Below are 55,134 nucleotides of genomic sequence, written 5' to 3'. Positions count from 1 at the left end.
GCCGTTTCCGCCCGCCGATGCAGGGTTGCGATCTCCTCGGACAGCCTCGCGAGCCGGTCCCGGGTCTCGGCCGGGCCGGCCGCGGCGGAGTCCGCGTCATGTCCGGGTGTCCGGACGTACCGCACGGGGTCCAGGCTGTGGTCCTCGTCCACGATGTGCGGCACCGGCACGGCCCGGCTCAGGCCAGGGGTGCCCTCGAAGGAACGCCCGGCCCGACGGGCCGTGTGCCAGGCCACGTACTCCCCCACGAGTTTCGCGATCTCGTCGTCGGTGAGGGTCCACTGTGTCCGGGTCAGTCGACGTCCGAGATGCTCACCGGCCAGGAACAGCACCTCGGAATCCGCCTGTGCCTCGGAGCCGGGCGCGCGCAGGAACCAGATCTGTGTCTTGACGGCGGTGAGCGTGAAGAGCCCGGCGGGCAGCGCGATCACACATTCCACGACCCCGGCCTCGACCAGCCCCGCGCGCACGGTCTCAGCGGCACCGGCGTTGAAAGAGGCTCCGGCCGGCAGCAGCACAGCGGCCCGACCCTCAGGTGCGAGCCGCGACACGATGTACTGCAGCCAATCGAACTCCGTTCGGTGGGACGGGCCGTAGACCCAGTACGGCGGCGGAGCCACGTTCTCGAGCCGACGTCCGAAGGGCGGGTTGGTGAGCAGGACGTCGAAGGCGGCCGGTGGGTCGGCGGAAGGATCGAACGCCGGCGTGAACGGACCTTCGCCGAAGCACCCAGTACGGCCGTGGTGTACACGCAGATTCCACTGCGCCACCTGCCGTTCCAGGCTGTCGGGCGCCCTGCCGCTGACCGGCGGCGGCGTACCGACGCCCCGCTCGGCGACCGCTTCCAGGTAGGCCACGAGCAGTTCCCCGGTACGGCCGTACGGATCGTGCACGCGCACCGCTCCGGGGCGGACGGCGGCCAGTGCGCGCGCCATGACCCGGCTCACGGAAGGCGGGGTGTAGAACGCGCCGCCCTCGCGCGCGTACGCGGCGCGCCAGAGCACCAGGACAAGATCGAAGGCCGCCCGGCTCTCCTGCGGCGACCCAGGACCGGTACCACCGAGCATGTCGGCGAGTTCGGCCAGCAGGCGGCGCGGAACGGTCCCCTCTGAAAGGTCGAACTCCCGCACCGTCTTGCCGAAGGTGTCCACGGCCCTGCCCAGGCCGTTCTCGGGTTCCGCGATCTGGGTGCAGACGAAGTACAGCAGCCAGAAGAGATAACGGTCCAAAGGCATGGAGCCCCGCAGCCGGTCCGCGTCGGGTCCCGCGAGCCGTTCCACCGCGCGGAACAGGCCACCGGCCGTACCACCCGACAACCCCGCGCGGAACCGGTCGCCATACGTCGTGCCCGTCGGTTCGTCCGGGCGCAGGGCGTTCGCCGGGACGGCCCGCCCCGAGAGCCAGGCCAGCACTTCGTCGGCACGGAACCGCTCGATGTCGGCGCCGGGGTTCACGGGGGCGGGATAGTCCCCGTGCCGCCGCTCCCAGTTCGTGACAGCAGGTCGCTTCACCCCCGCCAGGCGCGCGATGTCCGGCCGTGAAACGAGCTCACCCGTCCCGCCGACGGCACCCATGCCGAAATCGTCCACGTCGTCTCCTTCTCAGAACCGGGGCGTTCTGACGCCGCTCAGGACGTCCGCCCGGCCGGCCAGAACGGCCTGGAACCGGTCCATGGCCTGCGCCTCCTTGACCAGCTCGGGGCTGAGATATCCGAGCACGCGATAGACGGTGTCATGGTCGGCTGCGAGGTGCCGATGATGGATCGGCTCGTGGTGCATGACGCGGTTACGCAGCAGGACCAGCGAGGTCAGATCGCGATAGAGGTGGTTGCGACGTCCTCGGTAGTGCGGGAACGCCGAGTGCAGGGCGGGCACCCAGAAGTGCCGGTCGTAGCCATGGCTGAGCAAGGAGACCCAGAAGCCGAAGGACAGCTCCGCCACCATGTCGTCCGGCGTGGCGTGCGACAGACGGCGCTCGCAGGAGCGGCGCGCGTCGTCCACCAGCCTCCGGCTGCGCTCGTTCAGGGGCGCCGCGGCCCACCAGTCCCGTCTTCCGTGGTGGCCCGCGAGCGCGTCGTGCAGGGCGTTTCGCAGGGTCAGCTCCAGGCAGTGGAGGGAGCCCAGCAGTGCTGCCGAGACCTCGATGTTCCACCAGTACAGCCGTTCGGCGGCTCGGGCGTCACCGTGCGCGGCTCGGATGTACCGCCTCAACCGAGGCAGGGACAGGTCGCGCACCATCCATTCGGGCAGGCGGCTGGACATGGTTTCCCCCTTGCTGGTGGCAGCGTGCGCACCCCGTGCGCGTGTGCACGCACGGTGGTAATCTGCGAAGCGAACGTTCCGGGCTCGCCTCTGCATCGCAAGCCACCCGGAGCACAGCCTCCGGAGCCCCGGTCGCAGGCATGTTGCGACCGGGGCTCCGCGCATTCACGGGGCTCGGCCGCCCCTCCACGAAGACACCATCACTGTAGCCATCCGACCCGACGGCATCAAGCGCATTGCCATGCCGCGAAAACTGTTAACCCTGAGGCGTGAAACAAGGCCCCGGCGGCGATCCGCAGCGAGGCCTTGAGGAAGCAGCAGAGGACTACTTGAAGAACGCGATCCCGTCGTCCGGCAGGTCGTCGGGGAGGGCCTTGGCCCAGCGTTCGACGTCCTCCGGGGTGACGACCTTCTTCAGGTGCGCGGACATGTAGGGACGCAGCTCGACCTCGGGGGTCTGCTTCTCGCCGACCCACATGAGGTCGCTCTTGACGTAGCCGTACAGGCGCTTGCCGCCGCTGTAGGGAGCGGAGGCGGCCGTACGGGCCACGGCGTCGGTGACCAGGTCGATCTGGGGCTTCTTGTCGGCCATCTCGCCGTACCAGATCTCGATCACGCCGTCGTCGCGGACCATCGTGACCTCGACCTTGCGGCTTGCCTCGATGCGCCAGAAGCCGTGCTCGGTCTCCAGCGCGCGGACCTTGTTCCCGTCGTGGTCCAGCACCCAGGTCTGGGAGTGGTACTCCAGGAAGTCCCGCCCGTCGTGGCTGAAGGTGACCTCCTGGCCGAAGTTGCACTTCTCCGAGCCCGGGAAGTCGTGGACACCCGCGCCGGCCCAGCTGCCGAGCAGGAAGGCGAGCGGGACGAGGTCCTTGTGCAGGTCGGACGGAATCTCGATCATGAGTGGTGGTTCCTAGACTCGGACCGGGGTCAGCGCTGGCCCTGGTACAGCTTCTTCACGGTCAGCCAGGCGAAGGCGATGACGCCGACGCAGACCAGGACCAGCAGGGTTTCGTAGAAGGCTTCCACGGGTGCTCCTTGAGCGAGGACGGGCGGACGTACAAGAGCCGGGCCCCAGCTTACGCGGCCCGGACCCGGCCCTCTTGGCGAGGTACGCCCGCACGGGGTCAGCTCATCAGCTCGCCCTGCAGTGTCACCGTCTGGTCGAAGGGGACGGCGAGCGCGCCGCCCTTCCTCGACTGGATGATCACGGCGACGGTGTCCCCGGAGGCGAGGTAGGCCGCGCGGACCTGTTCGGCCCCGTACGGCCTGGTCTCGCGGACCGGGACCGTGTCCACGTCCGGCACCCGGGCCGCCTTCGGGAGGGAGTCGTCCATCTCGTACGCGTCGCCGCCGCGGACCCGGTGGATCGGCGCGGCGTTCACCGTGAGCTCGTCGCCGAGCACGTGGTCCGCGACCGCCCCGGTGTCGAACTGCAGCAGGTAGACGCGGGTGTGCGTGCCGTCGGCGGTGGTCCAGCCGCGGGCCGTGATGTGCCGCAGGCCGTTGTCGGTGAGCCGCTGGGCCACGTCCTCACGGTCCGACGCGAGCGGGAACTCCTTGAGGAACGTCTTCGTCGGCAGCCAGCCGTCCGTCCCCTTGAGCGACGCGTCGGCGGTGGCGCCCTTCGGCGCGGGCAGCACGAGTTCACGCAGGTCGGCGTAGTGGGCGCCGGCCGGGTTGCGGGCGTCGTCGTTCGGGCCGGGGCTGCCGGAGGGCAGCGGGGGCTTCACGAGCACGGGGTACGCCCAGCGGCCGTCGGAGTGGGTGGCGAGACCGGGGACGTCGGTGCGGTCGAGGCGGGTGATGCCGTACGCCGTCCCGCAGCCGACGACGGCGAAGACGGCCACCGCGCAGCCCCAGCGGAGCGCGGCCCGCAGCAGCCGCCGGTCCTTGCGGCCCTTCTGAGCGGACTCGAAGCCGGCCTCGGGGGCCTCGGGGGCTGCCTCGGGGGCTGCCTCGGCGGCCACGACGGGCTCCGGCTGCTGGTTCACTTCCATGGTCATACGGCCGCCCCCGGCTCCTTGATGCGGTCGAGCTGTGCGCGGAGCATGTCCGCCGCGCTCTGCTTGTCCAGCGGCTTGGCCGCGGTGGCGGTCGCGGTGACCAGGATGTCGCCGACGTACCCGGAGCAGAACATCGTGTCGAGCTTCACGTCCTTGTCGGCCGGTGTCAGGAAGCACGCGGTCGAGTTCTTGTAGCCCTCGATCTCCGGGCCCTTGCGGAACACCTTCAGCACGTCGAAGAGCTCCTTCTGGGCGCCCGCCATGGAGCGGACGGTCCGCTGGTTGCCCATCCGCGCCAGCACGATCTCCATCGTGTACGGGGCGCCGAGTGCCGTGTCCGTGCTCACGTAGCTGCGCATCGCCATGCCCTTGACCGGGTCGCGGTCGATCCGCCGCTCCAGCTCCCGCCGCTGCGAACGCGGCAGGTTCTTGATCGACTCCTTGCGCAGCAGGGTCGCCTGCGCACCGGTCAGCGCGGCGTCCGACCCGAACTCGGCCATGTCCGGGCCCCGCCCGTACGTGTCGGCCTTGTAGGGCAGCAGCATCCCCTGGAGCCCGGTGGCCGCGGCCGCCTTCGTCTCCTTGCCGGCCTTCGGAAGGCGCCAGACGGGGGCGCCGGGGTCACGGTCGGCGTTGTGCACGGTGACGACGGTGACGGCACCGGCGGCGAGCACGGCCACGGCCAGCACGCCGGAGGCGACGAGGGCGACGACACGGCGGGGGTCGCGGGGGCGCTTCGGGGCGGGGTCGACGGGTACCGCGGGGTCGGGGGCACCGGCTGCCGGGGCGGCGGGGTCGACGGCTGCCGGGGCGGCGGGGGTCGGCTCAACAGCCACCGGCTCAGCAGGGGCCGACTCGACAGGCGTCGATGCAGCGGAGGTCGGCTCAACAGCCACCGGCTCGGCAGGCGCCGACTCGACGGGCGTCGACTCCACGGAGGCCGGCTCAACAGCGACCGGCTCAGCAGACGCCGGCTCGACAGGCGCCGACTCCACGACCGTCGGTGCAGCGGAGGCCGGCTCAGCGGCCGGCGGCTCGGCGGGGGCCGGCTCGGGGTTCTCGGTGGTTTGCGGGTTCTCGCTCACAGCTGCTCCATCTGCCGCTTCGCCAGGTCCAGCACCTTCGCCTTCGGGATCGGCTTCGTGTCGTAGATCCAGACCTGCATCTCGATGTCCCCGCGCCACGCGTGCGCCTCCGCCGTGTACAGGCTCACGCCGTAGGAGGTGTCGGGCTTGGGGTGGACGTACGCCATGCCGTCGCCGGTGCCGGGTATCGGCCAGCTCCGGGTGTCGAAGTCGTCGGACGGCTGGGCGTAGTAGTAGCCGTCGCTCGCCGCGTCGGCGGCCTCCGTGCCCTTCTCCTCCTGGCGGAACTGGATCAGCTGGATCTGCACGCTGTACGTGCTGCCCTCACGCCAGTCGGTGACGGCCGCGCGGCGGAACTCGTCTTCCTCGGTCAGGCTCCGGAAGGCACCCGCCGGGTACTTGAACGTGTCCGCGTACTCGGCGAGGTCCATCCACCCGTTCTCGCCCGCCTGGACCAGCCCCTTGCGCGCCCCGCGCGGCTTCTTCAGCAACAGCTTGCGCAGATCGCCGTCGACCTTGACCTTCCGGTCCTGGGCGGCCGACAGCGGCTCCGGACCGGCACCCTTCGCCTGGGCGAGCGACGGCTGGGAGAGCGACGGCAGCGCGGTGGGCTCGCGATCGGCCTGGACGAGATAACCGGCACAGGTACCGGCCACGACGCCGAGCACGGCGGCACCGGCGATCAGCGCGGCGGTACGGCGCCTCTTCCGCCCGTCTTCGGGCACGGCTTGCGGAAGCGTTTCCGGCTGGGTTTCCGGCTGGGTTTCCCGCGGTGTCCCCGGCGGAGTGTCCGGCAGGGTCCCCGGCGGAGTGTCCGGCCGGGGTTCCGGTGGTGTTTCTGATGCGTCCATTTCGTCCCCCTGTGCACAACGGGAGCGCGGATTCCGTGATCCGCGCGCCACAGGAGACTCATGGTCAGCTCAATGAGTTGTACAAGGTTGAATCACGATCAGGACACCGCCGCGAGCCGGACAGGGATCGGCAGCGCACCGCCGTCCGGTCCGGGCGGCGCGGCGCGGCGGCACGGATCCCCAAGTGTGTTGGCTCCAGGGCCTGTTGTCAGTGACCCCCACTATGTTCTGCGGTGTCGGCGGCCGTCAGGCCGCACATGTCGCTGCCGGCAGGACCGGCATGCCCCGAACGACGTAGGGACACGCATGGAACCCGTATTCGCCGACTTCTCCACCGACCCGGCCCAGCTGTCGAACGCCGTGGTCGCCCACCACCGTTGCGGCATCGCCCCTTCGCACCTCGCGCTCGGTGCCGGCGGGCACATCAGGCTGGACTTCACGGTGGACGAGCGGGAGGAGATCGCCGAGGCCGTCGTGGCGGTGACCGTGCTCGGTGCGAGCGCCCCGATGGACGTCCTGCTCAACGGCAAGTCCCTCGCGGAGCAGTTGGCGACACCGGGGGCCGGGGCGCACAGCGACCCGCAGGTCACCGTGGTCGGTGTGCCGGGGGAACTCCTCCGCACGGGCGACAACCTGCTGGAGGTCCGCAACCCGGAGGGCGCGGAAGGACTGCTGCGGCTCCGGGCCGTCACCGTGGCCCCGGCGCACGACCGGGACCGCTCGGAGCGCGCCATGGCGGCCCGGTCGGCCAAGCGGTCCGTCGTCGCCTTCGGCACCGAGGTGCGCGCCGCCGGCTCCACCGGCTGGCAGACCGCTCCCCGGCTGCTCTTCCACATCGACGGCGGCGAGCGGGCCCTGCCCGCCCACCTCTCCTGGCGCGGGACGGACGGGGCGGAGGCGGCGATCGGGCTGCGCGCGGACCTGTCCGGTTTCCTGGGCCACCGCAGGACCGCCGACGGCGCGGTCACCGAGTACCGCGGCATGCTCGCCGACCGCTGGGCCTACCCCGAGGGCACAGCGGGAGCGCCCCTGCACCGGTTCTCCACCGAGGACGGGATCGACGGCGCCTGGACCCCCTCCGGCGAGCTGCGGCTGCTGCTGGACGACGGCGGGGCGCCCGTGGAGCGGGTGACATGGACCGACCGGCGAGGCACCACCGCCTCGGTCGTGCTGAGCCCCGGCGGCACGCCGGCCGTGCAGGAGACCGCGGGGGAACTGCGCGACATCACCCGCGCGGTGACCGGGGTCGAGGCGAGCGACGAGTTCGAGATGGCGGGCGAGGTCGCGGAGAACCTGCTCGGCAAGTCCCGCAGCAAGTGGCTGGCGAACGACGACACCGCCGAGCTGGAGTTCACCTTCGACCACCCCGTCGCCGTCGCCGGTTACCGGCTGACCTCGGCGAACGACGCGCCCGACCGGGATCCGGAGGACTGGTTGCTGCAGGGCTCACACGACGGCGGCCACTGGACGACCGTCGACTCCCGCACCGGCGAACGCTTTCGGCAGCGCCACGAGACGAAGGAGTACTCCGTCGCCTCCCCCGCGCCCTACGCCCGCTACCGCCTGAGCATCACCGAGAACCAGGGCTCCGACCAGATCCAGCTCTGCCGGGTCCAGTTCCTCGCCTGCGCGGCCCCGGCCGCCGGACCGGCGCGCGCCGCCGACTTCACCGGCTACCGCGCACCGCGCGGGGGCGCGCCGGTCGGATACCGGGGTACGACCGTCCCCGGCGGACAGGAGGAGCCGGAAGGGGCGCAGGCCCCGGCAAAACTGCTCGCCGGGGACCTCGGCGACACGGCCCGCGGTCTGGACGACGCGGCCCGCCTCATCGGCAAGCTGGCCGAGTACCTCAAGCACTCCTGACGGGGCCGAGAGGGCGCGGCACGGCTCCGTGCCCGGCGGGCCGGCGGCCGGCGCCTCAGACCCCGTCCGCCTTTACCGCCACGACGAAGGCCCCCCGGCGGGGGCTCCGAAGAGGAGCGCTCCGCCGGCGGGGGCCTTGCTGTCACGGACGGGAACGAGGGAGGCGAGACCGGCGGCGACTTCCAGGCGGCGGCCGCCGTCCTGGTCGCTGCGGCTGCTCTCGTGCCAGGAGGCGGCCAGGAGATCGTCGGAGACTTCGACGCATTCACCGCCGTCCTGATTGCTGTAGCTGCTCGTGCGCCAGTCGGCGGTGCGGAGGAGGTCGTCGGAGAACTCGACGCACTCGCCGCCATCCGTGTCGCTGTAACCGCTCTTGCGTCAGGAGGTGTTGCCCACGTCGACCGCTCGCACGGCACTTCCTCCGACATCCGCAAGATGAACGTGCGTGACCCGGCAGGGTTGAGCGCCAGGTCACGCACAGCATCACAAGTACGGTGCGGGCGTTCAGTCCTGCTGGTTTCTTCGACCGGTTCACCCCGTACGTCGTTTTCAGCGTAGGCCACAGTGCGGGCGTCCGGCAGTCGCAGAAACATCACGTCGGTGTTCACCAGGCCGTGGGGCCCGCTGCCGAACGGGGCGGGACGTGAAGGGTGATGTCAGGGCGCTCCGAAGCCTCCAGCAGATGCTCCAACTGGGCCCGCCACGCTTGGAGATCACCCAGCGCATTGCGCAGGACCGCCTCGAACAGGATGCCCCGGGACGGCGGCGCATCCTCGTCGTCCAGCATCTTCTGCCGTCCGATACGCGCCTCGATCCGCTGCTCCGGTTCCCTCGCCCTTGAGACCTCCGGCCACAAGCGCCTCTCGCACATGGCCAGGCGCCCGGGCTCCTGGCTCCGCCCCGCCGCCACCCGCCCCTGCGGCACCGCGGCCCTCCCCGGTTCCCCGTGGCATTTGTGGAATCAGCGCCGCCAGACGGGGAAGAACCGGCCCTCATCGGCGTGCCGCCCGCACTTCCTGGCCGTCCTCGTAGCAGCCTCGATACGCAGAGTAGTCCAACTCGCGCATTTCGTATAGATGTTGGACGAAAGGAGCAAATGCCATGGAGCCCGGAGCCCTGCTCTACGACACCGCCACCGACCAGGTGGGCGAGTACCGGGACCGGTCGGGGCCGTACGCGATGCTGCGTCCGGTGGGAGGAGGGAGAGAGTGGCAGGCCGATCCGGCGGCACTGCGCCCCGCCACCGACAGAGAGCGGATCAGCGCGGGCGTCCGCGCGGCGAACGACCGCAGCACGTGGGCCGTACCAGCGTCCCCCGACGACCTGAGCCGCCCGCCCCGGCCCGTCCCCGGCTGCACGCAGTGCACGGATCTCGACGGCCGCCGGGAGACCGCGTGGGCCGCCCACGACCACAGCGCGGCCACCGACGCGAACGTGCTGCTGCGCAAGCACCAGCGCGCGGAGCACCGGCCGTGACCCGCCGGGTCTTCGCGGGCGACGCCGTCTGACTCCGGCGTGCGGCGTGAGGCGGGTGTCCGGCCCTCAGCCGAGCCGCCAGGGGCGGAGCTTCTCGGGGTTGCGTACCGCCCAGATGTGCCTGACCCGGTCGCCCGCGATCTCGAAGGCGAAGACGGTCGCGACGGCGCCGTCCTGCCGCGCGACCAGGCCGGGCCGGCCGTTGACCGTGCGCTCCAGGAACGTCGTGCGGTGCCCCGAGACGCGTGCGATCTCGGCGTAGGCGTGGGCGATCCGCTCGCCGCCCACGATGGGGTGGAGGTGGGTGACGGCCAGGCCGCCGCCGTCGGCGGTCGCGGTGGCGTCGGGGTCGAGCAGGCCGATGAGGGCGTCGATGTCCTGGGCCTCCCACGCCGTTCGGAACCGCCTGACGATGCCGGCCTGCCCGACGCCCGGGCCCGCGGGCGGCTGCGCGGTGCGGACACGGCGGCGGGCCGACGAGGCCAGCTGGCGGCAGGCCGCCGGGGTACGGCCGACGATCGCGGCGACCTCGCCGAACGGGTAGCGGAAGACGTCGTGCAGGACGAACGCGACGCGCTCGGCCGGGGTCATCACGTCGAGGACGACCATGAAGGCCATGGTCACCGACTCGTCGAGGGTGATCCGGTCGGCCGGATCGGTCCCGCGGGCGCCGGGAGCTGCGCCGGTCCACTCCGTGGGTTCGGGCAGCGGCTCCGGGATCCAGTCGCCGACGTACGTCTCCCGTCGGGCCCGCGCCGAGCCGAGCAGGTTCAGACAGATACGGCTGGCGACCGTCATCAGCCAGGCGCCGGGCGACTCGATGGCCTGCTGCTCCCGGACGGACATGGCGTACCAGCGGGCGTAGGTCTCCTGCACGACGTCCTCGGCGTCGGCGAGGGACCCGAGGAGCCGATAGCCGAGGTTGATCAGCCGCCGCCGCTCGCTCATGATCGCGCCGAGGCCGGGATCGCTCTGCTCCTCCCGCTCTTCGTGCTCGTTGCCGGGCTCGGCTCCGATGGTCATGGTCCGCCCGTCCCCCTCGCTCGCCTCTGCCTCTGCCTGTACCCGGTACGACAGGACAGCCCGCCGGAATGTGAGGTTGCCGCACCGCCTCACATTCCGCGGGGCCGCGTTGTCGTACCGGCGAGGACGACGACAAGGGGACTTTGATGAACGACTTCCAGGCCATCGCGGACCGCGTCGAGATCGAGGCACTGCGCGGCGAGTTCACCGACGCGGTGATGATGCGCGACCGGCCTCGCCTGGCCTCGCTGTTCACCCCGGACGGCGCGCTGCGCATGCCGGACATCCCCGCCGAGCTGATCGGCCGCGAGGAGATCATCACCGGGAGCGAGCGGTTGCAGAGCGTGTGGGACTTCTTCGTGCAGAACACCCACCCCGGCACGATCGTGCTCGACGGCGACACGGCGACCGGCCGCGCCTACATCCAGGAGCTCGCGCGCACTCTCGACGGCCGCGAGGGGCTCAACTACGCCGTCTACCACGACCGTTACCAGCGCACCGAGGAGGGCTGGAAGTTCGCCGAGCGGGTGTACGAGATCAGGTACCTCGACACCTCCCCGCTGGCAGGCGCCGCACCCCAAGCGGCCCCTGCCGCCCCTGCCGCCGCCCCCGCCGCCTCCTTCGCCGACCCGGCGTCGGCCGAGCGACTGGAGCGGGCGGCCGCCGCGCTGCGTGCCAACGGCTTCGCCGCCGAGATCCTGGACGACGCGGCGGCCGCGCGCGCCCGCGTCAGGGACCTGATCCCCGCGGGCGCCGGCGTGCTCACCGGAGCCAGCGAGACGCTCCGGCTGTCCGGCATCGACGACGACATCAACACCGGCGACCGGTACGACGCCATCAGGCCGCGCGTCCTGGCCATCGACCGGGCCACCGGCGCCGACGAGATCCGCAGGCTGCTCGCCGGCCCCGATGTGGTCGTCAACAGCGTCGCCGCGGTCACCGAGACCGGCTCGCTCGTGCTCGCCTCGGGCAGCGGCAGCCAGCTCCCCGCCAACGCGGGCGGGGCCGCTCAGGCGGTCTGGATCGTCGGCGCGCAGAAGGTGGTGCCCGATCTGGGCACGGCGCTGCGCCGCGTCGAGGAGCACGCCCTCCCGCTGGAGGACGCCCGCGCCCGTGCGGTGTACGGGTCGCCCAGCGCCGTCAACCGTCTGCTGGTCCTCAACGCGGAGCCCCGTCCGGGGCGCGGAACCGTGCTGCTGATCCGGGAGGCGATCGGATACTGACCCGGGCGGTGGTTACGCTTCCGGCATGGCGAAGAACCTGGTGATCAAGGTGACGGCGGGGGCGGACGCCCCTGAGCGGTGCTCGCAGGCGTTCACGGTGGCGGCGGTGGCCGTGGCCAGCGGCGTAGAGGTGTCGCTGTGGCTGACCGGCGAGTCCGCGTGGTTCGCCCTGCCGGGCCGCGCCGCCGAGTTCGAACTCCCGCACGCGGCCCCCCTGCCGGACCTCCTCGACTCCCTCCTCGCGGGCGGCCGCGTCACCCTCTGCACCCAGTGCGCGGCCCGCCGGGACATCACGGAGAAGGACGTCATCGAGGGCGTACGCATCGCGGGCGCCCAGGTCTTCGTCCAGGAGGCGATGACGGACGGGACCCAGGCGCTCGTGTACTAGCGCGCCGGGGCGCGGTCAGCCGGTGGGGACGCGGGTCAGCCGGTGGGGGTGCCGACGTCGTCGCGTTCCAGTGCGGAGCGGAGGTTCGACAGAGCCTGCGCGACGGCCGGCAGGGCGTGCTCCCCGAAGGTCTGTCCGAAGGTCTCCGCGAGCAGTTCGGCGAGCCGCTCGCCGGCGGTGGCCTCCGCCGCGTCGACGAGCGTCGCGCCGTCCTCGGTGAGCGCCAGCAGTGACGACCTGCGGTCCGCGGGATTGGCCTGCCGGACGACCCAGCCACGTTTCTCCAGGCGGTCGACGCCCTTGCTGGTCGCCCCGATGCCGATGGCGAACGCGGCGGCGACGTCCCCCACCCGGGACCCGGGATGGTCCCGCACGTGACGCAGCACCTCGAACTGCGACGTGACGATCCCGTGCCGCTCCCGGAGACGGTCGTTGAGGGCGTTGTACAGACGCGTCTCGCAACGGACGAGGTCGTCGAAGAGCCCCAGGAGGCCGGTACTGTCGTCGTCCCATCTATATGCCACGGCATATAGTGTAGCGGCATGTACTTCAGAGGGGAGCAGGGATGAGCAAGGAACAACGTGCGCTGCTCGACGCCAGGCTGCGGCAGCCGCGTCCCGCCGGGGACCCGTCGGTCGAGGGGATCCGGGCCGGGTTCAGGGCGCTGATGGCCGAGATGATCGTCCCGGAGGGGATCCGCACCACGGCCACGACGCTGGGCCCGCGCCCCGCGCTGCTCGTCGAACCCACCGCGGAGCGACGGGCCGGGACGCTCCTGTACTTCCACGGCGGGAGCTTCGTGTTCGGCTCCCCCGAGACCGCGCTGTCACTGACGGGCAATCTCGTGGTCAGAACCGGCTTCCGGGCCCTCTCGCTGGACTACCGGCTGGCCCCCGAGCACCCGTTCCCGGCCGCCGTCGAGGACGGGCTGAGCGCCTACCGTGCCCTGCTCGACAGCGGCGCGGACCCGTCGGGCGTGGCGTTCGCCGGGGACTCCGCCGGCGGTGGCCTGGCCATCACCACCTGCCTCGCCGCCCGGGACGCGGGCCTCCCGCTGCCGGCGGCGATCGTGGCGTTCTCGCCCGGACTCGACGCCACCCGGACCGGTGAGAGCATGGAGACCAGGGCCGGTGCCGACCCGTTCCTCACGCGGGAGGCCCTGGAACACACCGGGGCCATGTACCTGGCGGGGCAGGATCCTCGCCACCAGCTGCTCAGCCCGGCCGTCTTCGCCGACCCGACCGGCCTGCCGCCCATGCTGCTGCAGGCAGGCACCAACGAAGTCCTCCTCGACGACTCCACCCGCATGGCCGACCGGGCGCGAGCCGCCGGAGTGGACGTCGTCCTCGACATCACCGCCGACGTGCCGCACGTGTTCCAGGCCTACGCCGGCGTCCTCGACGAGGCCGACGAGGCACTGGACCGCGCGGCCCTCTTCCTCAGCCAGCGCGTCAGCACCCAGCGCATCAGCGCCGCGAGCACGGCGAGCGCGGGGGCGGACTGAGCGCTCCGCCGAAGGTGCGGCGACCTGCCGTCTGTCGACCGCCGCGCCGTCGTGGCCGGTCGCTCCCCCACTCTCGGCTTCGCTCGAGCGGGGGGGACCCCCATCGCGGTGGAGCCGCGTACCGGATGCGGCCCCGCGCCCCTGCCGGGGGCTGCCGAACCTCACCCGGTCAGGACCTCGGCCGCTTCTTCCCGTCCAGCTCGTCCCACCACTCGTCGGACTGCGGATCGCCGGAGGGGTCGTCCCACCAGCGGTCCTCGGGCCCCCGGCGGTTGGCGACCATCGCGGCGACGGGTGGGATGACCATGGCCACCAGGCACATCCCCACGGCGGCCGGGACCGACCAGATGCGTACCACGCCCCACGCCAGGACGAAGAGACCGATGCAGATCCCCATCATGACGAAGTAGACGCGACGGCGGCGGGCCAGCATGCCTCCAGGGTAGGTCGGCTCGCCCGGTCCGGCGCCACGGCGCAGAGCGCGGTCCCCGTCACCGGCGGGGCCGGCGGGCGGGGAGTCCGACGCGGTGCCCCGAGCGGGCCCGCGACGCAGTGCGGGAGGCACGTCAGGAAGGGAACGGCCGAGGGCCGCGCCGCCGGGGATGATCCGGAGGCGCGGCCCTCGGCCGTCGTGTCGGTGCTCTGCTCAGACCGCGATCGCGACCTCGGCCAGGCCGCCCTGCTGGGCGACGACCGTGCGGTCGGCGGTGGCGCCGGGGACGAGGGCGCGGACGGTCCAGGTGCCCTCCGCCGCGTAGAAGCGGAACTGTCCGGTGGCGGAGGTGGGGACCTCCGCGGTGAACTCGCCGGTCGAGTCGAGCAGGCGGACGTAGCCGACCACGGGCTCGCCGTCCTTGGTCACCTGACCCTGGATCGTGGTCTCACCGGGCTTGATCGTCGAGGGGTCCGGGCCGCCGGCCTTCGCTCCACACATGTCGTACTCCTGAGGATGGGTCCTGAAAGGTCGGTCTGAGGGTGTTGCCGGTGTTACCGGGTCCTGCCGGGGCCTACTTGCCGGCGCCGAGCTCGATCGGGACGCCGACGAGGCTGCCGTACTCGGTCCAGGAGCCGTCGTAGTTCTTGACGTTCTCGACACCGAGCAGCTCGTGCAGGACGAACCAGGTCAGGGCCGAGCGCTCGCCGATGCGGCAGTACGCGATGGTGTCCTTGGCGAGGTCGACCTGCTCGTCGGCGTAGAGCTCCTTGAGCTCGTCGTCCGACTTGAAGGTGCCGTCGTCGTTGGCGTTCTTCGACCACGGGATGTTGCGGGCGGTCGGGACGTGACCCGGACGCTGCGACTGCTCCTGCGGCAGGTGGGCCGGCGCGAGCAGCTTGCCGCTGAACTCGTCGGGCGAACGGACGTCGACGAGGTTCTGCGAGCCGATGGCCGCCACGACGTCGTCACGGAAGGCACGGATCGCGGCGTTCTGCGGCTTGGCCTTGTAGGTGGTCTCGGTGCGCTCCGGGACCTCCTCGACCAGCTCGCGCGCGTCCAGCTCCCACTTCTTGCGGCCGCCGTCGAGGAGCTTGACGTTCTCGTGGCCGTAGAGCTTGAAGTACCAGTAGGCGTAGGACGCGAACCAGTTGTTGTTGCCGCCGTAGAGGATCACCAGCGTGTCGTTGGCGATGCCCTTCGCCGACAGGAGCTTCTCGAAGCCCTCCTGGTCGATGAAGTCGCGGCGGACCGGGTCCTGCAGGTCCTTGGTCCAGTCGATGCGGATCGCGTTGCGGATGTGGTTCTTCTCGTAGGCGGACGTGTCCTCGTCCACCTCCACGATCGCGATCTCGGGGTTGTCCAGGTTGTCCTGGACCCAGTCGGCGTCGACCAGGACGTCGCTGCGGCTCATGCTCTTTCTCCTCCGGGGCAGTTGCGGCGGGGCGTGCGAATGCGGGTGGGTGCGCGTCGGGGCGCACGGATGCCCTCGGCGAAGGAGGGCAGGGGGGATGCGGAGGCAGTGGCCTCCACCGTCAGAAGGGGCGACAGAGCATGGCGGCGACGCGGCACAGGTCGACTGCCCGCCGCTTCGTGAGATCCGCCTGACGCTTCATGGGCTCGATCGTAGGGACGGATGCGCGGGCATGTCACCGGCATGTCGTATGGTGAGACGCGATCGTCCGCATTGTGGGACGAGAGCGGAGTCCGGGGCGTGGTTCCGGGGCGGCCGGGCGCCTGTCTCGGTCATCACATCTACTGTACGGACGCAGCCGTCTCGCGTGCTGGAACGGCGCCGGTGTCCGCCGTGCCGCCTTCTACCCGGCCAGCCTGACGTTCGAACCCCGCACCGCGATCTCCACACCGTTCTGCACGGCCTGAACCTTGTCCAGCTTGATGCCGCCGGGCAGCTGGTCGATCGCCTGCCGGAAGTCGGAGGCCTGGCGGAAACGGTCCTCCAGGAGGCTGACACCGGCGAGCTTGGGGAGGTTGTCCGCGTGCACCTGCACGGTGTTGTTCTTGACGGCGACCGTGCTGAGGACGGGCACCTTCTGGTGGGCGCCGCCGGGGACGCCGACGTCGAGGGTGACCTTTATCCTGCCGTCGCCGCCGTCCGCGAGACCGACGACCTGGCCGGTGAAGCCGAGGCCCAGGTCGGTGGGCGCCGACTTGGCGTTCTTCAGCAGCTCGTCGTAGGAGACCAGCGCGGTGCCGGTGGCGGTCTTCGCGGTGGCGGAGCTGTAGTCACCGGTGAAGGTGACGTCCTTCATGTCGGCGTTCAGGTCCTCGATGCGGATGGTCTTGCCGGCGGTGCCGGTGGCGGCGTCGTACTCCTTGATGCCGACGTGCACGTCGTCGAGGGAGCCGCTCGCGACCTGGGTGAGGAACGGGAAGCCCTTGATGGACACGTCGGGGGTGCTCGCGAGGCCCTCCGTCGTCTTCAGCTTGTCGGCGGCCTCGCCCTGGGCGAAGTGCACGGCCACCCGGTCGACGATCACGAAGAGGACGCCGAGGACGACGACAACGATCAGAAGGATTCGCAGGGCACGCATGTGGGTCGGATTCCCCCGGGGTCGACTGGTCATTCGATCCCGCCACGCTAACCCTGCGGGAGCGGGCCGACGCGAGATTGTGGAGCAGCTGTGACAAGGCCGCGGGGCGGGGGGCCGGGGGGCGCTGTCGGGCGCGGGCCGGTGGGGGCTGAGCGCGCAGTTCCCCGCGCCCCTTACGGGGCGCTGCCCAGCTCCACTGCCGACCGAGACGGGTGGGTGGGAAAAGCTTTTCGGCCTCGCCCCCTGGAAGGGCTAGTGCAGGATCCAGATCACCGGTGCCGCCGCCGTCAGCGGCAACGCCACGCCTGCCGTGAAGTGGACGAACCTCGACGGGTAGTCGTAGCTCGCCGCGCGGTGGCCGACGAGGGCGCAGACCCCGGCCGCCGCTCCGATCAGCGCGCCCTTCGTGCCGAGCCCCGTCATGCCGCCCACCGCGATGCCCGCCCCGGCCGCCGCGAGCAGGGAGACGATCACCGACGCCGCCGTCGGCAGCGGCAGCGCCCGCGCGAGGACCGCCACCGCGACCGCGGCCGCGCCGACCGACACCGTGTCGGGGTCCGCGCCCAGGTAGCCGGTCGCGATGATCGCCAGCGCGGAGGAGGCGACCGTGGCCATCAGGCCGTACATACGGGTGTCGGGGTCCGCGTGCGAGCGGAGCTGCAGGACGAGAGTGAGCAGGACCCACACGCCCAGCGGGCCGAGGATCGCCGCCGGGGCCTGGTCCCGGCCCGCCACCAGCACTGCCACGTCCGCCGTGACCCCGCCCAGGAAGGCGAGCGCGATGCCCTGCCGGGCCGGCCACATGCCGTTCAGGCGGAACCAGCCCGCCGCCGTCACGGCCTGGAGGATCACCAGCGGGACGACGAGGGCGTACGAGGCGATCGGCGCCGTCGCCGCGAGCAGCAGCCCCAGCAGCGCCGTGAGCAGCGCCGGCTGCATGCCCGGCTCGATGATCGGCGAGCGGCCCTCCAGACGGGCCCGCTGGGCGTCGGTGATCCGGGCGTTGCCCGAGACGGTCGCGGGACCGTAGCCCGCCGAGTCCGACGGTGCGGGGGCGGAGGCGGGTGCGGGCGCGGGCGCGGGCGCGGATGCGGGGTACGCCTGCTGCCCGGTGGCGTACGGCCGCTCGTACGACTGCGGTGGCGGATACGCCGTCTCGGAGGCCGCCGCCGGCGGAGCGGCAGCCTCCTGCACCGGGGCGTGCATCTGCGTCTCCCAGGTCTGCCCCTGCCACTGCTGGGTGGCGTACTGCTGCTCGTCGTACCCCCACTGCGGCTGGGCCGGGGGCTGCTGCTGGTACGGGTCGTAGCCCTCGTACGGCTGGTTGGTCATCGCTCTCGCTCACCCTCCTGCGAACGGCGGGAGCACCTCGACCGTGCCGCCCTCGGCCAGCCGTACCGTCTCATGTCCGCGCGTGCCCACGGGGTCACCGTCGATGAGGAAGGAGCATCGCCGCAGGACGCGCGTCAGTTCTCCGGGGTGTCGCGCGCGCACCGCGGCCAGCGCCTCGGCGAGGGTGTCCGCGTCGTACGGCTCCTCGGCGATGCCGGCCGCGGCCTTCGCGGCGGCCCAGTAGCGCACCGTGACCTTGGGCATCCGGTTCCTCAGGAAACTCGATGAGAACAATCAGTCGGCTGTGTACCTGTGTACAGGGTCAGGCTAGCCCGCCCGGGCGGCCGCCCAGTCGCCGATCCGGCCCAGCAGCCGCTCGCTCGCCGCGTGTTCGGCGTGCCCCATGCCCGGCTCCAGCCAGAGCTCGGCGGCGCCGCCCGCGGCGTCGGCCAGCATCCGGGGGTGGTCGACCGGGAAGTAACCGTCGTTGTCGCCGTGCACGATCAGCAGCGGGGTCGGGGCGATCCTCGGCACCGCCTCCACCGGCGAGAGCGGTACCGGGTCCCAGCCGCGGTGGTGGATACGGGTGCGGAAGCCGTAGCGGCCGACCAGCCGGCCCTCCGGTCTGGTCACCATCCAGTGGACGCGGCGCATGGGGGCGGTGCCCCGGTAGTACCAGCGGGCGGGGGACGACACGGAGACCACCGCGTCCGCACCGGTGCGCAGCGCCGCGTGCCGCAGGACCACCGAGCCGCCCATCGAGAAGCCGACGGTGACCACGCGCGCGTGGCCGAGGTCCCGGGCCCACGCCACCGCCGCCGCCAGGTCGAGGACCTCGCGGTCGCCGACGGTGGTGCGGCCCCCGGACCGGCCGTGGCCGCGGAAGGAGAAGCTGACCACCGGCGCGTGATCCGTCAGGGCGGCCACCACCCGTCGTACGTGTGGCCGGTCCACGTCGCCCGTGAAACCGTGGGCGATGACGAACACCAGATCACGGGAAGGTGGCCGGGAGCCGTCGTATACGGCGGAGGCGGGATCGTATACGGAATCGATGGAAACCCCGTCGTCCGTGCGCAGAAACGTCCGCATAGAGGCGTTTCTGCTCGTCTCATATGCCGGACGAACGGTGGAACGTGCCACATGACCTGCCGGACCGATGCTCATGTGGGCTATTCTGCTGGCAGAGGACTCGGGCAGCGCCGCCACCGGGTCCTTTTGTGCTTTCGGAAGGGTTGTATACAAAGCGGGGAACTCCAGGTGACCGCTGATGTATGGAACTTCGGGAGCGCAGCGCAGTGTCATTGCACACAGTCCTCGCAGGGACCGAGGAGGAACCAGACATATGAGTTCTCTGCTGCTCCTGACCAACGCCCTCCAGCCGTCGACGGAGGTGCTGCCCGCTCTCGGCCTGCTCCTGCACAACGTGCGGGTCGCACCGGCCGAGGGGCCCGCACTCGTCGACACCCCGGGCGCCGACGTCATCCTGATCGACGGCCGCCGTGACCTCCCGCAGGTCCGCAGCCTCTGCCAGCTGCTCCGCTCGACCGGGCCGGGCTGCCCGCTGATCCTGGTCGTGACGGAGGGCGGGCTCGCCGCCGTCACCGCCGACTGGGGCATCGACGACGTACTCCTCGACACCGCGGGTCCCGCCGAGGTCGAGGCGCGGCTGCGGCTCGCCATGGGCCGGCAGCAGATCGTCAACGACGACTCCCCCATGGAGATCCGCAACGGCGATCTGTCGGTCGACGAGGCGACCTACAGCGCGAAGCTGAAGGGGCGGGTCCTCGACCTCACCTTCAAGGAGTTCGAGCTGCTGAAGTACCTCGCCCAGCACCCCGGCCGGGTGTTCACTCGTGCACAGCTGCTGCAGGAGGTCTGGGGGTACGACTACTTCGGCGGCACCCGGACCGTCGACGTACACGTACGGCGGCTGCGCGCCAAGCTCGGCGTGGAGCACGAGTCCTTGATCGGAACCGTCCGGAACGTCGGTTATCGATTCGTTACGCCTGAGAAGGGCGACCGGGCCGGTGACGCGGCCAAGGCGCACGCGGACCAGCCAAAGGCGGAGGATGCGGACGCATCGGCCGCCCTGGGCGCGGTCGAGGTGCCGACGGAGGCGTAGTCGCCGGCCGGGCGGGGCGCGGCCGTCACCCGGCCGGGGCATTGCTTCCGCAAGCGAAGCTTCGGTTCGCCCTGCCCAGAACGGGTCCATCCGCGTAGACTCCGCGCGTGGCCAAGGTGACTCGGGATGATGTGGCGCGGCTGGCGGGGACTTCCACCGCCGTCGTCAGTTATGTCATCAACAACGGACCCCGGCCGGTCGCACCGGCAACGCGCGAGCGTGTCCTCGCCGCGATCAAGGAGCTGGGGTACCGCCCCGACCGGGTCGCCCAGGCGATGGCGTCCCGGCGCACCGACCTCATAGGCCTGATCATCCCGGACGCCCGCCAGCCGTTCTTCGGCGAGATGGCGCACGCGGTCGAGCAGGCCGCGTCCGAGCGCGGGAAGATGGTGCTGGTCGGCAACACCGACTACGTCGCCGAGCGCGAGGTCCACTACCTCCGCGCGTTCCTCGGGATGCGCGTCTCGGGCCTCATCCTCGTCTCCCACGCCCTCAACGACCTGGCCGCCGCCGAGATCGACGCCTGGGACGCCCGGGTCGTGCTGCTGCACGAGCGGCCGGAGGCCATCGACGACGTGGCGGTGGTGACGGACGACCTCGGCGGCGCCGAGCTCGCCGTCCGCCATCTGCTGGAGCACGGCTACGAGTACGTGGCCTGTATGGGCGGTACGGCGGACACCCCGGCCGTCGGCGACCCGGTCTCCGACCACGTCGAGGGCTGGCGGCGGACCATGGCCGAGGCGGGCCTGCCCACCGAGGGCCGGCTGTTCGAGGCGCCGTACAACAGGTACGACGCGTACCGGATCGCCCTTGACATCCTCTCCGGTCCGCACCGCCCCCCGGCGATCTTCTGCTCCACCGACGACCAGGCACTCGGCGTGCTGCGGGCGGCCCGGGAGCTGCGCCTCGACGTGCCGGGGGAGCTGGCGGTGGCGGGCTTCGACGACATCAAGGAGGCGGCGCTCGCGGATCCCCCGCTGACGACGATCGCCTCCGACCGGCCCGCGATGGCCCGCGCGGCGGTGGACCTGGTGCTGGACGACGGACTGCGGGTGGCGGGGTCGCGGAAGGAGCGGTTGAAAACGTTCCCTTCGACGCTGGTGGTGCGGGGTTCCTGCGGGTGCGGGTAGGTCTGCGGCGGCGTGTTCTGACCGTGGTGCGCGTGGTTCTTTGACCGCGGTGCGTCGTGGTTTTTTGACCGTGGTGCGCGTAGTTCTTTGACCGCGGGTGCGTCGTGGTTGCTCGCGCAGTTCCCCGCGCCCCTAAAAGAAGGGCGTTGCGGTGAGCGCCCCCTCAGGGGCGCGGGGCTGTATCGATGTGCGGCTCCGCCGCGTGGGCGCGACCAGCCCCCACCGGCCCGTACTCGCAGAAGTCGCGGACCCACAGCAAAGCCTTCATGAACGGCGTCTGAGAACATCGGCCGACCTGCGAGAAGCTTCCTTATATCGGGCAAACACGCTTCTCGCGGCGTTCTCAGCGGACACTCAGGGAGCTCTCATGGTCGCGGGACAAGCTGTTTGTCATGACCGAGAGCTTCCGCCGCAGCGGCGAGTACGAGAACCCGCAGGGTCCCCAGGGTGACGCCTACCAGGGCGCGTACCCCCAGCAGCAGCACGCCTCTTCGCCCTCCCCCGTGAACCCGGAGTGGCCGCCCCCGCCCGCCCACCAGCCGGTGACCGTGGAGCCGGCGGCGGCCGGCGGCGGACAGGGCGGCTACGGCGGCGGTACGGCCGTACTCCCCACCGTCGGCGCCGACGGTGAACACCCGGAGCACTCGGCCCACGGCAAGAAGGGGCGCACCCGGGGCCCGATGGCCCTGCTCGCCGCGGTCGCCATCGTCGCGGCGGCCGTCGGCGGCGGCACCGCGTACGCCTTCCAGGAGCTGACCGGCAAGAACGAGGTCGTCTCCAGCAGCACCACCACCAGCGTGGTGCCCTCCAGCAAGAAGGGCGACGTCGCTTCGATCGCCGCCGCCGTCAGCCCGAGCGTCGTCGAGGTCAAGGCGACCCTCAGCAACGGCACCTCCACCGGCTCCGGCGTGGTCATCACCAGCGACGGCGAGATCATCACCAACAACCACGTGATATCCGGCGCCCAGTCCATCAAGGTCACCACCAGCGACGACAAGTCGTACACCGCCCAGGTCGTCGGCACCGACAGCTCCAAGGACCTCGCCCTTCTCAAGCTCCAGGGCGCCTCCGGCCTCCAGAAGGCCACCCTCGGCAACTCCGACGGGGTCCAGGTCGGCGACACGGTCGTCGCGATCGGCTCCCCCGAGGGCCTGACCGGCACCGTCACCAGCGGCATCGTCTCCGCGCTCAACCGGGACGTGACCGTCTCCACCGACGAGGGTCAGCAGGAGCAGCAGCAGGGCGGCGGCAGCGGCCAGTGGCCGTTCTCCTTCGGCGGCCGGCAGTTCAACGGCGACACCGGCTCGTCCACCACGACCTACAAGGCGATCCAGACCGACGCGTCCCTGAACCCCGGCAACTCCGGTGGCGCGCTGATCGACGCCAGCGGCGACATCGTCGGCATCAACTCGGCGATGTACTCGGCCAGTTCGGCCTCGTCGTCCTCCTCGGACGCGGGCAGCGTCGGCCTCGGCTTCGCCATCCCGATCAACACCGTCAAGTCCGACCTGGCCAAGCTGCGGGCGGGCTCCACCAGCTGAACCACCCGGCGCCCGAGCAGCGCCTGAGCAAGGGAGTACGTCATGATCAAGCAGGTTTCGCACACGATGGCCGCCGACAGCCCGGCCGGGTTCAGCCTGGCCCTTGCCGTGGCGTACGAACTCCACGCACCGACCGAGGCCGTGGTGGCGCCGACCCCGGCACCGCGCGCCCCGGAGGCCCTGGTGGTGGTATCGACCCCGGCCCCGCGCGCCCCGGAGGCCACGATGGCACCGGCCCCGGCCCCGCGCGCCCCGGAGGTCGTGCCCGCCCCGCAGCTGATGGGCCTGCGCACCTCCGCGGCCCGGCCGCACCAGCGCAAGGTGCCGCTGAGCCGCATGACCCTGGTCCGCGGCTAGGGGCGTACCGCCCCACCAGCGCTCACACCCGACAGCCCGGAAACATGCGAGGCTGAGAGGCGTCCCCGCCCAGACCCACCGCACCCCGAGGAAACGCGAGCGATGAGCCCCGCCGATGGCGACCGTGAACCCCAGCGCATCCTGATCGTCGACGACGAGCCGGCCGTACGCGAAGCCCTCCAGCGCAGCCTCGCCTTCGAGGGATACGAGACCGAGGTCGCGGTCGACGGCGCGGACGCGCTGGAGAAGGCGACGGCCTACAAGCCGGATCTGATCGTCCTCGACATCCAGATGCCCCGCATGGACGGCATGACCGCGGCCCGCCGCATCCGCGGCGCGGGCGACACGACGCCCATCCTGATGCTGACGGCCCGCGACACGGTCGGCGACCGTGTCACCGGCCTCGACGCCGGGGCGGACGACTACCTGGTCAAGCCCTTCGAGCTGGACGAACTCTTCGCCCGCATCCGAGCCCTGCTGCGCCGCAGCTCCTACGCGGCCTCCCTGGCCGACGGTGCCCAGGAGGACGAGGCCCTCACCTTCGCCGACCTGCGCATGGACCTGGCGACCCGCGAGGTCACCCGGTCCGGCCGCCAGGTCGAGCTGACCCGCACCGAGTTCACCCTCCTCGAGATGTTCATGGCGCACCCGCGCCAGGTCCTCACCCGCGAGCAGATCCTCAAGGCCGTCTGGGGCTTCGACTTCGAGCCGTCCTCGAACTCCCTCGACGTCTACGTCATGTACCTCCGCCGCAAGACGGAGGCCGGCGGCGAACCCCGACTCGTCCACACCGTGCGCGGCGTCGGCTACGTCCTGCGCCAGGGCGGCGCCGAGTGAACAAGTTCGTCCGCCGCTTCCGCACCCTCCCGATCCGCGCCCGCCTGTCGATGCTGGTCGCGGCGGCGGTGGCGTTCGCGGTGGCGGCGGTTTCGGTGACCTGCTGGTTCATCGTGCAGGGGAAGCTGTACGACCAGCTTGCGAGCGATCTGCAGAAAGTGCGGGGACCGGCGAACATCGTCGCCCAGAACGCCCTCATCAACTGCACCAGCACGGTCCAGGACACCAGCGGCCTGCGGATCAGCTACGGCCAGGTGGTCAAGACGGACGGCACGTACTGCCTCACCCGCGACGCCACGGGCGTGATCAAGGTCAGTCAGGCCGACAAAGACCTCATCAAGGCCGGAAACACCGACACCCTCTACTTCAGCAACGGCACCGACGTGGACGGCAACCCGCTGCGCGTGATGACGCAGGTGTTCCCCACAGAAAGCGGCTCCTACGTCGGACTGATCACCGCCGTCCCCCTCAAGAGCACGCAGAACACCCTCAACGACCTCGCCCTGCTCCTCCTTCTCGTCTCCGGCGTAGGAGTCCTCGGCGCCGGAGCCGCAGGCCTTGCCGTCGCCCGCGCCGGTCTCCGCCCCGTCGACAAGCTCACCGAGGCCGTCGAACACGTCGCCCGTACCGAGGACCTGAGCGTCCGCATCCCGGTGGAGGAGGAGTCGGACGACGAGATCGCACGGTTGTCCCGCTCCTTCAACAGCATGACCAGCTCGCTGGCGAGCTCCCGGGAGCTCCAGCAACAGCTCATCGCGGACGCCGGTCACGAACTGCGCACCCCCCTCACCTCGCTCCGCACGAACATCGAACTCCTCACCCGCAGCGAGGAGACCGGCAGGCCCATCCCCCCGGCGGACCGCAAGGCGCTGCTCGCCTCGGTGAAGGCGCAGATGACGGAGCTGGCGTCGCTGATCGGCGACCTCCAGGAGCTGTCCCGCTCGGAGGGTCAGCGCGGTGAGCGCCTGCAGATCGTGGCGCTCCAGGACACGGTCCAGGCGGCCCTGCGCCGCGCCCGCCTGCGCGGTCCGGAGCTGACGATCACGGCCGACGTCCAGCCGTGGTTCGTACGCGCGGAGCCCTCCGCCCTGGAACGGGCGATCGTCAACATCCTCGACAACGCCGTGAAGTTCAGCCCCGAGGGCGGCACGATCGACGTCGCCCTGGAAGGCGGAGTCCTCACGGTCCGCGACCACGGCCCCGGCATCGCCGAGGACGAACTCCCCCACGTCTTCGACCGCTTCTGGCGCTCACCGAGCGCGCGGGCCCTGCCCGGCTCGGGCCTCGGCCTCTCCATCGTGGCCCGCACGGTCCAGCAGGCCGGCGGCGACGTCACCCTGGCCCGCGCCAACGGCGGCGGCACGGTGGCGACGGTACGACTGCCGGGGGCGCCTACGGCTCCGCCGGAGGTTCCGTAGGCGTTTCGACCCCCAGCCAGAAGAGTTCTTCCACCACGATCTGCGGATCTTCGGTTCGGCGGACGAAGCTGTACTTCAGCCAGCCCCTTATGTTGTCGAACAAGCAGACGTGGCGGCCCTTCGGATCATCGGAACGGACTGGCATGACCCGCATGCCGTCAGGAAGCCCTGAACCGGCGTCGATACCGCGAAAATACGGGTCCTTCGCGGTTACCAGTTCGGCACGCGCGACTTTGACCATCTCACGGACATGATCAGGCAGTGCCTCGAACGCGGCGCCTGCATCAATTCGCCAGTCCATCTGCCAGGGCGGCCCCATGAACCCATCAGTCACGCGCCAGGCTCCAGTTCTCGCGCCCGGTAGTGAATTTTGGCTGCCTCTTCCAGAAGGGCCTTGGCTTCGGCGCTGTCAGTGCACTCGTACGCCGCACGGTATTCGAGGTCGCGCACGCGCGCGTCCAACTTCCGGTCGCGGGCGATGGCGTACTCACCCCACCACAGGGCCATGAACGCCGGCACCGGACCGAGGTCGTACGCGTCGGCGATCGCCCACTTCCAGTGCTCGTCGAAACCAGGAAGCAGCTCGGGAGCATGCTCGGCGATGGCCGCGCGCAGCGCCTTCGGCGTCCGCTCCGGCATCGGTGGGATGACCTGGTCGTTCTCCGTGGCGTGCGCGGTCATGACCGGTGCCCTCCTTCGACGCTTCAGGTCTACGACCATAGCCGCCCCGCACTCCGTGGATCAGTCGTTCGTGTCGTCGTCACGGGATCCAGGGTGTGGGCGGCACCGCCTCGAACATCCTGACCTGGGGCATATGTCACCCGAACGTGCGCGGGCCCGCGTCCGGCTTGACCCCGTCCGCGAACACGGGCCGGGAGGCGGCCGCCAAGACGACGCGTTCTCGTCGCGGCGGCGGGGACGGCGAGCGCACCGCGGCTCGCGCTCACCGGGGCCGCGGAGTCACCCGCGCTTCGGCCCCGTGATCGTCTCCCCGATCACGAAGCCCTTGGCGGGGCCTTCGGGGATGGTGACCTCGGTGCCGTAGGGGACACGGTGGATGTCCTCCCACTCGGCCTTGTCGGGGCGGGGGCCGGTGAAGAGGGTGACGGCGCCCTGGCCGTCGTAGTCGTCGATGATCACGTGGACGGGGATTCCGGCACGCGCGTATTCGCGACGCTTGCGGATGCGGTCGCGGTCCTGGTTGCGTTTGCCGGGGGAGACGACTTCGACGATGAGGTGCACGGAGTCGGCCCTGACTCCCATATCGTCCTCGTCACCGCACGGCTCCGTGTCCTCCGGAGCGACGAAGACATCGGGGATCCACGCCTTCCGGTTGTGGATCACGTTCACATCCTGATGGCAGGCGTACTCACCTCCGTCCAGGAACTTGTCCAAGGCCCTTCGCATCCGATTGGTGATCAGGCCGTGCGAACGGCGAGCGGTCGGCGACACCTCGATGGCTCCCTCGATGATCTCAGCGCGGTAGCCCTCGGGGAGTTCCATGGCCTTCCAGGCCTGCCACAGGACCTCGTCCAGGTCGGGTACGTTCACGATTTCAGCCGGAGCCTCGGACACGGTCTCGGGCCTCTCATGTGCGAGAGCGGTCAAGGTGGCACCTCCTCCTCAAGTGTGGGCTGGGCCTGCCTGCGGCACAAGCAACGCGATCACGGTAGGTAAGGCGACAGGGTTGACCTGGGGAAATGGATCCGGATCACCCGTTCGAGCGAAGGCGGAACGATCCACCACCGCCTGCCCCGGAGCCCGTCGCTCCCGATCCGGCTGATCCGGTACCCTCCGCCGCCTCGGCAGAACCGGTGTTCGACGGCACCCCCTCGCAATGCGCCGTCCGGGTCATCCGCGCAGGACACGACGGCGGCAGTCGTGGCATCCGGCGGGCGGCGTGGGTAACTGGGCGTCCGTGCACCGGAGGGCCGCTCGCCCTGGTACGGGTGGCCTGGTTCCGACACATGACGATGTTCCCCGGGCGTGTGTGTGCCGTGACAGCCGTCGTGGGCGGTGCGGACTCCCTTGGCCGGTGCCGTCACCGGGCGAACCGATCGGACGGTTCGCCGACCGCCTTGGAGGATCCGTGCAAGTCTTCGGTGGCCTGCGCTCACTCTCGGCCGTCGTGGCGCTGAGCGCCGTTCTGGCCGTCTCCCCCGCGTTGTCCCCCACCCCCGCCGCCGGCGCAGATCTCACCCGGCCGGCGCGGACACAGCCCGTCCGGTCCCCCGACTCGGGTCCCGCACTGCACCACGACACCTCGCTCCCCTTGCGCACGCTGGCGCGGACGGCCGGGCACGTCAGGCCCACACCGTCCGTCGTTCCCGGTCCCCGACGGCCGTATCGGGCTCTGCCCAGGCGCACCTCCTCGGATCCGGTGGTGCAGACGAGCCAGGGCAGCCGGGCGCGGATCCCGCTGCGCCGCAGCTTCGAGGGTGTCTCGAACGGGGGCGCCATTCCGCCGGACCCGAACGCGTCGGTGGGCTCCACCCAGATCATGGAGGTCACCAACGTCGCGCTCGCGGTGTACTCCAAGACCGGCGGTACCGTGCTGGGCCAGATCCCGACCAACACCCTGTGGAAGGGCTTCGGCGGGCCGTGCGAGACCGCGTTCAACGTGGACCCCGTGGTCCGCTGGGACACCCTCGCCCGCCGCTGGATCTTCACCCAGTTCTCCCTCGACCACCGACGGCTGTGCGTGGGCGTCTCCACGACCGCGGACGCCACGGGCTCCTACCACCGTTACGAGTTCGGGTACCAGGAGGACCCCGACTACGAGAAGCTCGCGGTGTGGCCGGACGCGTACTACGTGACCATCAACTCCGGTACCCCCGGCCTGCCGCAGGAGGCGTGCGCCTGGGACCGGAGCCGGATGCTGCGCGGGGCCGACGCCAGTCAGCAGTGCTACTTCTTCCCGGCGACCCACTTCCTGCTCAGCGCCGACCTCGACGGCACGAAGCAGCCCCGGCGGGGCGAACCCAACCTGCTGGTCACCCTCGGGGAGACGGACGACACCCTGCGGTACTTCCAGTTCCATGTCGACTGGAGGAACCAGGCCGCCACCTCCGTGACCGGCGCGCGGGACCTGAGGGTCGCGCCCTACACCCGCGCCTGCGAGCGCACCGACTACGCCGGGGACAGGTGCGTGCCGCAGGCCAACACCACGCAGAAGCTGGACTCGCTGTCCTACTTCCCCATGTACCGGCTCGCCTACCGCAACTTCGACGACCACGAGTCGCTGGTGTTCAACCACGCGGTCGACGCCCGCGGTGCCGTGGGCGTGCGCTGGTACGAGCTGCGGCTGCGGGGCGGCCGGCCGGTCGTCCGGCAGCAGAGCACCTACGCTCCGGACCCGACCTACCGCTGGATGGGCTCCGTCGCCCAGAACAAGTCGGGCGACATCGCGCTGGGGTACTCCCAGTCGTCCTCCCGGAGCCGTCCCTCGATCCGGATCACCGGACGTCTGGCCGGTGACCGGTCGAACCGGATGACGTTCCGTGAGACCACGGTGCGGACCGGCGCGGGCTCCCAGATCGGGAGCAACCGCTGGGGCGACTACACCTCCATGGCGATCGACCCGTCGGACGACTGCACGTTCTGGTACACCAACCAGTACCAGCCGTACGACGGCGCCTACAACTGGCACACCCGTATCGCCTCCTTCCGGCTCTCCGACTGCCGCCGGCAGCACCCACGGCACTGAACGACGGCACTGAACGACAGCGCGGACGGACGGCGCACCGCCGTCCGTCCGCGCGCGTGTGTGTCCGGACCGCGGCGGCAGGCGCCGGGGCCCGCGGTCAGTGAAGCGGTGCAAGCGTCCAGGCGAAGAGTGCCAGGAACGCCAGAGAGCCGAGTACGACCGTGAGCACGCCCAGCACCTCGGTTCGCGCCGTGGTGGTCGCCTCGGGTGCCAGCCAGAACCGCAGGAGCCGGGTCAGCGGCGGCATCACCACCCAGGTGAGGAGGACGACGCTCACCACGTTGCTGACGTAGAGCATCGCGAACACGGGCAGTCCGGCGTTCAGAAGAGCCTTGTTCACCGTCAGGTTGAGCACCATGACGAGGGGATAGATGGCCAGGAACACGGCCATGGCCTGCTTCCAGGCCGCCGTCTGGGTGCCGTCACCGAAGCGGAACCAGCCGCTGAACGCCGAACCGACTCTGCGTACGTCGTAGGAGACGATGGCGCCGCGGCCTTCGGCAAGGAGCTTGCTCCTCGCCTCGGAGGCGAGCCAGTTGTCCAGATGTCCCCGGTTGTCGAACCGGAAGACGGTGACCCAGTTGTCCTCGACACCCGGTACGGGCCTGAAGAACTCGTGCCCCATGTATCCCGGGTATTTCTCCTGGACCTTCTTCATCTTCTGCTGCCAGTTGACGAACTCGTCCTCCTTGCCCGGGGCGATCCGGTGGGAGACGACCACCGTCACCCCCTCCTGGACCGGTGGCTCGCCGACCAGTACTTCTTGCGCCTCGGGCCCGTCGAGCAGCGGGCGCCCCTCGTCCAGAAGCCGCTTGCGTCCAGGGGAGTCCAGCCAGGCCGTCAGCTGATCGGTGTCCGAGAAACGGTAGGTGACGACCCATTCGCCGACCGCGCCCGCACCGGGCGCGTAGACCTCCTGGCCCTCGAAACCGGTGAACTCCCCGGCCAGCGCGGCCATCCTCTCCTGCCAGCGCCGGTACTCGACCTCGTGGCCCTCGCGCACCTTCTGTGAAAGGACCACGGTGGCACTGTCGCCTCCAGGGCTTGCAGTTGCCTTCACAAGGACTACGCTAACAATAAGGTAACAAATGGCGCAAAATGTAACTCTCGTCCGATGAGCGGGCGCGCTGTCCCAGACGCCCCAGCCATGCGATTGCACGGCCACTGACCTACGCCGTCGGTTCATTCGGTCCTTCCATGGTTCTGCCACGTCTTCCGCGCGAACGCGAAGAGGAAGGAGACCTGATGAATGGCACCACCACGGCCTCGGCGGCACTGCGCCGCACCCGCGCCGAACCGACCGGCTACACCATGGAGTTGGGCCTGCTCAACAAAGGCGGGGCCGAGCTGACGTCGTGGCAGGCGCTGATCACCCTGCCCGAGGGGGCGAGCATGGTCGCCGCCGAGGGCGCCGCCGTAGAGGGCGGGGGCGAGCCGCACGTCTGCGTCGTCCGGCCCCGGCCGAGCAGGCCGCTCGCCCCGTCCGACCGCCAGATCGCGACCGTGGAGGTGCGTGGCACCACCCGCGCTCCCACGGCTGCCCGGTTCACGGCGGTGGCCGCCGACGGCAGCACGGTCAAGGCACCGGTGCGGCTGATGGCGGTGGTGATCGCGGACGGCGGGAGTCGCGAGGCCGACGAGAGCACCTGGCCCGGCTCCACCGGCATCGACAGGGGTGCGGCCGGGATCGGGGTCGAAGTCGGCATGTCCGAGGTGGGGGCCGGGGGCGGCGCGGGGGGCGGCGGCGGTGGCGGTGCGACGACCAAGTTCCGCCTGGACATCGAGTGGGAGAACGACTCCGGTGGTGGCGGCGGCGCGGGCGGTGGAATGAACCGGGGGTACACCGGCCCCGATGCCGAAGAATTCGTCAAAGCCGCCCAGTACGCCCAGGGCGGTGCCGGAACCGACGGCCAGACCGCCGGAAACTGGCAGCAGTACCAGCAGAAGTACCAGAAGACGGGTCTGCAGCCGGATCCGCGGACGAACGGGAAGGCCACCCGGAGCGCAGACGCGCGGACCGATCCGCTCGACGAGATAAAGGCGCTCAGCGAGCGAGTGGCGAAACTGGAAGGCAGGAACCCATGACTTCCTCAGGCGACTGGACACGGTGGGCCGGAGGCTACGCTCCGTCTCCGTCCGCCCCGAGCACCTCCCCGGCCGAGTCCGGCGAGTCTCCGGCGAAGTCCGGCGAGTCCCCGGCCGAGTCCGCGGGCGGTGACTGGACGCAGTGGGCAGGCGGCGAGGGCAAGACGCCGGTTCCGCCGAGCACCAAGCCCTTCCCCTACACCGTGCGCTGCCCCGTCGGCCCCGACTCGTCGGGGGCGCGGGTGACGCTGCCCAGCGAGGTGGCCAAGGGCACGACGTTCGTCACAGACGTCGGGGTGGAGGGTCCGGCGGACGGCTCGCTCCCCGGCGCCCGCGGCTACGAAGTGCTGGACGACGCGACCGTGCTCGTGCGACTGACCGGCCAGGGCGAGATCGTCTCCGGCCCGGAATACCAGCCGGCCCCGTATCCCGGAGCCGACAGGAAGGCCCTCCCCCCGCCGGCCGGCCAGCCGTTCGTGACGGTCCTGGTGGTGCCGCCTTCCCCCGGATGACAGTTCGGAGGCGCGCAACGGGCGGTCATATCCTCTCCTCAGTCGCGCACCCGTTCGGTGCGCCTGGGGAGGGGCTCGGGACGTGGACGAAGGCGGCGTCGAAAGGGAGTACCGGAAGCGGCGGAAGCGGCCGTGGCCTCATCTCGCGCTGCTGGGGGTGGTGTTCGTGAACGCCCTCGTCCACCTCACGACCGACCACGACGAGGGCGACTTCCGGTGGGCGCCGCCGTTCGTCGGGCTGCTGATGGCCGTGACGCTGGTGCGGATACTGCTGGAGCAGTACCGGGCCCGCACCCGGGTCACCTCCGCCGGGATCACCGCGCAGGGGCCACTGCGGGCCCGCACCTGGGCCTGGTCCGAGGTGTACGACATCCGGGTCGAGCAGGCCCCGCGCGGTTCCGGGCAGGGGGTGCCCCAGTGGCTCACCTATCTGTACGACCACCAGGGCCGCCGCTTCCTGCTCCCGCACCTCGACGACTGGCAACTGGAGGACCCGTACGCCGAGGTCACGGAGCTGTGCCTGGCCGCCGCCCCGCACCGCAGCCTCACCTGGGAGCGGCGCCCGGACGTCGAGGAGCGGATCCTGCGCGGGGCCGCGCGACGCAAGGCGTGGACATGGGGAGCGTACGGCGGCGCCGTGATGATCGCGGTGATGACCGTGGTCTCCCTGACGCTGGTGATGACGGGGCGGGCGGACCACCCCCTCCTGCTGATCGGAGGCGTGCCGCTGGCCTGCGGCGTCGTCCTGGGCGCCGTACTCCAGTGGTACTGGGACGCCCACCCGCCCCGCTCCCTGGCCCCGCAGCCGTAGTCCGCGGTGCGGACGGCCCCTACCACCTGAGGATCATCGTCTCGTCGGGGGCCGGTGCCGGTTCCGCCGTGACGGCCTCCGGGAGCGGGTGGGCCAGGGCGGCGTAGGCGCCGTCGCGGGCCAGGAGTTCGGCGTGGGTGCCGGCCTCCACCAGGCGGCCGCGGTCGACGACCAGGACGCGGTCGGCGTCGGGGGCGAGGGTGAGGTCGTGCGTGATCATGATGGTGGTCCGGCCCGCCATGAGCTTGCGCAGGGGGGCGACGACCTGGCGGGCGGCGATCGCGTCCAGGCCTGCCGTCGGCTCGTCGAGGACGAGGACCGGGGCGGCGCGGAGCATCGCGCGGGCGATGGCGATCCGCTGGAGCTGGCCGCCGGAGAGGGCGGCCTGCTCGATCTCGTCGTCCGTCGCGCCGGGGCGGCCGCAGCCGATGTTCTCGCGGACCGTGCCGTTGAGGATCAGCGTCTGCTGCGGGAGCAGGGCGACGTTCTCGCGGAGGAACTCCAGGGGTACGTCGCCGAGCGGGACGCCGTCGAGGCAGATCACGCCGGCCGAGGGGTCGTAGAAGCGGGTGAGGAGCTTGGAGAGGGTGGACTTGCCGGCGCCGCTCCGGCCGGTGACCAGGACCAGTTCGCCGGGGCCCGCCGCGAAGTCGACGTCGCGCAGGGAGGCGCGGCGGGACCCCGGGTAGCGGAAGGAGACGTGGTGGAAGCTGACCCAGCCGCGCACCGGCCAGGGGCCGACGGGCCGGTCGGGGTCGGTGACGGCGGGCTCGGCGTCCAGGATCTCGCCGATGCGCTCCGCGCCCGCGGTGGCCGCGGTGAGGGTGAGGCCGAGCTGGCCGAGGTTGCGGATCGGCGGGTAGAGGTAGCCGAGGAAGGCCGCGAAGGCGAGGAGTTGGCCAAGGGTCATGCGGCCGGCGGAGATCTCCCAGACGCCCAGGCCGATGACGGACAGGACGCACACGGTCTCCACGACCTCGACGAACTGCGCGTACATCTCGCTGAGCCGGGCCCCGCGCACGCTCGCCCGCATCCAGGCGCGGGCCTCGGCGTCGAGGCGCCTCTCCTCGTCCCGGCGGCGGTTGTACGCCTGGGTGAGGACGACGTTGCCGATCGACTCCGCCACCACGGAGGTGATCGCGCCGTCGGCGACCCGCTCGTCCTGGGAGGCGGTCCTGATCCGGCCGGAGAAGCGGCGGGCGGCGAACAGGAACAGGGGCGCGAGGACGAAGGTGGCCAGCGCCAGGTCCCAGCGCAGCCAGCAGGCGGCGGCCGCGTAGAAGACGGCGGAGAAGGCGGCGGCGACGGTGCCGACGACACCGGACACCACCATCTGCTCGATGGCCTCGACGTCACCGGTGAGGCGTTCCACCAGGTCGCCCTGGCGGTGCCGCTGGAAGAAGTGCGGGGGCAAGCCCTGGACGTGCCGGAAGACCTTGGCGCGCAGGCGCAGGACGAATCTCTCGGCGGTCCAGGTGGCCAGTGAGTTGCCGAGGTAGCCGACGAGCGCGCCGAGCGCGGCGACGCCCAGCCAGGCGCCGGCCGGGCCCCAGAAGGCGGCGAGCGAACCGGCCTTGAGGGCGTGGTCGGTCAGGTCGGCGAAGAGCAGGATCGCGGCGGTCTCGGCGAGCGCGGACACCACGACACACGCGATGATCAGCCACAGCCACCTTCGGTCGCCGCGGGTCAGCGGCCAGAAGCGGCGGAAGGCCGCCCGGGCTTCTCTCATGGTCGGTAACTCCCTTCAGGGGTGTCGAGGGGGCAGGGGGGGCAAGGGGGGCAGGGGGGACAAGGGGGCGGACATGGCCGAGGCGGGGCCACCGGTGCGACCACGCGACACCGGTGACCCCGCCTCGCGGCGTGCCTCAGCGCTGGTCGCCGACCGGGCGGCGCCCCGGCTCCGGCTTCTTCGGCGCGGGCTTCTTCGGGGCCGGGGCCGGCGCGCGGTGCTTCTTGACGGGGACGATCTTGTGGAAGCTCATGATGCTGTTCCTCTCCGCGGTGACGTGTCGTGGTTCTGCAACGGTTTTTCTACTGAACCGCCACAGTGACCTGTGAATTAATTTGAATTACTTCTGTGAATTCTTTGTCAGCGCTCGCCGCCGACCGGGCGGCGCTTCGACTCCGACCTCTTCGGCGCGGGCTTCTTCGGCGCCGGAGCGGGCTCGCGGTGCTTCTTGACGGGGACGATCTCGTGAAAGCTCGTGGTGATTCCCTCCTTGGCGCCGGCGACTTACCGGTGACCCACAGGGCGCTTGGGCTGGGACTTCTTGCAGTCCTTCTTCTTCGCAGCCGGCTTCGGGGCGGGCTGCTCGGCCTTCTTCACCGGGACGATCTTGTGGAAGCTCATGTCCTTCTCCTTCGTTCTGCCGTCCGCGCCGTTCGCTTTCGACATGGAAAACATTACGTGACCCGAGAGCCGGAGAAAGCCGTTTTCGGTGAGACCTCGATGAATTGCAACTGAGATGAATTTTCAGAAGCAATGGGGAACCGAACACCGCTTCACACAGGTTTTATTCGGCAGATCCAGCGGAGACAGCGGAAAGGGCCCGGTACGCGCGGGTGCGTACCGGGCCCTCGGGTGGGGCTGAGACGGGTGACTACTGGACGATCGTGATCCGGTTCGTGGCCGGCGGGGCGAGCGGGGCGGTCGCCGAGGAGTTGGCCGTCAGGTACTGGGCGAGGGCCGAAAGGTCGTCGGTGCCGACGAGGTCACCGGTGCCCTGGCCGAGGGTGGTGAAGCCGTCGCCGCCGCCCGCGAGGAAGGAGTTGGTGGCGACGCGGTAGGTGGCGGCCGGGTCGACGGCCGTGCCGTTCAGCTTCACGGAGTCGGTGACGACCCGGTCCGCGCCGGTCTTCGTCAGGTCCAGGGTGTAGGTGAGCCCCTTGGACGGCTGGAGGATCTTCGGCGCGGCCGCGTTCGCGCCGCTCACCTGTTCCTTGAGCACCTGGATGAGCTGCGCGCCGGTGAAGTCCTGGAGGTTCACGGTGTTGGCGAACGGCTGCACGGTGAAGCCCTCGGCGTACGTGACGACGCCGTCGCCCTCGCTCCCCTTGGCCGCGTACGTCAGCCCGGCCCGCACCCCGCCCGGGTTCATCAGCGCCAGGTCGATCTCCGGGTCCAGCTCCCTGCCGTACGCGAACTGCGCGTCGGCGATCAGGTCGCCCATCGCGGACTCGGTGCCGGTGTTGTTGACGTCGGCGGAGACGTAGCCGATGGCGCGGTTGCCGATCGGGGCGGCGAGGGTGTTCCACCGGCTGATCAGCCCGGTCATGTCGGACGCCTTGGGGACGTCCCGGGTGACCACGTGGTTCGCCGACTTCACGGCCGTACGCGCGATGTCGCCGGTGTAGCGGTCGTACGTGAGGGTGGTGTCGGTGTAGAGGCGGCCGAAGGAGGCGGCCGAGGTGACCATGCGGGGGTTGCCGGCCGGGTCGTCGACCGTGCACACGTACGCGGTGTGGGTGTGACCGGTGACCAGCGCGTCCACGGCCGGGGTGACGTGCTTCGCGATGTCCACGATCGGGCCGGAGATGCCGTCCCCGGCGCCCGGCGAGTCGCAGTCGTAGTTGTACGACGACGAGCTCGGGAAACCGCCTTCGTGGACCAGCGCCACGATCGACTGGACGCCCTGGCGCTGGAGCACCTTGGCGTACTTGTTGATGGTCTCGACCTCGTCCTTGAAGGCCAGGCCCTTGACGCCGTCGGCAGAGACGATGCCGGGCGTGCCCTCCAGGGTGACGCCGATGAAGCCGATCCTGACGTCCTTCTTCTTCCACACCCAGTAGGGCTTGAGGATCGGCTTGTCCGTCTTCTCGTCGAGGACGTTGGCCGCCAGGTAGGGGAAGTCGGCGCCCTTGAACTTCTTGTCGGTGTAGCAGCCGTCGGCCGGGTGGCAGCCGCCGTTCTGGAGGCGGGCCAGTTCCCCGGCGCCCTCGTCGAACTCGTGGTTGCCGACCGTCGTCACGTCCAGGTCGAGCTTGTTGAGCGCCTCGATGGTCGGCTCGTCGTGGAAGAGCCCGGAGACCAGCGGGGAGGCGCCGACCATGTCGCCGCCGGCGGCGGTGACGGAGTACCGGTGCCCCTTGCGGGCCTGACGGAGATGGGTCGCGAGGTACTCGACACCACCGGCGTCGATGTTCTTCGTCGTCCCGTCGGCCTGGGTCTCGGTGACCCGCCCGGAGGAACCGGACGGCGGCTCCAGGTTGCCGTGCAGATCGTTGAAGGAGAGCAGCTGGACGTCCTGGTAACGGCTGGGTCCGCGGCCCTTGCCGGAGTGCGCGTCGGCGGGCAGCGCGCCCGCCAGGGCCGCGACGGTGGCGAGCCCTGCGGCCGACGCGAGCAGCGCGTACGAACGCCGTCTGGACGGTCTGGACTTGGCTTGCACGAAACCCCCCTGTGGGTCTGCTGAGAAGTGCCCCGGTCCGGCGCAGCCTAGGGTCAACGCGCGTAGCGCAACAGGGGGTTCCTGGTTACATCTTGGTTGCCGGTTGCCCTGCCCTTTACCTTTCCCGGTGTCCCCACATTGCCGATCCGGCCCCGTACCCTCGTACGCATGACCAGCGACGACACCGCACGGCCGCCCATGGGCTCCCGCTCCATCGACACCTACTCCGCGCTCACCCCGGATCAGGCCGGGGCCGTACGGGAGCTGCTGGCGGAGGCCGCGCGGACCGACGGCCAGCAACCGGTGTCCGAGCAGGGCCGCCTCCAGCTCGGCGGCGGTGCCCGGGAGGGCGTCTCCCATCTGCTCCTCTCCGCGGGCGGCGAACTCGTCGGCTACGCCCAGCTGGAGGACACCGACCCGGTGGAGGCACCGGCCGCGGAACTGGTCGTCCACCCGGACCACCGGGGTCACGGCCACGGCCGCGCGCTCGGCTCCGCCCTGCTGGCCGCGTCCGGCAAGCGGCTGCGGGTGTGGGCGCACGGCGGCCACTCGGCGGCCCGCCACCTGGCGCAGGTCCTCGGCCTCACCCTGTTCCGCGAACTGCGCCAGATGCGACGCCCGTTGACGGACCTGGACCTGCCGGACCCGAAGCTGCCCGACGGCGTCACCGTCCGCGCCTTCGTGCCCGGCCAGGACGACGCGGCCTGGCTCGCCCTCAACGCCGCCGCCTTCGCCCACCACCCCGAACAGGGCTCGCTCACCCAGCGCGACCTGGACGACCGCAAGGCCCAGCCCTGGTTCGACCCGGCCGGCTTCTTTCTCGCCGAACGCGCCGGCGAACTCCTCGGCTTCCACTGGACGAAGGTCCACGACGCGGAACGCCTCGGCGAGGTCTACGTCCTCGGCGTCTCCCCCGCCGCGCAGGGCGGCGGCCTCGGCAAGTCCCTCACCACCATCGGCCTGCGCCACCTGGCCGACCGCGGCCTGCCGACGGCGATGCTGTACGTCGACGCCGACAACACGGCGGCGGTCGCGGTCTACGAACGACTGGGCTTCACGACCCACGAGACGGACCTGATGTACCGCACGGAGACGTGAGGGCCCGTCACCGGCGCGGGGGCCGCCTGCGGTTGATCAGGTGGGCGGACCTGCCGAGCACGGCCACGGCGACCGCCGTGACGAGCGCCTTGACGAGGAAACCGGCGCCGCCGGCCAGAGTGACCGCGGCGAGGACGAGGACGACGGCGGCCGAGAGCCAGGGCATCGCCCTTTCGGCCGGGCCCCCGTCCCGGAAGGGATTGTCCATGCCCGTCTCCTCGCCCGCCCCGGCATCTGCCGACCCCATCATGCCCGCGTCAGCCCGCCGGGCAGTCGTCCGGCCCCTTCGGCACCTTCACGCCGAGCAGGCGGGCCGCGTCGGCCGTCGTCGTGTGCGGGGAGACCAGCTGCTGCCAGTGGGACTTCACCCGGGCCGTGACCGCGTCGTGCGGCTCGCGGAGCAGTTCGCGTACGACCTGCGTCTGGTGGGCCGAGACGGACATGCTGCCGCCGTCCGGGGTGAGGACCGCGGCCGAGCCGGTGAGGCTGTCGTCGATGCGCAGGTGGCGGAAGGTGGCGGCGGGGGTGGGGTCGGTGGCCAGGGCCAGCCACATCGTCGTCACCACGCGGGCGTCGCACATCTCCTGGGAGGCCTGTTCGCTGCCCGCGACCAGGACCCGGGCGACCCCGACCGCGAACTCGGGGACCCGGTTGCCGCCCCACTGGGTGCCGACGGTGACCGTGCCGGGGGCGGAGCTCGTCGGGAGGGTGGCGTCCGTGGTCAGGTCGGTGATCTCCTCGATGCGCTGGCGGACGGTCAGGCGGGTCGTGGCCGCGTCACCGCCCGCCTCGGACCGGACGCGGTGGACGACTCCGGCCCAGTCGACCGTCCAGCCCGTCCAGTCCGGGTATGCGCAGTAGCGGGAGCCGGCCCGCTCGACGCACGTCTGGAACTTCGCCGGGTGATCCGCCTCCGCCTTCCGCGCGGCCTGCAGAGCGGCGGAATCCCCCGGTGCCTGACCGGCCACGCCCGCCACCGCCGCCGCCAGGGCCACGGCGGTCGCCGCCTTCAGGACCCGCGCCCGGCTGCCGGCCACCCACATCGCCACGCACACCGCCAGCACCGTGAACCCCAGCAGGTACAGCGCGTGCCAGCCCGCCGGCCGGCCCAGCAGCTCCCCGGGGACCGGGGTGCCGCCGTTCTCCAGCACCGCCGGCCACAGCCAGTCCACGCCGCCCGTGCCCAAGCCGTCGGACAGCAGGCTGGTGACCAAGCCGGTCGCGAGCAGAAGGAACAGCGGGGCCGCCGGGTGGGGCAGGACCCGGGCCAGCAGCACGCCGACCGCGCCGGCCAGCAGGGCGGCCAGCGGGGCCACCGCCAGTTCGAAGACCGAGCCGTGGCCCGCCGCGCCCGGCCGCAGCGCCGCCCAGGCGAACTGGAGGCAGACCACCAGGGCCACGCCGAGCGCGCAGGGCACCACCGACAGGGCGTGGGCCAGCGTTCGGCGCGCGGGCGGCATGGCCAGCACCCCGAACTGCTCCTCGAGGCCCCGCCGCCGGTCGAGCAGCGCCGCCCGGTGCGCGCAGACCAGCAGGGCCACGGCGAACAACTCCGCGCCGCCCTGGGTGGAGCGGTCCACGTCGTGCAGGACGGGATACGCGTCCATGCCCTCGTCCCGGCGAAACAGGCCGTACCCGACATAGGCGAGATACAGCAGGCCGAAGACCAGCACCGGGATCTGCAGGAGGAGCTGGCGGGCCTGGAACGCGGCCAGGGCGAAGACGGACGCGGTCGCGGGGTCCCGCTCGCGCTCGTGGTCCGCGCGCCCGGGCGTCTCCGGCTCCGCCACGCCAACGGTCGTCACGCCGCCGTCACCTCCGTGCCCTCTGTGGGCTTCTCGTCGAGGACCAGCAGGTAGCCGTCCTCCAGGGTGGGTTCGAGCAGGTCGGCTCCGGTGGGCGGGTCGCCGACGTTGCGGAAGGTGCCGGTGCCGGTGCGCCAGCCCGCCCGGGCGCCCGGGGCGCGTTCCGTGCTGCTCCACACGTGTCCGGCCGCGCGGGCGGTCAGCCCGGCCGGTGTGCCGTCGAAGCGGACCCGGCCGTCGGCCAGCACGATCACCCGGTTGCAGAGCATCGCCACGTCCTCGGTCTGGTGGGTGGACAGCACCACCGTGCGGCCCTCCCCGGCCTCGGCGATCAGCTCCCGGAACCGCATGCGCTGTTCGGGGTCGAGTCCGACCGTCGGCTCGTCCAGGACGAGGAACCTGGGGTCGCCGACGAGCGCGGCGGCCAGCGCGACCCGCTGCCGCATCCCGCCGGACAGCCGCTTGATCCGCCTGCCGCGCACGTCGGCCAGGCCGACCTGGTCGAGGACGCGCCGCACTTCACGATGGCGGTCGCCGCGGCCGGTGAGCTCCTTGAGGACGGCGACGTAGTCCACGAACTCGAAGGCCGTGAAGTCCGGGTGGAAGCCGGGGGTCTGCGGGAGGTAGCCGAGCATGCGGCGGACCGCGAGCCGGCCGGCCGGGGTGGCCGGGTCCACGCCGTACACCGTGAAGGCGCCGCCGTCCGGCGGTACGGCGGTGGCGAGGACCTTCAACAGGGTGGTCTTCCCGGCCCCGTTGGGCCCGAGCAGGCCGGTGACGCCGTCCGTCAGGGACAGGTCGACGCCGTCGAGCGCCGGGGTGCCGCCGTAGCGCACGGTGAGGCCGGCGGCGGAGACAGTGGTGTTCACGTGGGACTCCAGCGATCGGTAGCGATCGGTCGGTCAGACGGTCAGTCGGTCGGTCAGCAGGGCTTGGCGTCGAAGCGGTCGCGCACCTGGTGCAGCAGGAGCGTCGCCACGGCGGCGAGCGCGGCGGCCACCGACTGCCCGGCCGTGGTGAAGGCGGCCGGCGTGTGCGCCGGGTGCAGCGCCGCCACCGCCATCAGGACGGTCCACGCCCCGCCGACCAGTCCGGGACCGAGCAGCGGGCCCAGCCGGGCGGACAGGGCGAGACCGGCCGCGGTGAGCGCCAGGGCGGGCAGCAGCCAGCCGAAGGCGAGCAGGCCGTAGCCGGGAAGGGCCAGCGCGGCCAGGCAGTTGAGGCCGAGGGAGGCGGTCAGTGCGGCCACCGTGCGGATCATCAGCAGCCGGAAGCCGTGCGTCGGGGTGACCGCGGCGATCTCGTACGTCGGGTCGAGGACCGGTCCGTACGACAGGGCCACCGCGGCGAGCGGGAGCAGTGGGGCAAGGGCCAGGAACAGGGCCGGGGCGTCCACCGCGTGGACCACGAGCACCGTCGCCACCAGCACGAACGTCACCGACGCCAGCCAGGAGCGGCGCAGCACGGGGGTCGCGGTGAGCAGCCGCGCGGTGTGCGCGGCGACCCCGAGACGGACCAGGAGCCGTTCTCCCGGCCCCGGCCGCGGCGCGTCCAGTTCGGCGTCCAGGCGTTCCCAGCCGGCGTCCAGCGCGGCCGGGTCGGACACCGCCGCGAGCACCGCACGGCAGTCCGCGCAGGAGCCGACGTGGGTGTCGGCCGACCACAGCAGCGGCGCCGCCAACTCGCCGCGTGCGTAGGCCCGCAGATCCTCTTCGGACACATGCCAGGTCATGCCAGCTCCTCCCGCAGCCGCTTGCGCGCCCGCAGCGCGCGGGTCTTGACCGTCCCCGGCGGGATGCCGAGCAGGACCGCCGCCTCCCGGGTGGTCAGCCCGTCGATCACCGTCGCCTGGAGCACCGCCCGCAGTTCGGGCGAGAGCCGGACCAGGGCCCCGGCGAGGTCCCCGTGCTCCACCCCCGCGAGCACGCGTTCCTCCGCCGAGACCTCGTCCCGGTGGCGCAGCCGGGCCAGCGCCTGCCGCAGCCGGCCCCGGGCCCCGTCGCCGCGCACCGCGTCGACCAGCCGCCGCGAGCCGATCCGCCACAGCCACCCGGCCGCGTCGGCGTGCGCACCGTTCTCGGTGGTCTCCCGGTATCGGGCGGCGCTCCCCCGCCACACCGCGAGGAACGTCTCCTGCACGACGTCGTCGACGACCGCCGGATCCGCGCACCGGCCGCGCAGCCGCGCGGTCAGCCACGGCGCGTACCGCCGGTACAGCTCCTCGAAGGCGTGCCGGTCGGAGTCCGCGGCTATGGCCCGCAGCAGCTCCCCGTCGCTTCTCGTTCCGCTCACGTCTCCTCATCGCACGAGCCCTGCCGATCGGTTCACGGAACCGGCCTTGACTTTCCGGACCGTCCTGCACCACCCTTTCACTACTCAATTAGTGAAAGGGTGGTTGTACGGGTGGTCGAGTACCGCATCGACCGGCGCTCCGGCGTCGCCACCTACGTCCAGATCGTCCAGCAGACCAAGCAGGCCCTCCGCCTGGGGCACCTCCGGCCGGGAGACCGGCTGCCCACCGCCCGCGAGGTGGTCGAGGCCACCGCCATCAACCCCAACACCGTTCTGAAGGCCTACCGGGAGCTGGAGCGCGAGGGCCTGGTCGAGGCCCGTCGCGGGCTCGGCACGTTCGTGAAGCGCGCCCTGGGCGCCGCCCCGACGGCCGAGTCGCCCCTGCACGGGGAGCTGGAGGACTGGGCCGCCCGGGCCCACGCGGCCGGCCTGGACCGCGAGGACGTGGCCGCGCTCTTCACCGCCGTACTCGAAAAGCACTTCCAAGGAGAGAGTTCATGACCGACACCGCGATAGCGGCGTCCGCGCTCGGCAAGCGGTTCGGCCGGCGCGGGGGCTGGGCGCTGCGCGACTGCACCTTCCGGCTGCCCGCCGGGCGGGTCTGTGCCGTCGTCGGCCCCAACGGGGCGGGCAAGTCCACGCTCCTCGCCCTCGCAGCCGGTCTGCTGGGCGCCACCGAGGGCGAGCTGACCGTCCTCGGCACCACCCCGGCCCAGGCCCGCACCCGGATCGGCTACGTCGCCCAGGACAAGCCGCTCTACCCGCAGCTCACGGTCGCCGAGACCCTGCAGATGGGCGCCGACCTCAACCCGGAGCGCTGGGACGCGGCCGCCGCCGAGCGGATCGTGGCCGCCGGCGACCTGAACCCGAAGTCCCGGGTCCGCGCCCTCTCCGGCGGCCAGCGCACCCGGGTCGCGCTCGCCCTCGCCCTCGGCAAGCGGCCCGGCCTGCTCCTCCTCGACGAGCCGATGGCCGACCTCGACCCGCTCGCCCGGCACGAGCTGATGGGCGTGCTGATGGTGCAGGCCGCCCAGCACGGCACCACCATCGCGATGTCCTCGCACGTGGTGGCCGAGCTGGAGGACTCCTGCGACCACCTGCTGCTGATCGGCGGCGGCCGGGTCCGGCTGGCCGGCGAGATCGACGATCTGCTGGCCGCCCACACCCGGGTCAGCGCCGACGCCGACGCCGACCTCGCCGCGCACACCGTCGTCGAGTCCCGCACCACCGGCCGCCAGCTCAGCGCCCTGATCCGCCCGGCCGGACCGCTGCCCGACGACTGGCGCACCGACACCCCCTCCCTGGAGGAACTGGTCCTCGGCCACCTCCGCAACCCCGGGGCCCCGGCCCTGGCCCCGGCCGAGGAGGCCGTCGCGTGACCGCCCTGTCCGCACCCGCACCCGCACCCGCACCCGCTGCCACGGCCAGGCCACACCTGACCCGCTGGGTGCTGCGCCTGCACCGCCCCGCGCTGTACGTCTGGACGGCTCTCGTCCTGCTCAGCACCGTTCTGCTGCTTCTGCTGCACGGCCCGTTCGCGGACGCGGCCGCCGAGGGCTGGCGCCGGTTCGACAGCTGCGGGTTCAACACCGTGTGCCGGTACGACCAGAGCGCGATCCTGCGCTACAAGGACTGGTACAACTACGCCACCCTGGCCGTGGCCGCGGTGCCCTTCCTGACCGCCGCCTGGGCGGGCGGCGCGCTCTTCGGCAAGGAGCTGGAGTCCGGCACCGCCCAGCTGTCCTGGGCCCAGTCCAGCACCCCGGTCCGCTGGCTGTCCGTGCGGCTGGCGACCGCGGCCGTCCTCGTCACCGCGGGGACCGGCCTGCTGGCCTGGCTGCACCACCTGGCCTGGGCCGCGGGCCGGGGCCGGATCGACAGCGCCAAGGACTGGTACGACATGGGGACGTTCCTCACCGGCGGCCCCACCCTCGGCGCCCTGTCCCTGGCCGGGCTCGCGGCGGGCGCGCTGGCCGGGCTGCTGTGGCGGCGGACGCTGCCCGCGCTGGCCTTCGGCACGCTGCTCACCGGCGTGATCGGGGGCACGGCCCAGCTGCTGCTGCCCCATCTGTGGCCGACGCTGGGCCGCAGCGGGCACGGCTATCCCACATCGCCCGCCGGCTCCTGGACGGTGAGCCAGGGCGGGAACACGGCTTTGTACCATGTCACATACCATCCGTACTCCCACTACTGGCCGCTCCAGCTCACCGCCACCGCCCTCCTCCTGACCGTCACGGCCGTTCTGACCCTCGCCTGCTTCGTGGTGCTGCGCCGCCTGACCGGCAGGGCGGCCGCCCGATGAGCGCCCTGCCCCCGGCCGGCGGCGGACTGCCCCGGACCGTGCTGCGACTGCACCGGGCGGCCCTGCTGACCTGGACCGTGTTCGTGGTGGGCGTGAGCGGCTGGCTGGCGTGGCTGACGAAGGTCACCGCGTACGACCCGGGCAGCAAGGGCCCGTCCTGCTACGACGTCTGCGTCGACGGGTTCAGCTACCCCGTGCAGCTGAGCTGGGCCGGCGACCTGATCGACTACGGCTTCGTCGGCGTCGCCGCCTTCGCGGGCGGCGCCCTCATCGGCCGGGAACTGGAATCGGGGACCGCGCGGTTGGCGTGGACACAGGGCGTCACCCCGGTCCGCTGGCTGGCTGCCAAGCTGGCCCTGCCCGCCCTCGCGGTCACCGTCGGCGGCACCGTCCTGAGCCTGGTGTTCCGCTGGGCCTTCGCCGCCCACCCGGACCTGTCCTGGGAGAACTGGACCTGGGCCATCGCGTTCACGGCCCGCGGCCCGCTGCTCGTGGCGTACGCCCTGTGCGCGCTCGCCGTCGGCACCCTCACCGCGCTGTGGCTGGGCCGCGCGCTGGCCGCGCTCGGGACCGCCGCCGGGGCGATGTGGCTGTTCAGCGCCGTGCTGACGTACTACCGCCCCTACCTGTGGCCCGCCCTCACCCGTACCGGGCCGCACGCCTTCGACCTCCCCGACGGCACCTGGCTGGTGAGCGAGGGCTCGAACTCCCACGGCCGCTTCGCCACTTACCACCCCGCCTCCCACTACTGGCCCCTCCACCTCACCGAGACCGCGATCGTCCTCACCGTCGCCGTCCTCGCCACCCTCCTCTCCTTCCGCCTTCTCAAGCACCGCACGGAGTCCCCCGCATGACCGCCCCGTCCGCCGCTCCAGCGGCCCCGCACCGCTCCCTGCGCCGGCTGCACCGCCCGGCGCTGCTCGGCTGGACCGCGTTCGTGCTGCTCGTGGCGGGCCTCCTGCTCTGGCTGTACTTCTCGGAGGTACCGGCCGAGCGGGCCTGCCAGGGCTTCCACTTCTCCGCCTCGGGCCAGTTGCCCGCGTGCGGCTATTCGGCGCTCACCGACGCCGAAAACGTCTTCAACTTCCTCGGCGAGACCCTCAGCTACCGAACACTTGCCCAGTGCTCCACCCTTCAGGGTGGAGGTGAAGGGCATCCTGCCCTCAGTGGCCCGGAGGCCGCAGCGACAGGGCTAGGATCGCCTCATCCGATGACGGAGTCGTCGGATCTACCGCCGGACGGGCGGAAAGTGACGCCTGTGGAGGCCCCTGTAAGACCGATCTCCCCGGAGAGCGGCAAGGGCCGGTGAAGCAGGAACCCGAGGTGGCACCGCATAGCGGTGCGGACCGGAATCTCCTGCCCTCGGGCAGGAGAGGGCGTCAAGCCTGTGTCGCCGTCGGCGCCCTCGCCGGGACCGCGCTCGGCCGCACTCTCCCGGCGCTCGGCGCGGCCGCCGTCGTCACACTCGTGATCAGGCTGTACCTGCGCGAGGCGTGGCAGCCGCTGCACGGGCCGCTCGGCTTCTGGGCCGTGCACCTGCTCGCCACCGCGATGGTGCTCGCGGCGGCCGCCGCGGCCACGGCTGGCACGTTCTCCCTCTTGTGCCGCCGGGCCCGCTGAGGAACCCCCGGCCCCGCGCGTCCCCCGGACGGGGGAAGGACGTACGGTGCCGGTGGGAAGGTCGTACAGGATCGTCACTTTCGTGATCCGCCATGCCCGCGCGGGCTGACCACAGACGTCCGCGAGCCGCTCCCCGCTATCCCGCACGCCATGTCTTCGTAACCGCTGGTTCAGACGGACTTGCGACGCTCAGCCAATGAAGCCCGCCGTGCCAGAGCCTTCACCGCCCCCCGAGGGGGTCGCGGGAAACGGGGTCGTCCGGCTCCCACCCGCGCGTTCCGACGCGCCTGTGACGGCCCGGGCGCGGAAGAATGGTGTCATGAGCCAGCAGAACGCCCAGGCAGCCGAGGTCCAGCCCGCCCAGCCCTCCGTGGGCTCCATCGCCGCGCACCGCCCGCACGCCGTGGCCGCCGCGGTCTCCGACCTGGAACCCGACATCGACGCCGACCTCGACGGGTACGAGGAGTCGCAGGCCGACGGGGGCCAGCTGCCCCAGGGGCGCTTCCTCGACCGGGAGCGCAGCTGGCTCGCGTTCAACGAGCGGGTGCTGGAACTCGCCGAGGACCCGAACACTCCGCTGCTGGAGCGGGCGAACTTCCTGGCGATCTTCGCGAGCAACCTGGACGAGTTCTTCATGGTCCGGGTGGCCGGCCTGAAGCGCCGGATAGCCACCGGCGTGGCCACCCGGTCCGCCTCCGGGCTGCAGCCGCGCGAGGTGCTGGAGATGATCTGGGCCCGCTCCCGTGAGCTGATGGCCCGGCACGCCGCCTGCTACCACGAGGACGTCGCCCCCGCGCTCGCGGAGGAGGGCATCCACCTGGTCCGCTGGGCCGAGCTCACGGAGAAGGAGCAGGCGCGGCTCTTCACGCTCTTCAGGCACCAGATCTTCCCCGTCCTGACCCCGCTGGCGGTCGACCCGGCGCACCCCTTCCCCTACATCTCGGGCCTCTCCCTGAACCTGGCCGTGGTGGTACGCAACCCGGTCAGCGGCCACAAGCACTTCGCCCGGGTCAAGGTGCCGCCGTCGCTGAACCGCTTCCTCGAGAGCTCCCCGGGCCGGTACGTCCCGATCGAGGACGTCATCGCGGCCCACCTGGAAGAGCTGTTCCCGGGCATGGAGGTCGTGGAGCACCACGCCTTCCGGCTGACGAGGAACGAGGACCTGGAGGTCGAGGAGGACGACGCGGAGAACCTGCTCCAGGCCCTGGAGAAGGAACTCATGCGGCGCCGCTTCGGGCCGCCGGTGCGCCTGGAGGTCGAGGAGTCCATCGACCGCGAGGTGCTCGACCTGCTGGTACGCGAGCTGAAGATCGGCGAGGCCGAGGTCTACCCGCTGCCCGGCCCGCTCGACCTGACCGGCCTGTTCCGCATCGCCGGCCTGGACCGGCCGGAGCTGAAGTACCGCAAGTTCATCGCCGGCACCCACCGGGACCTCGCCGAGGTGGAGTCCGCGTCCGCGCCCGACATCTTCGCCGCGCTGCGCGAGCGGGACGTGCTGCTGCACCACCCGTACGACAGCTTCTCCACCTCGGTGCAGGCCTTCATCGAGCAGGCCGCCGAGGACCCGGACGTCCTGGCGATCAAGCAGACCCTGTACCGCACCTCCGGCGACTCCCCGATCGTCAACGCGCTCATCGACGCCGCCGAGGCCGGCAAGCAGGTCCTCGTCCTGGTCGAGATCAAGGCCCGCTTCGACGAGCACGCCAACATCAAGTGGGCCAAGCGCCTGGAAGAGGCCGGCTGCCACGTGGTGTACGGCCTGGTCGGCCTGAAGACCCACTGCAAGCTGTCCCTGGTGGTCCGCCAGGAGGGCGAGACGCTACGGCGGTACAGCCACGTCGGCACCGGCAACTACCACCCCAAGACCGCGCGCCTGTACGAGGACCTCGGCCTGCTCACCGCCGACCCGCAGGTGGGCGCCGACCTGTCCGACCTGTTCAACCGCCTCTCCGGCTACTCCCGCCGGGAGACGTACCGCCGCCTGCTGGTGGCCCCCAAGTCGCTGCGCGACGGACTGGTCGCGCGCATCGAGAAGGAAATCCAGCACCACAAGGCCGGGCGCCCCGCGTTCGTCCGCATCAAGGTCAACTCGATGGTCGACGAGGCGATCGTCGACGCCCTGTACCGGGCGTCCATGGCGGGCGTGCCGGTCGACGTCTGGGTGCGCGGCATCTGCGCGATACGGCCGGGCGTCACGGGCCTGTCGGAGAACATCCGGGTCCGCTCGGTCCTCGGCCGCTTCCTGGAGCACTCCCGGGTCTTCGCCTTCGGCAACGGCGGCGAGCCCGAGGTGTGGATAGGCAGCGCCGACATGATGCACCGCAACCTCGACCGCCGGATAGAGGCCCTGGTCCGGGTCACCGACCCGGCCCATCGAGCCGCGCTCAACCGGTTCCTCGAAAGCGGTATGTCCGACTCCACCTCCTCCTGGCACCTGGGCCCGGACGGCGAATGGACCCGGCACGCGACCGACGCCGACGGACAGCCGCTGCGCAACATCCAGGAGATGCTCATAGACGCCCGGAGGCGCCGGCGTGGCACAGCAACACCTTGAACCGACGGATCCGACGGCCCGGGCCGTGACCGGGGACGCCCTCGCGGGCTACCTGCGCGCCCAGGCCACGGAGTTCCTCCGCGCGCTGCGCCTGCACCGGGAGACCGGGACGGCGAGCGCGACGGCGGAGTCCGTCGACGCGGCCCGCGCGCTGCGCCGCTCCGCCCGGCGCATCAGCGGCAGCCTGCACACCTTCCGACCGCTCCTCGACACCGACTGGTCCGAGGAGATCCGCCCCGAACTCGCCTGGCTGTCGGGCACGTTGGGCCTTGAGCACGCCTACGAGGGGCGGCTGGAGCGCCTGTTGCTGGCGCTGCACCGCCTCTCCGGCTCGACGGCCCTGCCCGCCCAGGCCACTTCGGAGGCGGGGACCGAGCGCGGCAACCTCACCGTCGGCGCGGCCAAGGCGGGCGCCCTGCTGGACCGCCAGCTCACCCTCGCCCGCACCCGCGCCCACTCCACCGCCCTCCAGGCGCTCGGCTCCGCCCGCTTCCACGCGGTCGCCGACAAGGTCGCGGTGCTGGCCAGCGAGGTCCCGCTGACGGCCGCGGCGCCCACCACCGACCTGCGCCCGCAGGCGGCGGCGGCCGAGGAACGCCTCACCGACGCCATCGCCGCGCTCCCCCTGGTCACCGCCGGCCACCCCTACAACGCGGAGGCCCTGGTCCACGGCCTGTCGCCGGACCCGGCCCCGCACCCCCAGGACGGCCCCTGGCACCAGGTCCGCCTCCTGCTGCGCCTGCACCGCTACGCCCGCGAGGTGGTGTGCGGCGAGGGCGCGCCGGTGGACGTACGGCTGCTCGCGGCCGGCCAGGCCCTGAACCGGCACCGGGACGCCTCGGAAGCCGCCGCCGCGGCCGCCGCGGCGGCCCGCACCCCGCGCATCGCCCCCGCGACGGCCTACGCCCTCGGTGTCCTCCACGCCGACCAGCGGCACGAGGTGGAGGCGGCCCGGTTCGCGTTCCAGCAGGCGTGGCAGAAGCAGCGAGTGGAGGCCGTGTGAGCGACACGCCGGTGCAGGCGGCGGGCTGCGTCCTGTGGCGCCGCTCGCCGGTCGACGGCGACCTGGAGATCTGCCTCGTCCACCGCCCCAAGTACGACGACTGGTCCCACCCCAAGGGCAAGCTCAAGCGCGGCGAGGACGCGGGCACCGGCGCGTTGCGCGAGGTGGCCGAGGAGACCGGCTGCACAGCGACCCTGGGCAGCGAGCTGTCCACCGTCCACTACTACGCCAACGGCCGCCCCAAGGAAGTCCGTTACTGGTCCGGCGAGGCAGCGGAGGGCCACTTCACCCCGAACCACGAGGTGGACCGGATCCTGTGGCTGCGCCCACCCGACGCCCGCCGCCGCCTGACCCAGCCGCGAGACGCCCAGCTGGTGGACGAGTTGCTGGCCGCGCTGCACAACCCGCAGTAGGGGGAGCGCCCCAAAGGGGGCGAGCCGCACGGGGGCGCGGGCTGCAGCGCCCCGCAGGGGGCGCGGGGCTGTGTCGATCTGCGGCTCCGCCGCGATGGGGGTCCCCCCGCTCGAGCGAAGCCGAGAGTGGGGGAGCGACAAGCCCCCGCCGGCCGGCACCGGACTCACCCGCCTCAGCCACCCCCGGCCAAGTGCCCCTCCGCATCGGTCCGCGCCAGGCTTCTCGCTCTCCTCGCCGGCCCCCGCCACCCACACGTGCACCGCGCGAAACAGAACCGCCCCTGTTCCACCGTGCCCGCATCGTGCCCCGCCCCTTGCAGGACCCGCCCGGAACCGTCTTCCTGCGCCACATCGACAACGTTACCCATGCCTGCCGAAGCGCAAGTATGCGTGACGGCCCCACCCACCCCTCGTTAAGCGGAACGACGCGGGACCCGTGACGGACGTACCGGCTGGGGGTAGGCAGGCGATGAAACGGCGGCAGCACTGGCGCGCTGGAAAGACGGCCGTCACCGTAGGACTCGTGGTCGGCCTCGGCGCCTGCGCCACCGGCTGCGGCGGCGCCACGGCGGAAGGCGCCAGCGGCACCACCGGCGACACCCCGGTCACCCTCCTGAAGCGCACGGCGGACACCCTGCGCGCCACCGGCACCTCCCAGGCCACGACCTCGATGGAGATGGCAACCGGCGGCACCCGGGTCACCATCCGCGGCAAGGGCGTCTACGACTACGACCGGCAGCTCGGCAAGCTCACGATCGTCCTCCCGCAGGACCCGGCCGGCGCCTCCGAGCACCGCCCGATCACCGAACTCCTCGCCCCGGGCGCGCTGTTCATGAAGAACCGGGGCGCCGGAGTACCCGCCGACAAATGGGTCCGCGTGGAGACCTCGACCCTCTCCGACGGCAATCTGGTCACCGGCGGCGCGACCGATCCGTTCGCGGCGGCCGAGCTGCTGCGCGGCACGCGCTCGGCGACGTACGTGGGGAGGACCGAACTCGCCGGGACCGAGGTCCGGCACTACCGCGGCACCGCCGACCTCGCGGCCGCCGCCCGCTCGGCGTCCGCCGGCAACAGGGCCGCCCTGGCGTCCGCGGCACAAGGGTTCGCCACCGCCGAGGTCCCGTTCGACGTGTACCTCGACGACCAGGGCCGGATCCGGAAGCTGCGGCAGCGGTTCAGCTTCGTCAACGACAGCGGCAAGGGCACGGTGGCGGTCGCCTCGACGACGCTGCTGTACGGATTCGGCACTCCGGTGGACGTGCAGCTGCCGCGCGCCGCGGACATCTACGCGGGCCGGATCGCCGAAAACCAGCCGACGCGCTAGGCCGACGCACTAGTCAGGGGACCGCTCTGTCCGACCTGTGAACTAGCCCGTCCGTGCCATGCGCGTTGTGTAGACCGCTGCCTACTCTAGAGAGTCGGTGACGGCAGAGAAGAGGTGATGCACGTGGCTCCGGTCGGCGGTACGGCAGTTCAGGACCACGTGGCCCTCGCCGAGATCGAGCTGTGCGGAGAGCTGATGATCGCGGCGTCGGCCGCCGAGGACCGGCTCAGCCTGGAGAGCATCGACGAGGTGCTGCGCGTGGGCGAGGAGGGCGACGCCCGCTGATTCAGGCCAGGTGACCGGGCCCGGTCAGGTCCGCAGCAGGCGGGCGATGGCCTGGGTGGCCTCCTCGACCTTCGCGTCGATCTCCGACCCGCCCTCGGCGGCGCCCTGAGCGGAGCTCTCGATGGCCGCCGTGGCGACGCAGTGCCGCAGGTGCTCCTCGAGCAGTTGCAGGGCGAAGGACTGCAGGGCCTTGGTGGAGGCGGAGACCTGGGTGAGTATGTCGATGCAGTAGGTGTCCTCGTCGACCATGCGCTGCAGACCCCGGATCTGGCCCTCGATCCGGCGCAGCCGCTTGAGGTGCTCGTCCTTCTGCTTGTGGTAGCCGTGCGTGGTCGGCGCCGGCCCTCCGCTCGTGGAGGGTGTCGTGGCGCCCGCCTCGGTGGTCGTCATCGCGTCCTCCGTATCGTCGAGACATATACCCCTGCCGGGTATATGGTAACGAACTTTGCTGGGTATAGGGCCCTCGGGACGCCCCCGTGATGATCGCCGAGCCCCATGGGCGAAACTGGAGGGCGGCCCATTAGCCGTGGCCGGATGATGCGCTTAGCATCACCCTGACCGAAACCCATGCATACCGAGGACCCCAAGTGCGCTTTCGTCTGACCCCCAGGGAGACGAGCTTCTATGACATGTTCGCCGCCTCCGCGGACAACATCGTCACGGGCTCGAAACTCCTGATGGAACTGCTCGGGGCGGACGCGTCTGCCCGGGCCGAGATCGCGGAGCGCATGCGGGCAGCGGAACACGCAGGTGACGACGCCACGCACGCGATCTTCCACCAGCTGAACTCCTCGTTCATCACGCCCTTCGACCGCGAGGACATCTACACCCTCGCGTCCTCCCTCGACGACATCATGGACTTCATGGAGGAGGCCGTCGACCTGGTCGTCCTCTACAACGTCGAGGAACTGCCGAAGGGCGTCGAACAACAGATCGAGGTGTTGGCGCGGGCCGCCGACCTGACGGCCGAGGCGATGCCCCACCTGCGCACGCTGGACAACCTCACCGAGTACTGGATCGAGGTGAACCGCCTGGAGAACCAGGCGGACCAGATCCACCGCAAGCTTCTCGCCCACCTCTTCAACGGCAAGTACGACGCGATCGAGGTGCTGAAGCTCAAGCAGATCGTGGACGTCCTGGAAGAGGCGGCGGACGCGTTCGAGCACGTGGCGAACACGGTGGAGACCATCGCCGTCAAGGAGTCCTGACCCGTCGATGGACACCCTCGCGCTCGTCGTGACCATCCTGGTCGCGCTCTTCTTCACGTATACGAACGGTTTCCACGACTCGGCGAACGCGATCGCCACCTCGGTCTCCACCCGGGCGCTGACGCCGCGCGCGGCCCTCGCGATGGCGGCCGTGATGAACCTCGCGGGCGCCTTCCTGGGCTCCGGGGTCGCCAAGACGGTCAGTGAGGGCCTGATCGAGACCCCCAAGGGCTCCACGGGCATGGGCATCCTCTTCGCAGCGCTGGTCGGCGCGATCGTCTGGAACCTCGTCACCTGGTACTTCGGCCTGCCCTCGTCCTCCTCCCACGCGCTGTTCGGCGGCCTGGTGGGGGCGGCGCTGGCCGGCGGCACATCCGTCCTCTGGAACGGCGTCGTCGACAAGGTCATCATCCCGATGTTCCTGTCGCCGGTGGTCGGCCTGATCCTCGGCTACCTGGTCATGACGGCCATCATGTGGCTGTTCCGAAGGACCAACCCGCACAAGGCGAAGCGGGGCTTCCGTATGGCCCAGACCGTCTCGGCGGCCGGCATGGCCCTCGGCCACGGCCTTCAGGACGCCCAGAAGACGATGGGCGTCGTCGTCATGGCACTGGTGATTTCCGGCCATGAGACGTACGGGGACCCGATCCCGGCCTGGGTCAAGGTCGTCTGTGCTCTCATGCTCTCCCTCGGCACCTACGCCGGCGGCTGGCGCATCATGCGCACCCTCGGCCGCAAGATCATCGAACTGGACCCGCCACAGGGCTTCGCGGCCGAGGCGACGGGCGCGTCGATCATGTTCACCACGGCGTACCTCTTCAAGGCGCCGATCTCCACCACCCACGTCATCACCTCGGCGATCATGGGCGTCGGCGCGACGAAGCGCGTGAACGCGGTCCGCTGGGGCGTGGCCAAGAACATCGTCCTGGGCTGGTTCATCACGATGCCGGCGGCGGCACTGGTCGCGGCGGCGGCGTTCGGCGTCGTGGACCTCGTGTTCCTCTAACCGTTCCTAGGGACTGAGTGGGAGTGAGTCCTGTTGCCAGGTCTCGTGCTCAGCCGAGCGCCCCGGACGGTGTTGGGCGTTCTGGTCGACCGCGTTCGCTGCGCGTCCGGCGCCGACGGATCGTGTCCGTGGTCCGGGGATGCGGGGGCGGTGTCCCTCACGCCCCGGGGCCACCGATACGGCCTGGACAGTCCGATGCCCCTGTCCATCGCTCCGGTGAGCAGGGGGCGGTGCCGTCCGACGCCGGATCGGGTGTCCCAGGGCGCGTCTTCCGATGGCCACGGCGGCCGCGTCGTGGCGGGTGGGTTTCCTGCTTGCGGTGGTGAGCGGTTGCTGCCAGTGCTGGGCGCCCCAGCGGCTGGTGTAGGCGGGGTCGACCGCGATGACGGGGATGCCGAGTTCCGTCGCCATGGACACGAGCCGGGCCCGGAGCCGGGCCACGGGCATGCCGGAGATCAGGTTCCGGAACCGTTTGCGGCGGCCGTGTTTCTCCCGGGTCTTCTCCGCGGTGAAGTCGAGGTCCTCGACGGCGATCGCGAGGCCGTGCCGCCGGGCGAAGTGCAGCAGTCGGATCAGGGCATGCCTGACCTGGGCGTCACGGTGACCGGCGGTGCCGGTGAGGTCGTAGCCGAAACGCAGCGGTTCCCCGACGGGGTTGCCGTGTTCGTCCAGACGCCAGGCTGCCAGGTGGTCGGCGTTGGTGTCCACGCCGACCACACCCCTCGCGCGGGCCGCATCCAGCGGGATCGTCTGGACGGGTGGCAGGGTCCAGGACGCGGTCAGGTACCAGCGCCCCCGCCCGGTGTCCTCGTGGATGCGGTAGGCCACGGCCCGGTTCGTGCTGACGCGGTCGGCCCACTGCCCGCCCCGGTGCGCGAACGACACCCGGGCGGCCAGGACATAGCGGCCGTGCGGCGCGTTCGCCAGATACGCCAGCGGGCCGGGGAGCTTGAGGGAGACCTCGCCGTCAAGGCTGACGCGGATGGTCTCGTTGCCGTACCGCTTGCCGGACTCCCCGTCGGCCTGGAGGAAGCGGCGTCCGGCCCGCCAGCGGCGGCGCCATTCGGCTTCACAAAGCCCGGCGGCCTCAAGGTGGTGGCGGGTGTTCAGCAGCCGCCTGCCGCCGCGCACCACATGCACGATGCCGGCCTCCCAGTCGGCCCATGCCGCCTGAAGCCGGTCTTCGAGGACCCGCAGACGCCGGGACTTCGCGAACCACTCCCGCCCGCTGCGGTAGCCGCCGGGCGCGCGCTTGGATCCCTTCTCACCCACGGGCAACGACAGCCGGTGGCCGATGGTGCGCACACCGGCCTCCAGACC

General features: G+C 71.5%; 60 protein-coding genes and 1 pseudogene (1 of these 61 only partly in view). 29 read left to right on the top strand and 32 right to left on the bottom strand.

The genetic code is table 11. The features are described 5' to 3' along the window. From LQ326_RS35075 to LQ326_RS35050, 6 genes are all read right to left on the bottom strand, one after another. Positions 1 to 1,589, bottom strand: the 5' portion of a protein-coding gene (locus LQ326_RS35075) for an N-6 DNA methylase (protein ID WP_234543115.1). The gene continues 43 nt to the left of window position 1, outside the view; 1,589 of the gene's 1,632 nt are visible here — the first part of the coding sequence; it begins with the start codon at positions 1,587 to 1,589; the stop codon falls past the left edge of the window. A gap of 12 nt (positions 1,590 to 1,601) precedes the next feature. Further along, positions 1,602 to 2,261 (bottom strand): hypothetical protein, encoded by a 660-nt coding sequence (locus LQ326_RS35070; RefSeq protein WP_234543114.1) that lies wholly within the window; start codon positions 2,259 to 2,261, stop codon positions 1,602 to 1,604. A gap of 325 nt (positions 2,262 to 2,586) precedes the next feature. Then, positions 2,587 to 3,162 carry a heme-binding beta-barrel domain-containing protein gene (locus LQ326_RS35065; protein ID WP_181802406.1) on the bottom strand — a complete coding sequence of 192 codons (576 nt, stop codon included), beginning with the start codon at positions 3,160 to 3,162 and terminating at the stop codon, positions 2,587 to 2,589. Positions 3,163 to 3,388: 226 nt separating this feature from the next. Then, positions 3,389 to 4,267, bottom strand: a complete 879-nt coding sequence (locus LQ326_RS35060) for a hypothetical protein (protein WP_234543113.1) — start codon at positions 4,265 to 4,267, stop codon at positions 3,389 to 3,391. Then, positions 4,264 to 5,103, bottom strand: coding sequence for a hypothetical protein (locus LQ326_RS35055; protein WP_234543112.1), 840 nt, complete (start codon positions 5,101 to 5,103; stop codon positions 4,264 to 4,266). Before LQ326_RS35055 ends, LQ326_RS35060 begins: the two co-directional genes overlap by 4 nt. Positions 5,104 to 5,348: 245 nt before the next feature. Then, positions 5,349 to 6,077, bottom strand: a complete 729-nt coding sequence (locus tag LQ326_RS35050) for a hypothetical protein (RefSeq protein ID WP_234543111.1) — start codon at positions 6,075 to 6,077, stop codon at positions 5,349 to 5,351. 432 nt (positions 6,078 to 6,509) lie between these two features. Between LQ326_RS35050 and LQ326_RS35045 the strand changes: the two genes are divergently transcribed. Continuing rightward, positions 6,510 to 8,066, top strand: coding sequence for an alpha-1,2-mannosidase (locus tag LQ326_RS35045; RefSeq protein WP_234543110.1), 1,557 nt, complete (start codon positions 6,510 to 6,512; stop codon positions 8,064 to 8,066). Positions 8,067 to 8,138: 72 nt separating this feature from the next. Here the strand turns inward: LQ326_RS35045 and LQ326_RS48875 are convergent, their stop codons facing one another. The 3 genes and pseudogenes from LQ326_RS48875 to LQ326_RS48435 form a co-directional block, all read right to left on the bottom strand. Then, positions 8,139 to 8,252: a DUF397 domain-containing protein gene (locus tag LQ326_RS48875; RefSeq protein WP_372497039.1), complete on the bottom strand. Its 114-nt coding sequence runs from the start codon at positions 8,250 to 8,252 to the stop codon at positions 8,139 to 8,141. Between the two features lie 305 nt (positions 8,253 to 8,557). Further along, positions 8,558 to 8,659 (bottom strand): annotated as a pseudogene (locus LQ326_RS48440) (XRE family transcriptional regulator); the annotation flags it as partial. A gap of 11 nt (positions 8,660 to 8,670) precedes the next feature. Then, positions 8,671 to 8,937: a Scr1 family TA system antitoxin-like transcriptional regulator gene (locus LQ326_RS48435; RefSeq protein WP_308402075.1), complete on the bottom strand. Its 267-nt coding sequence runs from the start codon at positions 8,935 to 8,937 to the stop codon at positions 8,671 to 8,673. A 230-nt stretch (positions 8,938 to 9,167) separates the two neighbouring features. On the opposite strand from LQ326_RS48435, the gene LQ326_RS35030 reads away from it, so the two are divergent. Beyond that, the gene (locus LQ326_RS35030; RefSeq protein WP_234543109.1) at positions 9,168 to 9,542 is read left to right on the top strand and encodes a hypothetical protein; all 375 of its coding nucleotides are present in this window, start codon (positions 9,168 to 9,170) and stop codon (positions 9,540 to 9,542) included. 66 nt (positions 9,543 to 9,608) lie between these two features. On the opposite strand, the gene sigJ is transcribed toward LQ326_RS35030, so the two are convergent. Then, positions 9,609 to 10,565: an RNA polymerase sigma factor SigJ gene (gene sigJ / locus LQ326_RS35025; RefSeq protein WP_234543108.1), complete on the bottom strand. Its 957-nt coding sequence runs from the start codon at positions 10,563 to 10,565 to the stop codon at positions 9,609 to 9,611. 146 nt (positions 10,566 to 10,711) lie between these two features. Here sigJ and LQ326_RS35020 point away from each other — a divergent pair, with 146 nt between their 5' ends. Then, the gene (locus LQ326_RS35020; protein ID WP_234543107.1) at positions 10,712 to 11,788 is read left to right on the top strand and encodes a nuclear transport factor 2 family protein; all 1,077 of its coding nucleotides are present in this window, start codon (positions 10,712 to 10,714) and stop codon (positions 11,786 to 11,788) included. Positions 11,789 to 11,813: 25 nt separating this feature from the next. After that, positions 11,814 to 12,176, top strand: a complete 363-nt coding sequence (locus LQ326_RS35015) for a DsrE family protein (RefSeq protein WP_234543106.1) — start codon at positions 11,814 to 11,816, stop codon at positions 12,174 to 12,176. Positions 12,177 to 12,211: 35 nt separating this feature from the next. Here the strand turns inward: LQ326_RS35015 and LQ326_RS35010 are convergent, their stop codons facing one another. Continuing rightward, positions 12,212 to 12,700, bottom strand: coding sequence for a MarR family winged helix-turn-helix transcriptional regulator (locus tag LQ326_RS35010; RefSeq protein ID WP_234543105.1), 489 nt, complete (start codon positions 12,698 to 12,700; stop codon positions 12,212 to 12,214). 41 nt (positions 12,701 to 12,741) lie between these two features. Here LQ326_RS35010 and LQ326_RS35005 point away from each other — a divergent pair, with 41 nt between their 5' ends. Beyond that, the gene (locus tag LQ326_RS35005) at positions 12,742 to 13,680 is read left to right on the top strand and encodes an alpha/beta hydrolase (protein ID WP_234543104.1); all 939 of its coding nucleotides are present in this window, start codon (positions 12,742 to 12,744) and stop codon (positions 13,678 to 13,680) included. A gap of 169 nt (positions 13,681 to 13,849) precedes the next feature. On the opposite strand, the gene LQ326_RS35000 is transcribed toward LQ326_RS35005, so the two are convergent. From LQ326_RS35000 to LQ326_RS34970, 8 genes are all read right to left on the bottom strand, one after another. Continuing rightward, complete coding sequence (locus tag LQ326_RS35000; protein ID WP_234543103.1) at positions 13,850 to 14,113, bottom strand: DUF3099 domain-containing protein; 264 nt, start codon at positions 14,111 to 14,113, stop codon at positions 13,850 to 13,852. Between the two features lie 213 nt (positions 14,114 to 14,326). Then, on the bottom strand, positions 14,327 to 14,614 hold the full coding sequence (locus tag LQ326_RS34995; RefSeq protein ID WP_093501297.1) for a DUF1416 domain-containing protein: 288 nt from the start codon (positions 14,612 to 14,614) through the stop codon (positions 14,327 to 14,329). 73 nt (positions 14,615 to 14,687) lie between these two features. Then, positions 14,688 to 15,527 (bottom strand): sulfurtransferase, encoded by an 840-nt coding sequence (locus LQ326_RS34990; protein ID WP_234543102.1) that lies wholly within the window; start codon positions 15,525 to 15,527, stop codon positions 14,688 to 14,690. 121 nt (positions 15,528 to 15,648) lie between these two features. Continuing rightward, complete coding sequence (locus LQ326_RS48870; protein ID WP_350751515.1) at positions 15,649 to 15,729, bottom strand: Ms5788A family Cys-rich leader peptide; 81 nt, start codon at positions 15,727 to 15,729, stop codon at positions 15,649 to 15,651. Between the two features lie 201 nt (positions 15,730 to 15,930). After that, positions 15,931 to 16,665 carry an LmeA family phospholipid-binding protein gene (locus LQ326_RS34985; protein WP_234543101.1) on the bottom strand — a complete coding sequence of 245 codons (735 nt, stop codon included), beginning with the start codon at positions 16,663 to 16,665 and terminating at the stop codon, positions 15,931 to 15,933. Between the two features lie 252 nt (positions 16,666 to 16,917). Beyond that, entirely contained in the window at positions 16,918 to 17,997 is a 1,080-nt protein-coding gene (locus LQ326_RS34980) for a hypothetical protein (RefSeq protein WP_234543100.1), read from the bottom strand. A 9-nt stretch (positions 17,998 to 18,006) separates the two neighbouring features. After that, entirely contained in the window at positions 18,007 to 18,261 is a 255-nt protein-coding gene (locus LQ326_RS34975; RefSeq protein ID WP_234543099.1) for a MoaD/ThiS family protein, read from the bottom strand. A gap of 63 nt (positions 18,262 to 18,324) precedes the next feature. Then, complete coding sequence (locus tag LQ326_RS34970) at positions 18,325 to 19,161, bottom strand: alpha/beta hydrolase (RefSeq protein ID WP_234543098.1); 837 nt, start codon at positions 19,159 to 19,161, stop codon at positions 18,325 to 18,327. A gap of 178 nt (positions 19,162 to 19,339) precedes the next feature. On the opposite strand from LQ326_RS34970, the gene LQ326_RS34965 reads away from it, so the two are divergent. From LQ326_RS34965 to LQ326_RS34940, 6 genes are all read left to right on the top strand, one after another. Beyond that, positions 19,340 to 20,119, top strand: coding sequence for a response regulator transcription factor (locus LQ326_RS34965; protein WP_234543097.1), 780 nt, complete (start codon positions 19,340 to 19,342; stop codon positions 20,117 to 20,119). 107 nt (positions 20,120 to 20,226) lie between these two features. Beyond that, entirely contained in the window at positions 20,227 to 21,249 is a 1,023-nt protein-coding gene (locus LQ326_RS34960; RefSeq protein WP_234543096.1) for a LacI family DNA-binding transcriptional regulator, read from the top strand. A gap of 392 nt (positions 21,250 to 21,641) precedes the next feature. Then, entirely contained in the window at positions 21,642 to 22,790 is a 1,149-nt protein-coding gene (locus tag LQ326_RS34955; RefSeq protein ID WP_234543095.1) for a S1C family serine protease, read from the top strand. A gap of 42 nt (positions 22,791 to 22,832) precedes the next feature. Continuing rightward, complete coding sequence (locus LQ326_RS34950) at positions 22,833 to 23,147, top strand: hypothetical protein (protein ID WP_234543094.1); 315 nt, start codon at positions 22,833 to 22,835, stop codon at positions 23,145 to 23,147. 102 nt (positions 23,148 to 23,249) lie between these two features. After that, positions 23,250 to 23,984 carry a response regulator transcription factor gene (locus LQ326_RS34945; RefSeq protein ID WP_181802870.1) on the top strand — a complete coding sequence of 245 codons (735 nt, stop codon included), beginning with the start codon at positions 23,250 to 23,252 and terminating at the stop codon, positions 23,982 to 23,984. After that, complete coding sequence (locus tag LQ326_RS34940; protein ID WP_234543093.1) at positions 23,981 to 25,402, top strand: HAMP domain-containing sensor histidine kinase; 1,422 nt, start codon at positions 23,981 to 23,983, stop codon at positions 25,400 to 25,402. Before LQ326_RS34945 ends, LQ326_RS34940 begins: the two co-directional genes overlap by 4 nt. Here LQ326_RS34940 and LQ326_RS34935 read toward each other — a convergent pair. The 3 genes from LQ326_RS34935 to LQ326_RS34925 all read right to left on the bottom strand — a co-directional run bounded on the left by LQ326_RS34935 (position 25,377) and on the right by LQ326_RS34925 (position 27,010). Beyond that, entirely contained in the window at positions 25,377 to 25,736 is a 360-nt protein-coding gene (locus tag LQ326_RS34935) for a hypothetical protein (protein WP_234543092.1), read from the bottom strand. The two genes, LQ326_RS34940 and LQ326_RS34935, sit on opposite strands and share 26 nt — an antisense overlap. Then, positions 25,733 to 26,083: a DUF6247 family protein gene (locus LQ326_RS34930; protein WP_234543091.1), complete on the bottom strand. Its 351-nt coding sequence runs from the start codon at positions 26,081 to 26,083 to the stop codon at positions 25,733 to 25,735. Before LQ326_RS34930 ends, LQ326_RS34935 begins: the two co-directional genes overlap by 4 nt. Before the next feature lie 279 nt (positions 26,084 to 26,362). Further along, on the bottom strand, positions 26,363 to 27,010 hold the full coding sequence (locus tag LQ326_RS34925; protein WP_268207948.1) for a Uma2 family endonuclease: 648 nt from the start codon (positions 27,008 to 27,010) through the stop codon (positions 26,363 to 26,365). A gap of 775 nt (positions 27,011 to 27,785) precedes the next feature. Here LQ326_RS34925 and LQ326_RS34920 point away from each other — a divergent pair. Then, on the top strand, positions 27,786 to 29,108 hold the full coding sequence (locus LQ326_RS34920) for a hypothetical protein (protein WP_234543089.1): 1,323 nt from the start codon (positions 27,786 to 27,788) through the stop codon (positions 29,106 to 29,108). A 97-nt stretch (positions 29,109 to 29,205) separates the two neighbouring features. Here LQ326_RS34920 and LQ326_RS34915 read toward each other — a convergent pair whose 3' ends face one another. After that, positions 29,206 to 30,129, bottom strand: a complete 924-nt coding sequence (locus LQ326_RS34915) for an antibiotic biosynthesis monooxygenase (RefSeq protein ID WP_234543088.1) — start codon at positions 30,127 to 30,129, stop codon at positions 29,206 to 29,208. 224 nt (positions 30,130 to 30,353) lie between these two features. Here LQ326_RS34915 and LQ326_RS34910 point away from each other — a divergent pair, with 224 nt between their 5' ends. The 3 genes from LQ326_RS34910 (at position 30,354) to LQ326_RS48055 (ending at position 32,516) form a co-directional block, all read left to right on the top strand. After that, the gene (locus tag LQ326_RS34910) at positions 30,354 to 31,193 is read left to right on the top strand and encodes a hypothetical protein (protein WP_234543146.1); all 840 of its coding nucleotides are present in this window, start codon (positions 30,354 to 30,356) and stop codon (positions 31,191 to 31,193) included. Further along, on the top strand, positions 31,190 to 31,705 hold the full coding sequence (locus LQ326_RS34905; protein ID WP_234543087.1) for a hypothetical protein: 516 nt from the start codon (positions 31,190 to 31,192) through the stop codon (positions 31,703 to 31,705). The genes LQ326_RS34910 and LQ326_RS34905 overlap by 4 nt, the downstream gene beginning before the upstream one ends. An 82-nt stretch (positions 31,706 to 31,787) precedes the next feature. Continuing rightward, a complete protein-coding gene (locus LQ326_RS48055; RefSeq protein ID WP_308402073.1) occupies positions 31,788 to 32,516 on the top strand; it encodes a PH domain-containing protein in 729 nt (242 codons plus the stop codon). A 19-nt stretch (positions 32,517 to 32,535) separates the two neighbouring features. Here LQ326_RS48055 and LQ326_RS34890 read toward each other — a convergent pair whose 3' ends face one another. Both LQ326_RS34890 and LQ326_RS34885 read right to left on the bottom strand, forming a co-directional pair. Continuing rightward, complete coding sequence (locus LQ326_RS34890; protein WP_234543085.1) at positions 32,536 to 34,245, bottom strand: ABC transporter ATP-binding protein; 1,710 nt, start codon at positions 34,243 to 34,245, stop codon at positions 32,536 to 32,538. A gap of 871 nt (positions 34,246 to 35,116) precedes the next feature. Further along, positions 35,117 to 36,904, bottom strand: a complete 1,788-nt coding sequence (locus LQ326_RS34885; RefSeq protein WP_234543084.1) for a bifunctional metallophosphatase/5'-nucleotidase — start codon at positions 36,902 to 36,904, stop codon at positions 35,117 to 35,119. Positions 36,905 to 37,072: 168 nt separating this feature from the next. Between LQ326_RS34885 and mshD the strand changes: the two genes are divergently transcribed. Then, positions 37,073 to 38,002 carry a mycothiol synthase gene (gene mshD / locus LQ326_RS34880; RefSeq protein ID WP_234543083.1) on the top strand — a complete coding sequence of 310 codons (930 nt, stop codon included), beginning with the start codon at positions 37,073 to 37,075 and terminating at the stop codon, positions 38,000 to 38,002. Positions 38,003 to 38,009: 7 nt separating this feature from the next. Here mshD and LQ326_RS34875 read toward each other — a convergent pair whose 3' ends face one another. Genes LQ326_RS34875 through LQ326_RS34855 form a run of 5 tightly spaced genes read right to left on the bottom strand, consistent with a single transcriptional unit; the run spans position 38,010 to position 42,099 of the window. Then, on the bottom strand, positions 38,010 to 38,210 hold the full coding sequence (locus LQ326_RS34875) for a hypothetical protein (protein ID WP_234543082.1): 201 nt from the start codon (positions 38,208 to 38,210) through the stop codon (positions 38,010 to 38,012). 49 nt (positions 38,211 to 38,259) lie between these two features. Continuing rightward, entirely contained in the window at positions 38,260 to 39,807 is a 1,548-nt protein-coding gene (locus LQ326_RS34870; protein WP_234543081.1) for an ABC transporter permease, read from the bottom strand. Next, positions 39,804 to 40,676 carry an ABC transporter ATP-binding protein gene (locus tag LQ326_RS34865; protein WP_234543080.1) on the bottom strand — a complete coding sequence of 291 codons (873 nt, stop codon included), beginning with the start codon at positions 40,674 to 40,676 and terminating at the stop codon, positions 39,804 to 39,806. The genes LQ326_RS34870 and LQ326_RS34865 overlap by 4 nt, the downstream gene beginning before the upstream one ends. A gap of 53 nt (positions 40,677 to 40,729) precedes the next feature. After that, positions 40,730 to 41,539 carry a cupin domain-containing protein gene (locus LQ326_RS34860; RefSeq protein ID WP_234543079.1) on the bottom strand — a complete coding sequence of 270 codons (810 nt, stop codon included), beginning with the start codon at positions 41,537 to 41,539 and terminating at the stop codon, positions 40,730 to 40,732. Continuing rightward, positions 41,536 to 42,099, bottom strand: a complete 564-nt coding sequence (locus LQ326_RS34855) for an RNA polymerase sigma factor (RefSeq protein WP_234543078.1) — start codon at positions 42,097 to 42,099, stop codon at positions 41,536 to 41,538. The genes LQ326_RS34860 and LQ326_RS34855 overlap by 4 nt, the downstream gene beginning before the upstream one ends. Before the next feature lie 111 nt (positions 42,100 to 42,210). Here LQ326_RS34855 and LQ326_RS34850 point away from each other — a divergent pair, with 111 nt between their 5' ends. The 11 genes from LQ326_RS34850 (at position 42,211) to LQ326_RS34800 (ending at position 51,600) form a co-directional block, all read left to right on the top strand. Then, the gene (locus LQ326_RS34850) at positions 42,211 to 42,600 is read left to right on the top strand and encodes a GntR family transcriptional regulator (protein WP_181807568.1); all 390 of its coding nucleotides are present in this window, start codon (positions 42,211 to 42,213) and stop codon (positions 42,598 to 42,600) included. After that, positions 42,597 to 43,478 carry an ABC transporter ATP-binding protein gene (locus tag LQ326_RS34845; protein ID WP_234543077.1) on the top strand — a complete coding sequence of 294 codons (882 nt, stop codon included), beginning with the start codon at positions 42,597 to 42,599 and terminating at the stop codon, positions 43,476 to 43,478. Before LQ326_RS34850 ends, LQ326_RS34845 begins: the two co-directional genes overlap by 4 nt. Then, entirely contained in the window at positions 43,475 to 44,401 is a 927-nt protein-coding gene (locus tag LQ326_RS34840) for an ABC-2 membrane transporter-related protein (protein WP_234543076.1), read from the top strand. The genes LQ326_RS34845 and LQ326_RS34840 overlap by 4 nt, the downstream gene beginning before the upstream one ends. Next, on the top strand, positions 44,398 to 45,255 hold the full coding sequence (locus LQ326_RS34835) for an ABC-2 membrane transporter-related protein (RefSeq protein WP_234543075.1): 858 nt from the start codon (positions 44,398 to 44,400) through the stop codon (positions 45,253 to 45,255). The genes LQ326_RS34840 and LQ326_RS34835 overlap by 4 nt, the downstream gene beginning before the upstream one ends. Further along, the gene (locus LQ326_RS34830) at positions 45,252 to 45,710 is read left to right on the top strand and encodes a hypothetical protein (protein ID WP_234543074.1); all 459 of its coding nucleotides are present in this window, start codon (positions 45,252 to 45,254) and stop codon (positions 45,708 to 45,710) included. Before LQ326_RS34835 ends, LQ326_RS34830 begins: the two co-directional genes overlap by 4 nt. A gap of 14 nt (positions 45,711 to 45,724) precedes the next feature. Next, a complete protein-coding gene (locus LQ326_RS34825; RefSeq protein ID WP_234543073.1) occupies positions 45,725 to 46,021 on the top strand; it encodes a hypothetical protein in 297 nt (98 codons plus the stop codon). A 196-nt stretch (positions 46,022 to 46,217) separates the two neighbouring features. Next, positions 46,218 to 48,575 carry an RNA degradosome polyphosphate kinase gene (locus LQ326_RS34820; protein ID WP_234543072.1) on the top strand — a complete coding sequence of 786 codons (2,358 nt, stop codon included), beginning with the start codon at positions 46,218 to 46,220 and terminating at the stop codon, positions 48,573 to 48,575. After that, complete coding sequence (locus LQ326_RS34815) at positions 48,556 to 49,578, top strand: CHAD domain-containing protein (protein WP_234543071.1); 1,023 nt, start codon at positions 48,556 to 48,558, stop codon at positions 49,576 to 49,578. Before LQ326_RS34820 ends, LQ326_RS34815 begins: the two co-directional genes overlap by 20 nt. Further along, positions 49,575 to 49,991: an NUDIX hydrolase gene (locus LQ326_RS34810; RefSeq protein ID WP_234543070.1), complete on the top strand. Its 417-nt coding sequence runs from the start codon at positions 49,575 to 49,577 to the stop codon at positions 49,989 to 49,991. Before LQ326_RS34815 ends, LQ326_RS34810 begins: the two co-directional genes overlap by 4 nt. 469 nt (positions 49,992 to 50,460) lie before the next feature. Then, positions 50,461 to 51,315: an SCO4651 family lipoprotein gene (locus LQ326_RS34805; protein ID WP_234543069.1), complete on the top strand. Its 855-nt coding sequence runs from the start codon at positions 50,461 to 50,463 to the stop codon at positions 51,313 to 51,315. A gap of 117 nt (positions 51,316 to 51,432) precedes the next feature. Beyond that, on the top strand, positions 51,433 to 51,600 hold the full coding sequence (locus LQ326_RS34800; RefSeq protein WP_234543068.1) for a hypothetical protein: 168 nt from the start codon (positions 51,433 to 51,435) through the stop codon (positions 51,598 to 51,600). A 24-nt stretch (positions 51,601 to 51,624) separates the two neighbouring features. Here the strand turns inward: LQ326_RS34800 and LQ326_RS34795 are convergent, their stop codons facing one another. After that, positions 51,625 to 51,990 (bottom strand): metal-sensitive transcriptional regulator, encoded by a 366-nt coding sequence (locus tag LQ326_RS34795; RefSeq protein WP_234543067.1) that lies wholly within the window; start codon positions 51,988 to 51,990, stop codon positions 51,625 to 51,627. A gap of 197 nt (positions 51,991 to 52,187) precedes the next feature. On the opposite strand from LQ326_RS34795, the gene LQ326_RS34790 reads away from it, so the two are divergent. After that, positions 52,188 to 52,808, top strand: a complete 621-nt coding sequence (locus LQ326_RS34790; protein WP_132892118.1) for a DUF47 domain-containing protein — start codon at positions 52,188 to 52,190, stop codon at positions 52,806 to 52,808. 7 nt (positions 52,809 to 52,815) lie between these two features. Continuing rightward, positions 52,816 to 53,814: an inorganic phosphate transporter gene (locus LQ326_RS34785; RefSeq protein ID WP_234543066.1), complete on the top strand. Its 999-nt coding sequence runs from the start codon at positions 52,816 to 52,818 to the stop codon at positions 53,812 to 53,814. A 6-nt stretch (positions 53,815 to 53,820) separates the two neighbouring features. On the opposite strand, the gene LQ326_RS34780 is transcribed toward LQ326_RS34785, so the two are convergent. Then, the coding region (locus tag LQ326_RS34780; RefSeq protein ID WP_234543065.1) for an IS200/IS605 family accessory protein TnpB-related protein at positions 53,821 to 55,134 on the bottom strand (1,314 nt) is incomplete at its 5' end.

It is taken from the genome of Streptomyces shenzhenensis, from assembly GCF_021462265.1.
GTDB classification, from domain to species: domain Bacteria; phylum Actinomycetota; class Actinomycetes; order Streptomycetales; family Streptomycetaceae; genus Streptomyces; species Streptomyces shenzhenensis.
The sequence above is the reverse complement of the archived record's forward strand: the minus strand, read 5'-3'. Positions and strand labels throughout refer to the sequence as shown.

Coding starts and splice junctions, on each gene's coding strand:
- LQ326_RS35000 (WP_234543103.1), bottom strand. CDS start 14,113: ATGCTGGCCCGCCGCCGTCGCGTCTACTTCGTCATGATGGGGATCTGC.
- LQ326_RS34845 (WP_234543077.1), top strand. CDS start 42,597: ATGACCGACACCGCGATAGCGGCGTCCGCGCTCGGCAAGCGGTTCGGC.
- LQ326_RS34955 (WP_234543095.1), top strand. CDS start 21,642: ATGACCGAGAGCTTCCGCCGCAGCGGCGAGTACGAGAACCCGCAGGGT.
- LQ326_RS34890 (WP_234543085.1), bottom strand. CDS start 34,245: ATGAGAGAAGCCCGGGCGGCCTTCCGCCGCTTCTGGCCGCTGACCCGC.
- LQ326_RS35045 (WP_234543110.1), top strand. CDS start 6,510: ATGGAACCCGTATTCGCCGACTTCTCCACCGACCCGGCCCAGCTGTCG.
- LQ326_RS34875 (WP_234543082.1), bottom strand. CDS start 38,210: ATGGACAATCCCTTCCGGGACGGGGGCCCGGCCGAAAGGGCGATGCCC.
- LQ326_RS35070 (WP_234543114.1), bottom strand. CDS start 2,261: ATGTCCAGCCGCCTGCCCGAATGGATGGTGCGCGACCTGTCCCTGCCT.
- LQ326_RS34820 (WP_234543072.1), top strand. CDS start 46,218: ATGAAGCCCGCCGTGCCAGAGCCTTCACCGCCCCCCGAGGGGGTCGCG.
- LQ326_RS34995 (WP_093501297.1), bottom strand. CDS start 14,614: ATGTGTGGAGCGAAGGCCGGCGGCCCGGACCCCTCGACGATCAAGCCC.
- LQ326_RS34975 (WP_234543099.1), bottom strand. CDS start 18,261: ATGCCCAAGGTCACGGTGCGCTACTGGGCCGCCGCGAAGGCCGCGGCC.
- LQ326_RS48435 (WP_308402075.1), bottom strand. CDS start 8,937: ATGTGCGAGAGGCGCTTGTGGCCGGAGGTCTCAAGGGCGAGGGAACCG.
- LQ326_RS34800 (WP_234543068.1), top strand. CDS start 51,433: ATGCACGTGGCTCCGGTCGGCGGTACGGCAGTTCAGGACCACGTGGCC.
- LQ326_RS34965 (WP_234543097.1), top strand. CDS start 19,340: ATGAGTTCTCTGCTGCTCCTGACCAACGCCCTCCAGCCGTCGACGGAG.
- LQ326_RS34945 (WP_181802870.1), top strand. CDS start 23,250: ATGAGCCCCGCCGATGGCGACCGTGAACCCCAGCGCATCCTGATCGTC.
- LQ326_RS35030 (WP_234543109.1), top strand. CDS start 9,168: ATGGAGCCCGGAGCCCTGCTCTACGACACCGCCACCGACCAGGTGGGC.
- LQ326_RS34805 (WP_234543069.1), top strand. CDS start 50,461: ATGAAACGGCGGCAGCACTGGCGCGCTGGAAAGACGGCCGTCACCGTA.
- LQ326_RS35020 (WP_234543107.1), top strand. CDS start 10,712: ATGAACGACTTCCAGGCCATCGCGGACCGCGTCGAGATCGAGGCACTG.
- LQ326_RS34990 (WP_234543102.1), bottom strand. CDS start 15,527: ATGAGCCGCAGCGACGTCCTGGTCGACGCCGACTGGGTCCAGGACAAC.
- LQ326_RS34980 (WP_234543100.1), bottom strand. CDS start 17,997: ATGACCAACCAGCCGTACGAGGGCTACGACCCGTACCAGCAGCAGCCC.
- sigJ (WP_234543108.1), bottom strand. CDS start 10,565: ATGACCATCGGAGCCGAGCCCGGCAACGAGCACGAAGAGCGGGAGGAG.
- LQ326_RS34860 (WP_234543079.1), bottom strand. CDS start 41,539: ATGACCTGGCATGTGTCCGAAGAGGATCTGCGGGCCTACGCACGCGGC.
- LQ326_RS34910 (WP_234543146.1), top strand. CDS start 30,354: ATGAATGGCACCACCACGGCCTCGGCGGCACTGCGCCGCACCCGCGCC.
- LQ326_RS35015 (WP_234543106.1), top strand. CDS start 11,814: ATGGCGAAGAACCTGGTGATCAAGGTGACGGCGGGGGCGGACGCCCCT.
- LQ326_RS48870 (WP_350751515.1), bottom strand. CDS start 15,729: ATGAAGCGTCAGGCGGATCTCACGAAGCGGCGGGCAGTCGACCTGTGC.
- LQ326_RS34930 (WP_234543091.1), bottom strand. CDS start 26,083: ATGACCGCGCACGCCACGGAGAACGACCAGGTCATCCCACCGATGCCG.
- LQ326_RS34795 (WP_234543067.1), bottom strand. CDS start 51,990: ATGACGACCACCGAGGCGGGCGCCACGACACCCTCCACGAGCGGAGGG.
- LQ326_RS34985 (WP_234543101.1), bottom strand. CDS start 16,665: ATGCGTGCCCTGCGAATCCTTCTGATCGTTGTCGTCGTCCTCGGCGTC.
- mshD (WP_234543083.1), top strand. CDS start 37,073: ATGACCAGCGACGACACCGCACGGCCGCCCATGGGCTCCCGCTCCATC.
- LQ326_RS35060 (WP_234543113.1), bottom strand. CDS start 4,267: ATGACCATGGAAGTGAACCAGCAGCCGGAGCCCGTCGTGGCCGCCGAG.
- LQ326_RS35005 (WP_234543104.1), top strand. CDS start 12,742: ATGAGCAAGGAACAACGTGCGCTGCTCGACGCCAGGCTGCGGCAGCCG.
- LQ326_RS35065 (WP_181802406.1), bottom strand. CDS start 3,162: ATGATCGAGATTCCGTCCGACCTGCACAAGGACCTCGTCCCGCTCGCC.
- LQ326_RS34830 (WP_234543074.1), top strand. CDS start 45,252: ATGACCGCCCCGTCCGCCGCTCCAGCGGCCCCGCACCGCTCCCTGCGC.
- LQ326_RS34785 (WP_234543066.1), top strand. CDS start 52,816: ATGGACACCCTCGCGCTCGTCGTGACCATCCTGGTCGCGCTCTTCTTC.
- LQ326_RS34835 (WP_234543075.1), top strand. CDS start 44,398: ATGAGCGCCCTGCCCCCGGCCGGCGGCGGACTGCCCCGGACCGTGCTG.
- LQ326_RS34905 (WP_234543087.1), top strand. CDS start 31,190: ATGACTTCCTCAGGCGACTGGACACGGTGGGCCGGAGGCTACGCTCCG.
- LQ326_RS34970 (WP_234543098.1), bottom strand. CDS start 19,161: ATGAGCATCGGTCCGGCAGGTCATGTGGCACGTTCCACCGTTCGTCCG.
- LQ326_RS34950 (WP_234543094.1), top strand. CDS start 22,833: ATGATCAAGCAGGTTTCGCACACGATGGCCGCCGACAGCCCGGCCGGG.